Origin of the sequence: Nonomuraea sp. NPDC049709, assembly GCF_040674815.1 — a bacterium.
Taxonomy (GTDB): Bacteria; Actinomycetota; Actinomycetes; order Streptosporangiales; family Streptosporangiaceae; genus Nonomuraea.
This window is the reverse complement of the sequence record NZ_JBFANM010000043.1, coordinates 57,102-108,879: the sequence shown is the minus strand read 5'-3', so window position 1 is coordinate 108,879 and position 51,778 is coordinate 57,102. Positions and strand designations below refer to the sequence as shown.

General features: G+C 71.3%; 44 protein-coding genes and 1 pseudogene (1 of these 45 running past the window's edge). 16 read left to right on the top strand and 29 right to left on the bottom strand.

The genetic code is table 11. The annotated features are described in order from the left end of the window. Positions 1–260: 260 nt before the first annotated feature. On the top strand, positions 261–1,301 hold the full coding sequence (locus tag AB0J69_RS36595) for an AI-2E family transporter (RefSeq protein ID WP_364127118.1): 1,041 nt from the start codon (positions 261–263) through the stop codon (positions 1,299–1,301). Here AB0J69_RS36595 and AB0J69_RS36590 read toward each other — a convergent pair. The 10 genes from AB0J69_RS36590 to AB0J69_RS36545 all read right to left on the bottom strand — a co-directional run bounded on the left by AB0J69_RS36590 (position 1,278) and on the right by AB0J69_RS36545 (position 12,016). Further along, the gene (locus AB0J69_RS36590; protein WP_364127116.1) at positions 1,278–2,546 is read right to left on the bottom strand and encodes a DUF6597 domain-containing transcriptional factor; all 1,269 of its coding nucleotides are present in this window, start codon (positions 2,544–2,546) and stop codon (positions 1,278–1,280) included. The genes AB0J69_RS36595 and AB0J69_RS36590 overlap by 24 nt on opposite strands. Positions 2,547–2,582: 36 nt before the next feature. Further along, positions 2,583–3,437, bottom strand: coding sequence for a prenyltransferase/squalene oxidase repeat-containing protein (locus tag AB0J69_RS36585; RefSeq protein WP_364127114.1), 855 nt, complete (start codon positions 3,435–3,437; stop codon positions 2,583–2,585). Between the two features lie 91 nt (positions 3,438–3,528). Next, positions 3,529–4,725, bottom strand: coding sequence for an ABC transporter permease (locus AB0J69_RS36580; protein ID WP_364127112.1), 1,197 nt, complete (start codon positions 4,723–4,725; stop codon positions 3,529–3,531). After that, positions 4,722–5,408 carry an ABC transporter ATP-binding protein gene (locus AB0J69_RS36575; RefSeq protein ID WP_364127142.1) on the bottom strand — a complete coding sequence of 229 codons (687 nt, stop codon included), beginning with the start codon at positions 5,406–5,408 and terminating at the stop codon, positions 4,722–4,724. Before AB0J69_RS36575 ends, AB0J69_RS36580 begins: the two co-directional genes overlap by 4 nt. After that, on the bottom strand, positions 5,408–6,499 hold the full coding sequence (locus AB0J69_RS36570; RefSeq protein WP_364127110.1) for a peptidoglycan-binding protein: 1,092 nt from the start codon (positions 6,497–6,499) through the stop codon (positions 5,408–5,410). The genes AB0J69_RS36575 and AB0J69_RS36570 overlap by 1 nt, the downstream gene beginning before the upstream one ends. Continuing rightward, positions 6,496–7,023: a hypothetical protein gene (locus AB0J69_RS36565; RefSeq protein ID WP_364127107.1), complete on the bottom strand. Its 528-nt coding sequence runs from the start codon at positions 7,021–7,023 to the stop codon at positions 6,496–6,498. The genes AB0J69_RS36570 and AB0J69_RS36565 overlap by 4 nt, the downstream gene beginning before the upstream one ends. A gap of 23 nt (positions 7,024–7,046) precedes the next feature. After that, positions 7,047–8,465, bottom strand: a complete 1,419-nt coding sequence (locus AB0J69_RS36560) for a HAMP domain-containing sensor histidine kinase (RefSeq protein WP_364127104.1) — start codon at positions 8,463–8,465, stop codon at positions 7,047–7,049. After that, a complete protein-coding gene (locus AB0J69_RS36555; RefSeq protein WP_364127102.1) occupies positions 8,462–9,139 on the bottom strand; it encodes a response regulator transcription factor in 678 nt (225 codons plus the stop codon). The genes AB0J69_RS36560 and AB0J69_RS36555 overlap by 4 nt, the downstream gene beginning before the upstream one ends. Positions 9,140–9,182: 43 nt before the next feature. After that, positions 9,183–10,958: a hypothetical protein gene (locus AB0J69_RS36550; protein ID WP_364127099.1), complete on the bottom strand. Its 1,776-nt coding sequence runs from the start codon at positions 10,956–10,958 to the stop codon at positions 9,183–9,185. Then, positions 10,955–12,016 carry a MoxR family ATPase gene (locus AB0J69_RS36545; protein WP_364127097.1) on the bottom strand — a complete coding sequence of 354 codons (1,062 nt, stop codon included), beginning with the start codon at positions 12,014–12,016 and terminating at the stop codon, positions 10,955–10,957. The genes AB0J69_RS36550 and AB0J69_RS36545 overlap by 4 nt, the downstream gene beginning before the upstream one ends. A 242-nt stretch (positions 12,017–12,258) precedes the next feature. On the opposite strand from AB0J69_RS36545, the gene erm reads away from it, so the two are divergent. Further along, a complete protein-coding gene (gene erm, locus AB0J69_RS36540) occupies positions 12,259–13,083 on the top strand; it encodes an ErmE/ErmH/ErmO/ErmR family 23S rRNA (adenine(2058)-N(6))-methyltransferase (protein ID WP_364127094.1) in 825 nt (274 codons plus the stop codon). Here erm and AB0J69_RS36535 read toward each other — a convergent pair. Beyond that, entirely contained in the window at positions 13,072–14,463 is a 1,392-nt protein-coding gene (locus AB0J69_RS36535) for a hypothetical protein (protein ID WP_364127091.1), read from the bottom strand. The genes erm and AB0J69_RS36535 overlap by 12 nt on opposite strands. 117 nt (positions 14,464–14,580) lie before the next feature. Here AB0J69_RS36535 and AB0J69_RS36530 point away from each other — a divergent pair, with 117 nt between their 5' ends. Further along, complete coding sequence (locus AB0J69_RS36530; protein WP_364127088.1) at positions 14,581–16,158, top strand: molybdopterin-dependent oxidoreductase; 1,578 nt, start codon at positions 14,581–14,583, stop codon at positions 16,156–16,158. Here AB0J69_RS36530 and AB0J69_RS36525 read toward each other — a convergent pair. The 5 genes from AB0J69_RS36525 to AB0J69_RS36505 form a co-directional block, all read right to left on the bottom strand. Continuing rightward, positions 16,151–17,941 (bottom strand): glycoside hydrolase family 18 protein, encoded by a 1,791-nt coding sequence (locus AB0J69_RS36525; protein ID WP_364127085.1) that lies wholly within the window; start codon positions 17,939–17,941, stop codon positions 16,151–16,153. The genes AB0J69_RS36530 and AB0J69_RS36525 overlap by 8 nt on opposite strands. A 54-nt stretch (positions 17,942–17,995) precedes the next feature. Further along, positions 17,996–19,678 (bottom strand): carbohydrate-binding protein, encoded by a 1,683-nt coding sequence (locus AB0J69_RS36520; protein WP_364127082.1) that lies wholly within the window; start codon positions 19,676–19,678, stop codon positions 17,996–17,998. Continuing rightward, positions 19,675–21,240, bottom strand: a complete 1,566-nt coding sequence (locus tag AB0J69_RS36515; protein WP_364127080.1) for a cellulose binding domain-containing protein — start codon at positions 21,238–21,240, stop codon at positions 19,675–19,677. Before AB0J69_RS36515 ends, AB0J69_RS36520 begins: the two co-directional genes overlap by 4 nt. 285 nt (positions 21,241–21,525) lie before the next feature. Then, positions 21,526–23,352, bottom strand: coding sequence for a M14 family zinc carboxypeptidase (locus tag AB0J69_RS36510; protein WP_364127077.1), 1,827 nt, complete (start codon positions 23,350–23,352; stop codon positions 21,526–21,528). A 72-nt stretch (positions 23,353–23,424) separates the two neighbouring features. Then, positions 23,425–24,117, bottom strand: coding sequence for a nitroreductase family protein (locus AB0J69_RS36505; RefSeq protein WP_364127075.1), 693 nt, complete (start codon positions 24,115–24,117; stop codon positions 23,425–23,427). Positions 24,118–24,211: 94 nt separating this feature from the next. Here AB0J69_RS36505 and AB0J69_RS36500 point away from each other — a divergent pair. Further along, a pseudogene (locus AB0J69_RS36500) lies at positions 24,212–24,583 on the top strand (winged helix-turn-helix transcriptional regulator); the annotation flags it as partial. A 114-nt stretch (positions 24,584–24,697) separates the two neighbouring features. Here the strand turns inward: AB0J69_RS36500 and AB0J69_RS36495 are convergent. From AB0J69_RS36495 to AB0J69_RS36485, 3 genes are read right to left on the bottom strand one after another with little or no spacing between them, the layout of a single operon-like run. Next, positions 24,698–25,306: a hypothetical protein gene (locus tag AB0J69_RS36495; RefSeq protein WP_364127139.1), complete on the bottom strand. Its 609-nt coding sequence runs from the start codon at positions 25,304–25,306 to the stop codon at positions 24,698–24,700. Continuing rightward, positions 25,294–26,685, bottom strand: a complete 1,392-nt coding sequence (locus tag AB0J69_RS36490; protein ID WP_364127073.1) for a selenium-binding protein SBP56-related protein — start codon at positions 26,683–26,685, stop codon at positions 25,294–25,296. The genes AB0J69_RS36495 and AB0J69_RS36490 overlap by 13 nt, the downstream gene beginning before the upstream one ends. A gap of 31 nt (positions 26,686–26,716) precedes the next feature. Then, positions 26,717–27,577: a TIGR03619 family F420-dependent LLM class oxidoreductase gene (locus AB0J69_RS36485; RefSeq protein ID WP_364127071.1), complete on the bottom strand. Its 861-nt coding sequence runs from the start codon at positions 27,575–27,577 to the stop codon at positions 26,717–26,719. A 90-nt stretch (positions 27,578–27,667) separates the two neighbouring features. Here AB0J69_RS36485 and AB0J69_RS36480 point away from each other — a divergent pair, with 90 nt between their 5' ends. The 3 genes from AB0J69_RS36480 to AB0J69_RS36470 all read left to right on the top strand — a co-directional run bounded on the left by AB0J69_RS36480 (position 27,668) and on the right by AB0J69_RS36470 (position 30,482). After that, positions 27,668–28,924, top strand: a complete 1,257-nt coding sequence (locus AB0J69_RS36480; protein WP_364127068.1) for a serine hydrolase domain-containing protein — start codon at positions 27,668–27,670, stop codon at positions 28,922–28,924. 49 nt (positions 28,925–28,973) lie between these two features. Beyond that, positions 28,974–29,627: a leucine efflux protein LeuE gene (gene leuE, locus AB0J69_RS36475; RefSeq protein WP_364127066.1), complete on the top strand. Its 654-nt coding sequence runs from the start codon at positions 28,974–28,976 to the stop codon at positions 29,625–29,627. Between the two features lie 213 nt (positions 29,628–29,840). After that, positions 29,841–30,482, top strand: coding sequence for a VC0807 family protein (locus tag AB0J69_RS36470; protein ID WP_364127064.1), 642 nt, complete (start codon positions 29,841–29,843; stop codon positions 30,480–30,482). On the opposite strand, the gene AB0J69_RS36465 is transcribed toward AB0J69_RS36470, so the two are convergent. Together AB0J69_RS36465 and AB0J69_RS36460 are read right to left on the bottom strand one after the other, a co-directional pair. Continuing rightward, positions 30,390–31,361, bottom strand: coding sequence for a hypothetical protein (locus tag AB0J69_RS36465; RefSeq protein WP_364127061.1), 972 nt, complete (start codon positions 31,359–31,361; stop codon positions 30,390–30,392). The two genes, AB0J69_RS36470 and AB0J69_RS36465, sit on opposite strands and share 93 nt — an antisense overlap. Then, positions 31,354–32,562, bottom strand: coding sequence for a histidine kinase (locus AB0J69_RS36460; protein ID WP_364127058.1), 1,209 nt, complete (start codon positions 32,560–32,562; stop codon positions 31,354–31,356). The genes AB0J69_RS36465 and AB0J69_RS36460 overlap by 8 nt, the downstream gene beginning before the upstream one ends. A 391-nt stretch (positions 32,563–32,953) precedes the next feature. Between AB0J69_RS36460 and AB0J69_RS36455 the strand changes: the two genes are divergently transcribed. The 8 genes from AB0J69_RS36455 to AB0J69_RS36420 all read left to right on the top strand — a co-directional run bounded on the left by AB0J69_RS36455 (position 32,954) and on the right by AB0J69_RS36420 (position 42,297). Then, a complete protein-coding gene (locus AB0J69_RS36455; protein WP_364127056.1) occupies positions 32,954–33,571 on the top strand; it encodes a DedA family protein in 618 nt (205 codons plus the stop codon). A 36-nt stretch (positions 33,572–33,607) separates the two neighbouring features. Next, positions 33,608–34,408, top strand: coding sequence for a DMT family transporter (locus AB0J69_RS36450; RefSeq protein WP_364127053.1), 801 nt, complete (start codon positions 33,608–33,610; stop codon positions 34,406–34,408). A gap of 71 nt (positions 34,409–34,479) precedes the next feature. Then, complete coding sequence (locus AB0J69_RS36445; protein WP_364127136.1) at positions 34,480–35,685, top strand: glycosyltransferase; 1,206 nt, start codon at positions 34,480–34,482, stop codon at positions 35,683–35,685. Continuing rightward, positions 35,682–36,374, top strand: coding sequence for a DUF998 domain-containing protein (locus AB0J69_RS36440; RefSeq protein ID WP_364127051.1), 693 nt, complete (start codon positions 35,682–35,684; stop codon positions 36,372–36,374). The genes AB0J69_RS36445 and AB0J69_RS36440 overlap by 4 nt, the downstream gene beginning before the upstream one ends. A gap of 59 nt (positions 36,375–36,433) precedes the next feature. Further along, positions 36,434–37,177: a cytochrome P450 gene (locus AB0J69_RS36435; RefSeq protein ID WP_364127048.1), complete on the top strand. Its 744-nt coding sequence runs from the start codon at positions 36,434–36,436 to the stop codon at positions 37,175–37,177. Next, positions 37,174–37,914, top strand: a complete 741-nt coding sequence (locus tag AB0J69_RS36430; RefSeq protein ID WP_364127046.1) for an isocitrate lyase/phosphoenolpyruvate mutase family protein — start codon at positions 37,174–37,176, stop codon at positions 37,912–37,914. The genes AB0J69_RS36435 and AB0J69_RS36430 overlap by 4 nt, the downstream gene beginning before the upstream one ends. 7 nt (positions 37,915–37,921) lie before the next feature. After that, positions 37,922–40,750, top strand: coding sequence for a BTAD domain-containing putative transcriptional regulator (locus AB0J69_RS36425; protein ID WP_364127044.1), 2,829 nt, complete (start codon positions 37,922–37,924; stop codon positions 40,748–40,750). 35 nt (positions 40,751–40,785) lie between these two features. Further along, a complete protein-coding gene (locus AB0J69_RS36420; protein ID WP_364127042.1) occupies positions 40,786–42,297 on the top strand; it encodes a DHA2 family efflux MFS transporter permease subunit in 1,512 nt (503 codons plus the stop codon). A gap of 135 nt (positions 42,298–42,432) precedes the next feature. Here AB0J69_RS36420 and AB0J69_RS36415 read toward each other — a convergent pair whose 3' ends face one another. From AB0J69_RS36415 to AB0J69_RS36380, 8 genes are all read right to left on the bottom strand, one after another. Beyond that, the gene (locus tag AB0J69_RS36415) at positions 42,433–43,341 is read right to left on the bottom strand and encodes a serine hydrolase (RefSeq protein WP_364127040.1); all 909 of its coding nucleotides are present in this window, start codon (positions 43,339–43,341) and stop codon (positions 42,433–42,435) included. Positions 43,342–43,457: 116 nt separating this feature from the next. After that, a complete protein-coding gene (locus AB0J69_RS36410; RefSeq protein WP_364127038.1) occupies positions 43,458–44,330 on the bottom strand; it encodes an alpha/beta hydrolase in 873 nt (290 codons plus the stop codon). A 15-nt stretch (positions 44,331–44,345) separates the two neighbouring features. Beyond that, a complete protein-coding gene (locus AB0J69_RS36405) occupies positions 44,346–45,740 on the bottom strand; it encodes an FAD-dependent oxidoreductase (protein ID WP_364127133.1) in 1,395 nt (464 codons plus the stop codon). Positions 45,741–45,911: 171 nt separating this feature from the next. Next, positions 45,912–46,697 (bottom strand): ABC transporter permease, encoded by a 786-nt coding sequence (locus AB0J69_RS36400; RefSeq protein WP_364127036.1) that lies wholly within the window; start codon positions 46,695–46,697, stop codon positions 45,912–45,914. Then, positions 46,694–47,545, bottom strand: a complete 852-nt coding sequence (locus AB0J69_RS36395; protein WP_364127033.1) for an ABC transporter permease — start codon at positions 47,543–47,545, stop codon at positions 46,694–46,696. The genes AB0J69_RS36400 and AB0J69_RS36395 overlap by 4 nt, the downstream gene beginning before the upstream one ends. Before the next feature lie 3 nt (positions 47,546–47,548). Further along, positions 47,549–48,751, bottom strand: a complete 1,203-nt coding sequence (locus tag AB0J69_RS36390) for a spermidine/putrescine ABC transporter substrate-binding protein (RefSeq protein ID WP_364127031.1) — start codon at positions 48,749–48,751, stop codon at positions 47,549–47,551. A gap of 21 nt (positions 48,752–48,772) precedes the next feature. Then, on the bottom strand, positions 48,773–49,840 hold the full coding sequence (locus AB0J69_RS36385) for an ABC transporter ATP-binding protein (protein ID WP_364127028.1): 1,068 nt from the start codon (positions 49,838–49,840) through the stop codon (positions 48,773–48,775). 18 nt (positions 49,841–49,858) lie between these two features. Further along, positions 49,859–51,301, bottom strand: coding sequence for a gamma-aminobutyraldehyde dehydrogenase (locus AB0J69_RS36380; protein ID WP_364127130.1), 1,443 nt, complete (start codon positions 51,299–51,301; stop codon positions 49,859–49,861). Positions 51,302–51,498: 197 nt separating this feature from the next. Here AB0J69_RS36380 and AB0J69_RS36375 point away from each other — a divergent pair, with 197 nt between their 5' ends. Continuing rightward, positions 51,499–51,778, top strand: the 5' portion of a protein-coding gene (locus AB0J69_RS36375; RefSeq protein WP_364127025.1) for an Lrp/AsnC family transcriptional regulator. Its footprint extends 212 nt past the window's final position; only the first 280 of its 492 coding nucleotides appear in the window; the start codon lies at positions 51,499–51,501; the stop codon falls past the right edge of the window.

The following is a 51,778-nucleotide window of genomic DNA, read 5'->3' as shown; positions in this document are numbered from 1 at the left end:
GCCGTTCAAGTCCCTGTCAAATTGACCGGACCCGCTCGACCTGCAGGAATTAAGCCGCGCCCCCTTTCGGAGACAACCCCTCTAACTTACCAGCCGATCCGAGTGGACGCGCACGCCTCACCGAAGCGGTGGTGTCAGGAGGTGCCCCCGAGTGAGGCCGACGATCAACGTCTTCCTCGTGGGACTGGTGAACTCTATGTACGCCTCCCGGAACCGTCAAATCGATGGTTCGCCCTGCCCGCACGGGTAGGTACGGGGACGTGCGAGATCAATCCGTGCCCCGGGCGCTCATCATCCTGGTGGGCATCGCCGCCGGGGTGGTCGTGCTCTTCGGGATCCGCGAGGTCGCCTCCATCGCCGGCCCCGTCGTGCTGGCCCTCGTGCTCGTCATCGCCGTCTCCCCCGTACGCGGCCGGCTCCACGACTTGCGGGCCCCGATCTGGCTGCAGGTCGCCGTGCCGTTCCTCATCGTCCTGCTCGTGCTGCTCGGCATGGTCGGCATCCTGACCATCTCGGTCACGCAGCTCGCCCTGCTGCTGCCCACGTACACCGCGCAGTTCGAGCAACTCCTCACCGACGCCCAGCACTGGGCCACCACGCACGGTCTCAGCAACGAGGTGCTCAACAAGGGGCTGGAGGCGTTCGACCCGGGACGGGTGCTCGGATTGGCACAGAGCCTGCTGGGCAGTTTGATCGGCGTTCTTTCCGCGCTCTTTCTCGTTGTCGTGTTGTTGCTGGCGATGTCGCTCGACGCGCCGCGGACCGCGAAAATCCTCACCTCCGGCGAGGGCAGCCGGCCGCAACTGGTGACGGCGCTGGCCACGTTCGGGTACAAAACTCGGCGTTACCTGATTGTCTCGACCGTCTTCGGGCTGATCAACGCGATCCTCGACGTGATCGCCCTGGAACTGCTGGACGTGCCGCTGCCGCTGCTCTGGGGTGTGCTCGCGCTCATCGCCAATTACATCCCGAACATCGGATTCGTCATCAGCCTGCTGCCACCGGCCATGCTCGCCCTGCTGGACGGCGGAGTGCAGACAATGTTGCTCGTCATCGCCGCTTATATCGTCATCAATGTCGTCACCCAGTCGTTCATTCTGCCGAAATTCCTGGGAGACGCCGTGGGGCTCTCCACGACGATGACGTTCATCTCGCTGATCGTCTGGACTTTCGTGCTGGGGCCGCTCGGTGCGATCCTCGCCATTCCGTTGAGCCTGCTGACGCGGGCGCTGCTGATCGACAGCGATCCGAGCGCCAAGTGGGTGCAGGCGCTCGTGTCAGGCAGACTGCCCGACAGGTGAGACGAGGCGGCTCATCGACACCCCGCTCAGGCGTTTGACGTCGTTCGCGAGGTGGGCCTGGTCGGTGTAGCCGGCCGTGACCGCCACCTCCGCCAGCGGTACGCCCGCGCGGGCCAGCCGGAGCGCGTGCTGGAAGCGGACGATGCGCTGGAGGGTCTTGGGCGCGTAGCCGAACGACATCACGCTGCGGCGCTGCAGCTGGCGCTCGCTGAAGCCGAGGTCCCAGGCCACTTCGGCCACCGTGCGGCCCTTGCTCAGAGCCGCGGCGATGGCGGGGGCGGCGGGATCGACGGGACTCGCGAAGCCGGCCACCGAGCCGGTCGCGAGGCTGGTCGCCGAGCCGGTCGCGGGGCTGGTGATCAGGCGGCGTCTGACCGCGGCGAGCAGGGCACGGAGGCGTGCCTCGGCCTCCGCGACGCGCGGCGCGACAGCGACGCCGGCGCTCGGCTCGGCAGCGAGGCGAGCGTCGGCGGTCCACCGCTCCGCAGCGAGACGCCGCTCCACAGCGGGCGACGGCTCCGCAGTGAGGCGCCGCTCCGCAGAGAGCGACCGTTCGACGGCAAGGCGCCGCTCCACCGCTAGCGACCGCTCAGCGGCGAGACGTCGTTCCGCAGCGAGCGACCGCTCAACGGCGCCCCGCTGCCCGGCAGCGGGGCGCAGGTCGGTAGCAGGACTCCGGTCGGTAGCGGGACTCCGGTCGCTGGCGAGGCGAAGGTCCGCGGCGAGGCGGCGGTCGGCGGCGGCGCTCGGGTCGACCGCTGGACGCCGCTCATGAGCGGCCTCCAGCTCGGCGGCGAGTCGCAGCCCGACAGCGGCCCACGACTCACCGGCGAGGCGAGCGCCGGCCGCGACGCCCGGCTCCTCCATCCAGGCCGCGGGCAACGCCTCGCCCGCGAGCGCGGGTGACAGTAGCGGGTGATCCGTGAGCTCGGACACGAGGGCATCCCCGCCAGGCAGGTCCGCCAGGGAAACGCGCCGGTCGCGGAGCTCCTGGAGCGGCACGCCGAGGAAGTCGCCCACCGCGCCGGGCTTGAAGCGCACCCCCGCCATCGTCTCGCCCGCCCCGATGGCCGCGGGCATGGGCCCGGTGTCGGGACCGGCCACGAACAGGCCGGACGCCCCCCAGACGAGGTCCACGCAGGCATCGGGCACCACGAGCTGGGTGAAGGCCACCTCACTGCTCCGGTGCCACCCGCAGGCGACGCGGTCGGCGAGGCCGGGCCCTGGGGGCCGTTCCTCGTACATGCCTCCAACGTACGCGACCCTGCCGACAGAACGGCGTCAGCCGGGCAGCCGCCCGTACGCGCGCAGGGTCTTGAGGCGGTGAACGGTGAGGTAGCCGCCCCATTCGTGCTCGACCAGCGGCGTCCACATCGACCAATTGGCGCTCCAACCCCCCTCGGGGGACTGCGTGGCGAGCAGCGCGTCAAGGTGCGTGTCCAGGACGTCCTGCGTGAACAGGGGCAGCCGGGACGGCTCCGACGCGAAGTCGAGCGGGAAGTGGACGTGGCCGGTCGCCTCCAGGTCGAGGGCGACCGTGGCGAGCAGGGCGTCGCGCAACCGGGCGAACTCCGCCTCCGCGCGCTCCCGGTCCGGCACCAGCTCCAGGAACGTCACCGCCGCCTGGGCGTCGTACGCGCCGGGCTCCGTCAGGGTGGCCAGCCGCGACCAGCAGAAGTCCGTGGCGGTGGCGAGCCAGGGATGCGTGACCCCGTGCTTGTGCAGCAGCCCGGCGATGGCGGCGGTCGGTACGAGGTGACCAGGCGGGTCGTCGTCCGTCTGCCACCACGGCGCGCGCGGCGTGGTCATGACGGACGGCAGGACCCATGGCACACCGCCGTCCGGGGTGGTGATGGAGGCGAGGTAGTCGCAGGCGGCCGGCACCATGGGCGAGTCGAACGCGTCCAGCTCGTCCAGGATCCAGAACGCCACCTCGACCGGCTCCGGCTGGCTGCCCGCGCCGCGCAGGTCGGGCTCCAGCGCGTTGCCGAACCCGCCGTCGGGGTTCTGGTAGCAGCGCAGCGCGCCGAGGACGCGCTCGCGGGAGCCGTCCCGGAACAGCGCCTCGAACCGCAGCCGGTCGATCAGCCTCCCGTGGACTTGCAGGTACTGCTCCGCCCGATCGAGTGCGTCCATCTCGGTGAGCTCCTTCCGTAAGCGGAAACCGGGTCATGAACGCGAAGCTACCCCTGGCACCGTGCCGTCCTCTTGCAATAATCGGACGTGTTCAGGGAGCGGCCAGCGCCTCCGTGGGGGACATCCTGGCCGCGCGGACCGCCGGGTAGAAGCCGGCGATGCCGCCGATGACGAGCGTGGCGAGGACGCCGCCCAGCATGGCCCAGACCGGTACGATCGCGGGCCAGCCCTGGAAGCCCGCGTACGCGCCCGTGACGCCGATGCCGAGCAGCACGCCCCCGACCCCGCCGATGGCCGACAGCAGCAGCGACTCGGCCAGGAACTGCAGCCGGATCTGCCCGCGCGTGGCGCCCAGGGAGCGTCGCAGGCCGATCTCGGCGCGGCGCTCCAGCACCGAGATGACCATCGTGTTGGCCACGCCCACGCCGCCGACCAGCAGCGCGACACCGCCGAGGCCGAGCAGGAGGGCGTTCAGGGTGGCGTCGGTGGCCTGCTTGGCGGCCAGCACGTCGGAGGGCCTGGAGACCTCGACCTCGTTGGGCTTCTCCGGGTTGGCGGTGGCGGCGAGCACGTCGCGCACCTCGACGACGAACGCCTCCTGCGCCCTGGCGTAGATCGTGGTCGCGTACCCGTCGAAGCCGAGCCGCTCCTCCGCGACCGGCCAGCCGACGAGGGCGGCCGTGTCGACCTCGGGGGCCAGCGGCGCGGGGGCGAGCACGCCGACGACGGTGAACCACTGCCCGCCGAGCCAGACCCGCTGGTCGGGGCCGGCCTGGACGACGCCGAGCCGGTCGGCCGCCTTGGCGCCGAGCACGGTGGCGGGGTAGCGGTGGGTGGCCTCGTTCAGCCAGGCGCCGCTGACGACGCCGGCGCCGACGTCGTCGAGCAGGTCGAGGCGGGCGGCGGTGACGGAGATGCTGCCGGTCTCGGCCTCGGGGACGTGGTCGTTGCGGTAGACCTTGGCCGGCGTGGTGCCGGTCGCGGTGACCGCGGTGACGGGGGCGATCTGGTCGATCATGCCCTCCGACTCGGCGGGCAGGTGGGACGCCTCGCCGAACAGGCTCTGGCCGGGCGACACGGTGAGCAGGTTCGTGCCGAGCGCTTCGAGCTGCCGGTTGAGGTCCTCCTGGCTGGAGGCGGAGATGCCGACGACGCCGAGCATGGCGGCGATGCCGATGGCGATCCCGAGCGCCGACAGGAACACGCGCAGCGGCCGGGCGCGCAGGCCGGATCCGCCGACCCTGATCACGTCGCGGGGCCGCAGGCGAGTGGATGTGAGGGCGGTCATCTGCGTACTCCGTCCAGGGCTCCCATGCGCGCCTCCGGCACGACCCGGCCGTCGAGCATCTCCACCTGCCGGGGCAGCGAGGCGGCGATGTCGCGGTCGTGGGTGATGACGACCACGGTGGTGCCGCCCGCGTTGAGCTCGCGCAGCAGCTCCATCACGCCGGCTCCGGAGCGGGAGTCGAGGTTGCCGGTCGGCTCGTCGGCCAGCAGCAGGCGCGGGTCGCCGACGACGGCGCGGGCGATGGCGACGCGCTGCCGCTCGCCGCCGGACAGCTCGTGCGGGCGGTGGCCGAGCCGGTGCCCGAGCCCCACCCGTTCCAGGGCGTCGTACGCGCGCAGCCGCCGCTCGCGCAGCGCCGGTCCCGCGTACAGCAGCCCGTCGGCCACGTTGTCCAGCACGGGAACGCCGGCGGCCAGGTGGAACTGCTGGAAGACGAAGCCGATGACGTTCGCGCGCAGGGCGGACAGCTGCCTGTCGGTGAGGGTGAGCACGTCGTGCCCGGCGATGCGGACGGTGCCGCCGGACGGGCGGTCGAGGGTGCCGATCATGTTGAGCATGGTCGACTTGCCCGAGCCGGACGGGCCCACGATGCCGACGAGCTCGCCGTGCTCGATGCCCAGCGAGACTCCGCGCAGCGCGGCGACGTCGCCGTACTCCTTGCTGACGTCGTGCAGTTCGACGATCACTTGGGCACCGCCACGGTCATGCCTTCCTGCAGCCCTTCGACCTCGACCTTGCCGTCGGCGAACATGCCGGTCTCGACCGCGGCGTAGCGGGTGGCCGAGCCGTCCACGACCTGCACGCCGTAACCGCCCTCGGAGAGTGCGACCAGCGCTCCGACCGGGACGGCCAGGACGTTCTCGCGCTGCTCGGAGACGATGGTGACGTCCACGGGGGCGGCGTCGTACGACTTCTTCAGCCCGCTCACCGACACCCTGACCTCGACGGTGGTCACGGTGTCGTTGCCGCTGGTGGTCTCGGTGGCGACCTTGCCCACGCTCGTGACCTTGCCCTTGACGGTGGTGCCGTCGGGCAGCTCCACGGTGGCCTGCATGCCCTTCCTGACCAGGTGCTCGTCGGCCACGTCGAGGGCGACGAGCACCTCGCGGGTGGTGCCGGTGGCGGTGAGGACCTGCCCACTGGCCGGGTCGCCGAGCGCCTTCTTCAGCTCGGCGACGCGGATGCGGCCGTCGGCCACGACGACGTCGCCGGGCTGTACCTCGCCGGTGACGTCGAGGCCGAGGTCCTCCTGCCAGTCCTCGACCGCCTCCCTGGTGGCCCAGGTGAACTCGTCGTCCACGTCGAAGCCGGTGTAGCCGAGCTTGTCCAGGTTGCGTTCGAGCAGCTCGACGTCCTTGCCCTCGACACCGTCCCGCAGGGTCCGGTAGAGGGGCATGGTGCCGTACAGGAGGGGGCGGCGGTCGGCGTCCGCGCTGTAGACGGCGTGACCCCTGGTGATGGTGGAGCCTTCGGCGGGCAGCCAGGTGATCGTGCCCTGGGACTTGCCGGTGACCGCGACGGCCTCGCCGTAGCCGAGGGTGCCGTCCACGGTCTTGGTCTCGGTGAGCGTCGTGCGGGTCACCTTGGCGGTGGCGGGGGGCGTCCGGCCGGCGACGGCCGTACCGGTGCCGTCGCCGCCGAAGCCGATGGCGGCGGCCGCGACGGCGGCGGCGAGCAGCGCGGCGCCGCCCGCCCAGGCCAGGACCCGGACCGGGCTGCGCCGTCGTGGGGGCAGGGCGCGGGGGGCGAGCCGGGTCTCCTCGACCTTCGTCACTTGGTCGCTCCCATCTTGGGGAACTTGTCGCGGCAGACCTCGAACGCCTTCTGGAATTTGGGTCCGTCGCGCTTGATGTCGCCCGCGGCGCCGTCACCGCCGAAGGTGCCGTCGGGGTTGGGGTCGGGCATGTTCACGCCGTTCTCCCGCATGCACTTGGCGAACAGGCGGAGCTGCTCGATGTCCTCGGGCTTGAGCTCCCCGCGGTCCTTGAACGGCGCGAGCTCGCGGCAGGCCTTGACGGCGTCCTGGACCTTGCCCTTGTCGGCCTGCTGGACGAGCGCGTTCAGGCCGCCGCCGCCGTTCGGGTCGGGGTCCTCCACGGGCACGCCGTGCTCGCGCATGCACCTGGCCCACCGCCTGCCCTGCTCCTGCGGGTCGGTGGTGCCGGTGGGCGTGGCGCCGGCGGTGGGCTGGGCCGATCCGGAGGCGATGGAGGCGACTCCGGTGCCGGCCGGTTCGCCGCCGCATCCGGCCGTCAGCGCGGCGGCCAGGACCATGGTGGTGATGAGTGTCCGTGTCATGCCCCGAATGTGCCGAGCACGGTTCAATGCGGGCTGGGAGCCGCCTCATAGTCAGGTAGAAGTACGCGGAAGGTGGCGCCCCGTCCTGGCCCGGTGTCCAGCTCGACCCGGCCGCCGTGGGCGCGGACGATGGCGGAGACGATGGCCAGGCCGAGCCCGGCGCCGCCGTCGGACCTGGATCTGCCCTGGCTGACGCGGTAGAGGCGGTCGAACAGGCGCGGCACGTGCTCGGGCGGCACGCCGGGGCCGGTGTCGGCCACCTCCAGGACGGCCGAGCTGCCCGACCTGCCCACCCTGACGGTGACGTCGGCGTCGGGCGGCGTGTGGCAGAGCGCGTTGCCGACGAGGTTCGCGGCCACCTGGCGCAGGCGGGCCTCGTCGCCCACGACGGAGACGGGCACGAGCCTGCCGCCGTACCCGGCCAGCCTGACCTGCCGGCCGGGCACGCGTACGCGGGCGTCGCGGATCGTGTCGGCGGCCACCTCCAGCAGGTCCACGGAGCCGCGGTCGAGCGGGCGCTCCTCGTCGAGCTGGGCGAGGGTGAGCAGGTCGTTGACGAGCACGCCCATCCTGGCCGCCTCGTCCTCGATCCTGCGCATGGCCTCGTCGGTGTCGCCGCCGCCCCTGCGGTGCAGCTCGGCGAAGCCGCGTACGGAGGTGAGCGGGGTGCGCAGCTCGTGGGAGGCGTCGGCGAGGAAGCGCCGCATGCGGGCCTCGGACTCGGTCCTGGCGGCGATCTCGGACTGGAGGCGGTCGAGCATGACGTTCATGGCCGTGGCCAGGCGGCCCGGCTCGGTGTGCGGGTCGTGGGCGTGGACGCGGCGGGCGAAGTCGCCGCGGGCGATGTGCCCGGCCGTGCTCTCCATCCTGGTCAGGGGCCGCAGGCCGAGGCGTACGACGGCGTCGGCGGCCAGGCCGAGCAGGAGCAGCACGAACGCGCTGACCGCGACGGCGATGGCGATGGCCGAGGTCTCGGTCTGCTCCACCTCGGCCAACGACTGCGCGAACACCCACGTGCCACCGTTGGGCAGCGCCGCGGCCCGGACCCGCCACGCGGGGCCGCTGGTGCCGGGCACGGTGTAGTTGACGCCGATCGCGATCTCGTCCTCGTCGATGACGGGGCCGGGCTGGGAGCCGTCCTTGGAGCTGCGGAACTGCAGGGTGCCGTCGGCGCTGAAGATCATGATCTGCTGCACCGCGGAGACGCGCTTGGCCAGGACCTCGCTGAGGTCGTTCGCCATGGTCGGCATCTTCGTGAGCGCCTGGAAGGTCTTCACGTTGGCGGTCTTGATGATCTGGTCGAGCTGCTTGTCCACGCGGCCCATCATGTTGTCGCGCAGCAGCGCGATGCCGACGAGGTTGGACAGCACGAGCCCGAGCGTGGCCAGGCCGAGCACGGCCATCACGAGGCGGGTGCGCAGGGTCCAGTTGGCGGGCCTCACCGCGGGATCCTCAGGGTGTAGCCGACGCCGCGCACGGTGTGGATGAGCTGCGGTTCGTACTTGTCGATCTTCTTCCGCAGGTAGTAGACGTACGACTCGACGATGCTGGAGTCGCCGTCGAAGTCGTAGCGCCAGACGCTGTCGAGGATCTGCGCCTTGCTCACCACCCGGCCGGCGTTGGCCAGCAGGTATTCGAGGAGGTTGAACTCGGTGGGCGACAGGTCCACCGGCACCCCGGCCCGGCGTACCTCGTGGGCCTGCGGATCCAGCTCCAGGTCGGCGTAGCGCAGAACGTCGTCCTGGCGCTCGGTGCGGCTGCGGCGCAGGATGGCGCGGATGCGCAGGACGACCTCCTCCAGGCTGAACGGCTTGGCCACGTAGTCGTCGGCGCCCAGCGTGAGGCCCTGCACGCGGTCCTCGACACGGTCGCGGGCGGTCAGGAACAGCACGGGGATGCGCTCGCCGAGCCGCCGGGCGACCTCGAACCCGTCGAAGTCCTCCAGCATCACGTCGAGCACCACGATGTCGGGCTTGAACTCCCTGGCGGCCGTCACCGCCTCCGCGCCCGTCTCCGCGGTCCTGACCTCGAAGGAAACCAGTCGCAGCGTCTGGGAGAGCAGGGCGCGGATGTTCGGCTCGTCGTCCACGACGAGCACCCTGGCCGGTCGGTCCATACCCAAAGGTCTACCCGAGCCAGCTCAATGCCAGCTCAAAGCGTTATTTCAGGTAGAACACCGGCCCGCGGGCGCGGAACGGCAGCCAGGCGCCCTGCGGGATGAGGAAGGCGTGCTCCCTGCGGATCCGCAGCACGTCGCACATGCCGTCGGTGATCAGCAGGATGGGGCCGTCGGGCGGGAAGTCGTCGGCGCGTTCGAGCAGGTGGACGCCCGGCTGGAGGATCGTGCCGCCGCGGCCGCGCACCCTGACCTTGCCGGCGATCTCCTCGACCGGGAGGTAGCCGGCGTCGTAGGCCATCGCGTCGCAGAACACCACGCGGGCGCGGGGCACGTCGCGGGCGGCGGCGTAGGAGGCGATGGCGCCGAGGGCCTTGCCGAGCAGCCGCACGTCCATCGAGCCGGAGGTGTCCAGCACCACCCCGAACGTGGGCCTGCGCACGACTTCCTCCGGCCGCATCCAGCCGGGCCGCGGGATGCCGGGGCTGGAGGCCTGCCTGCGGGAGGCGCGGGCGTAGGAGCGCCGCTTCTCCTCGGGCTGGAAGTGCTCGTCGAACCAGCGCGCGAGCTGGGCGTCCCAGGGCAGCGGGGGCTGGTCGAGCGCGCGGATCTCCTGTTCGAGCCCGGCGGGCAGCAGCCCGCGCCCGCTCGACTGGTGGTAGGCCAGGCCGGTGCAGAGGGCGTTGCGGTAGTAGTCGTCGAGGTCGACGTGGCCGCCGGCGCGGCGCGGCGGGCGGTCCAGCACGTCGCCGAGGCCGCGCCCGCGCAGGGTCGCCAGCTTCCTGACGCGCCGCAGGTCGGAGGCGATGCGGTCATAGACCGCCTCGGCGGACAGGCCGGCGAGCGACTGGTCGAACAGCAGCCCTTCGGGCATCTCGCCGACGCCCATCTCGACCAGCCAGCCGTTGATCACGTAGTCGCAGGCGACGTTCCACAGGTACGGGTCGCGCAGGCCCACCCGCTCGCCGTGCCGCAGCGCGGCGTGCAGCATCTCGTGGGCCAGCACGAAGCGCCATTCGTGCTCGGAGTGCTGGGCGAGCGGGTTGACGTAGATCTCGCCGGCCTCGGCGCTGACCGCGGCGATCGAGATGTCCCAGCCCCGGGCCAGCTCCGCGTCCGAAACGATCTTCATGCCCGCGGCCAGCGCCCCGAGCAGCGGGTACGACGACGCGAACCAGCGCAGCGCCACGTCCCACGGCCCCTTGACGTGCCCCTCGACGGGGGTGCGCGGCTCGCCCGCCCGGTCGAGCGCGGCGGTGGCCGCCTCGGCGATGCCGATCGCGAACGAGCGCTGGAAGTCCAGGAGCTCGGCCAGCTTCGCGGAGCCGATGCGGAAGTCGGGCTCACCGACCGGCTTGAACCGTTCGGGCACGCTGAGCCGGCGCCACTGCTCGGACAGCGTCACCTCGTCGTTCTCCGGCAGCTCGGCGGGCAGCGGGGCGGGGCAGCGGCCGATCTTGAGCGTGCGCAGGAACCGCTCCACCGCCACGCAGCAGGCGGCGTGGTAGGCGGGGTGCGGGCGGTCGCCGTCGATGTCCTTGGGCGCGCAGGCCCGCGGGTCGGCGTGGCCGAAGCCCAGGTGGAGCAGGAGGTGGGCGAAGACCCACGACCACTCCTCGGCGGGGGCGCGGCGCTTGGTGTGGAAGCGGACGTAGCCGTCCTCGGTGACGATCGCCCACGTGTCGTTCGGCAGCTCGCCGTCGTCGGCCTCCTGGAGGGAGCTGGAGAACACCTTGAACAGCGGCAGCCGGATGACCGCGGTCCAGCCGTTCATGGCCTCGGCCCGCCAGGGATCGACCTTGGCCTTCTTGTGGCTCATGACCGGGCCGCCATCAGCCGCGGCACGTCCCTGCCCACCTCCACCAGGAACCAGGTGGGCAGGACGGGCGCGCCGTCGGCGCCGTTGGCGATGACGAGCTGGGCGCATTCGAGGGAGATCTCGGCCAGCTCGACCAGCAGCGTCTTGGCCCGAAAGCCCAGGTCCCGCCCCCGGCCGGAGGCGCCGCGCTTGTCGGCGGGCAGCTCCTTGACCAGGCGGGCGCGGAACGCCTCGGCCAGGAAGTAGAGCAGGTCGCGCTCCTGGGGCCGCCGCGGCCAGGGGGCCTCGCCCTTCAGCACGGCCTCCAGGTCGTACGCGTGCCGCACGGTCTTGACGTAGGCGCGGAAGGCGGAGGCGTGCGCGGTGGAGAGCGTGCCGAACGCGAGCATCGCGAGGGTCTCGTCGGCCACGTCGTCGCCGTAGGAGGTGAGCACGTCCGACAGCATGTGCCAGGCCCTGGGCGAGGAGAACGGTTCCTCGGTCTTCGGCGGCGGGCTCCACAGGTGGTCGGGCCGCTGCACCAGGTAGTCGATGATCCACGGGTGGATGCCGTTGCCGGCCGCCCACTTCAGCCAGTCGTCGGAGGAGGCGCGCAGGTGGACGTGGACCAGCCGGTTGATCAGCGCGGAGGCCATCGGCCGGGCCAGCGCGTTGTCGGTGGCCCGGTTGCCCGCGCCGATCACCACGGAGCCGGCGGGCAGCTCGTACGTGCCGATCCGGCGGTCGAGGATCAGCGAGTAGAACGCCTTCTGCACCTCGGGGGCGGAGGCGTTGAGCTCGTCGAGGAACAGGCAGTAGGGCTCGGACCTGGCGATCGACTCGGGCGGCGCGAACCGGCTGCGCCCGTTGACCAGCTCGGGCACGCCGATCAGGTCCTCGGGGGCGAGCTGGGTGCCGAGCAGCGTCACGCATTCGAGCCCCAGCGAGGCGGCGAACTCGCGGACGAGCGAGCTCTTGCCGATGCCGGGCGCGCCCCACAGGAACACCGGCCGGACCACGGCGACGTGCAGCAGCAGCTCGGGGAGCTGTGCGGGGGTGACCGTGACCGTTGCCTGCATCCGTTCAAGAGTGCTTGATCGGGTGTCGGATCCGCATCAGGTTTAATGCTTTGCCCGCCCGGACGAGCGCGACCTACAGTGTCACGCATGTCATGCATGTTCACGTGCCAGGTTTTCATCCGCATTCGCCGCAGCCGGGCTCTGGCCCGTCAGCGGACGCGATGACCTGAGGCTGAGCGTCCGCAGGCGCGCCCAGGGCCCTTCGAGACCGATCAATCTCGAGGACCCGGAAGGGCAGTGCTGTGGCGCAGAATTTCGCGCACGGAAACTATTCACACACCCAGAAGAAGGCCAGGAACAGCGGCGGCGGCCGGACGCCCGTGGATCGGGCGCGGCGTGAGCTGTCGCAGAATTTCCTGGTCGACCGGCATGCCGTCGCACTGGTGGTCAAGGCCGCCGCTCCCGAGGGGCTCGTGCTGGAGCCCGGCGCGGGAGAGGGCGCGCTCACCCTGGCGCTGGCCGAGGCCGGCGCGACGGTCATCGGCTACGAGATCGACCCCAGGCTGGCCGGGCGGCTGGCCTCGCGCACGCGCGACGATCCCCGCATCGACGTCGTCAGGGGCGACTTCACGGCCGCGCGGGCGCCGCGCGAGCCGTTCGCGGTCGTGGGGAACATCCCCTACTCGGTCACGTCGAAGATCGTGGACTGGTGCCTGCGGGCGCCGGCCCTGACCTCGGCGACGCTGCTCACGCAGCGGGAGTACGCCCGCAAGCGCTCCGGCGACTACGGCCGGTGGAGCCTGGTCACGGTGGAGTCGTGGCCGTGGTTCGGCTGGCGGCTGGGCGACACGATCGGCCGCGAGAGCTTCCGGCCCGTGCCGTCCGTCGACTCGGCGATCCTGCGCCTGGAGCGCCGGCCGGCGCCGCTCGTACCCGACCGCCGCTCCTACCAGGAGCTGGTCGAGCTGGGCTTCGGCGGGGTGGGCGGGTCGGTGCGGGCCTCGCTGAAGGCCCGTTACGACGGCGTGGACGCCGCGCTGGCGGCTGCGGGCGTGGCCCGCGACACCGTCGTGGGCCACGTGCACCCCGACCAGTGGGTCACGTTGTGGGGGCGCCTATGCCGGTGACTTGACCCTGGTCGGCGCCGACAGGCCGCCGGTGCGGGCCAGGAGCGGGGCCGTCGCGATGCGGCGGCCCCACGGCATGGCCAGCGCGAGGATCGGCAGCAGCACGATCGACGCCCGCGACCAGTACGAATGTTGCAACCACCACGTGTTGACGTCGAACTGCGTCATGTAGAGGTAGCCGTAGGCCGCCCAGAAGGAGGCGGCCAGGATGGCCGGCCAGGCGAACCGGGTGGGCCGGGCGACCAGGAACGGCATGAACCACAGCAGGTATTGGGCGCCGAGCCGGGGCGTCATGACCATGAAGACCAGCAGGATCGCCGTGGTCATGTCGATCGGGTCGGCGCGCCGCCAGTAGAGGATGACGGCGATGACGCTGACGTAGATGAGGTTGGTGCCGAACGAGGCCAGGTCGGGACGCAGGGCCCAGTCGCCGCCGGTGAACCACGGAGTCCAGCCGTATTCGCCGACGATGGGCCGGATGTCCTGGATGGTGTGGATGACCGCGGGAATCTGGTCGAGCGAGGTGCCCGCGAAGATCGGCAGCGTCACCAGGAAGAAGATCGGCACCAGCCCGGTGGTGAACAGCGCGGCCACCCGGGAGCGCAGGTTGGGCAGGAGCAGCAGCATGCCGGGGATCAGCCAGATCGGCCAGCTCTTCGCGCACAGCGCCAGGCCCATGAGCAGCCCGGTCAGCGCGCCGCGCTTGAGGTGGGACAGGTCGCCGGGGCCGGGCAGCAGGGCCCGGTGCAGCATGCCGCCACGGCCGATCACGCGCGGGATGGAGGCGCGCACGCCGTAGGCCGCGACGCCCCTGCGGAATTTGCCCACCACGTCGGTGACCAGGCCGGGCCGGTCGGGGTCGCCGGGGCCGCGCGCCACCACGAACGCGGCCACGCCGAACACGAGCGCGACGGGCTCCACCTGACCATGGACGCAGGCGATGAGCACGGCGAGCGGGTTGAGCGCGTACTGCAGGGCGCGCAGCGACGCCTTGGGGCCGCCGGCCAGCTTGGCCACCAGCGGGATGAGCACGATGTCGGCGACCACGGTCACCAGGCGCCCCGCGTATTCCCACGGGATGCCGAGCCACAGCAGGATGCCGTAGACGTAGGGGATGGTCGGCAGGAAGTGCCAGCCACCCTCGCTGGCCAGTACGGGATCCTCACCCCGGAGGATGGCCTCGCCCGCGGGCTTGAAGCTCTCGACGAAGTCGACGGGCTGCCACGTGTCGATCGCCGACGTGTACATGATCAGCACACGTACGGCGACACCCACGAGGATGGCGACGATCAGAGGAGGTCGCCAATCGCGCCATTGAGCGACGAGAGCGAGCACGACACCGGCGACGAGGACGATCCCCGTGAGAACTGCGTAATCCATGGCGGCCTCTAGCCTGCCGCAACATCGAGGCGGCTGCCACCTGGGCTTCCAATTCTTATCCCCGACATGCCGACACGTATCCCGATACGACATCACCGTCTGTGTTGAACTTTTTCCATGGGGGGATCGCAGGTCAACCAGGCACTGGTCAGGCTCTACTTCGAGGTGAGAGATGGGTTGCGCGACCCGGTCGCGGCCTGGGCGAAACTCACAGGGAACTCACAGCAATATCGCCTCGCCCGGGGCGAGCGCCGGGTGCCGCTGGACGACGGGACGGCGGCGGAGCTGGCGGCGGCGGCCATCGTGCACACCGCCACCCAGCACGGGGCCGAGCGGGTGGCGGCGCTGGCCACCTCGCCGCTGGCGCGGGTGGTCGGCGGGCTCGGGGGCGCAGTGCTGACCGAGCATCCGTGCGCGCCCGAGCAGGTGCTGGGGCCCTGCTTCGCCGGTCCGGGGGCCGACGACTGGGCGCGGGCGGCGTACGTGCTGCTGTGGGGGGAGAACAACCGGCTCGTCCGCACGGCGGACACGCCCTGGGTGATCGCCGGGCGGTACAAGGGGCAGAAGGTGGTCGCGATCGGCACGCATCCGACGCGGCTGTCGGACGAGACGCTGGTGGTCCGGCCGGGCACGGACGGCGCGCTGGCCATGGCCATGGGGCACGTGCTGCTCAAGGAGTTCTTCCTGGACCGCACGCCGTTCGACGGGCATGCCATGGAGCGCACGGACCTGCCCTTCCTGGTGCGGCTGCGGCCGCGGGAGGCGGCGTACGTGCCCGGCGGGCTGGTGGACGGGGCGTGCGGGCGGCTCAGCGTGTACGGCGGGGAGTCAGTGGAGGTGCTCCTGCCGCGCTTCGACGACGGCACCGGGGTGCTGCGGCGCGGCGTGCCCGTGCTGCGCGACGGCGACGAGCTGCTGACGACCGTGTTCGACCTGCTGCTGGCCGTCTACGGGGTGGCGCGGCCCGGGCTGCCGGGGGTCTGGCCGTCGGGGTACGAGGACCGGGGCGAGCCGTACACGCCCGCCTGGCAGGAGGCGTACACGGGGGTGGCCGCGTCGCGGGCGCTGAAGACGGCGCGGGAGCTGGGGGTGACCGCCGAGAAGACCGGCGGGCGGTGCGTGATCGTGCCGGGGCGGCTGGAGACCCCGCACGCCGACACCGCCTACCGGGCGATGCTGGCCCTGCTGGTGCTGACCGGGTGCGGCGGCGGGTGGGCGCAGGCGGGCGGGGCGGGGATCCCGCTGGTGCCGTACCTGTGCCTGCACGCCTGCGGCGAGGACCGTTCGGACGTGGGCGCGCTGAGCTGGGCGCTGGCGGACGGACTGTTCGCGCGCAGGTCGGCGCGCTCGGTGCTGCTGGAGGCGGTGCGCGACGGCTGGCCGATGGCGCCGCCGCCGCGCGTGCTGGCCCTGCCGCGCCCGATCTACCCGCTACCGCCCGACGTGGACCTGCTCATCGGGCCCGACGAGCACTGCGACCTGTCGCCGCCCGACCCCGACCTGGTGGCGGACGCCGTGACCCGGCTGGCCGGGGGCACCGGCCCGGCCGAGCCGGACGGCGCCCGCCAGGCCGGGCGGATGCGGCTGCTGGTGGACCACGCCTGGATGCACGAGTACGGCGAGGCGCTGCCCACCTACCGGCCGCCGGGACTGGGCCTGCCGGTCAAGCCCACCCAGCTCGTCCGGTTCAGCTGAGCCCGTTCAGGTAGGCCCGGTGGCTCCGGGAGAACTCGTGCCCGTTGTACCTGTCCCAGTTGATCGACCAGGTCATCAGGCCGCGCAGGTTCGGGTAGACCCCGCGCGGCCGGTACGTCCCGCAGTTGGTCCCCTTGGCCAGGCAGTCGAACGCCTTCTGCACCTCCGCGACGGTCGTGAACCCGTTGCCCGCGTTGGGCGAGGCGGGCAGCCCGATGGCCACCTGGTCCTGGCGCAGCGGCGGGAACACGTTCCCCGCGTTGCCCATGATCGGGAAGCCGGCCAGCAGCATGTCCGTCATGGCCACGTGGAAGTCGTGCCCGCCCATCGTGTGGTACTGGTCGTCGAGGCCCTTGATCGGCCCCGAGTTGTAGTCCTGCACGTGGAGCAGGGTCAGGTCGTCGCGCATGGCGTGGATGACGGGCAGGTAGGAGGCGCTCCTGCTGTCGGCCGCGCCGTTCGGCCCCGGGCCGTAGAACTGGTAGCCGAGCTGGACGAAGAACGTCTCGGGGGCCATGGTCAGCGTGAACCCGGCCCCGTAGCGGCTCTTGAGCGACTTGAGTGCCGAGATGAGGTTGACGATGACCGGGGTGGTGGGGGCCGCCAGGTTCGTGTCGCCGGGGTTGAGGTAGAGGGAGTGGCCCTCGAAGTCGATGTCGAGGCCGTCCAGGCCGTACCGGTCGATGATCGCGGCGACCGACTCGACGAACTTGTCGCGCGCCGCCGCGGTCGTGAGCTGGACCTGGCCGTTCTGGCCGCCGATCGAGATCAGCACCTTCTTGCCCTGTGCCTGCTTGGCGCGGATGGCGGCGACGAAGTCCGCCTCGGGTTCGACGTTGGGGCACTCGGCGGCCGGGCACTGGCGGAACCGGATGTCGCCCGAGGTGACGGAGGTGGGCTCGCCGAAGGCGAGGTTGATGACGTCCCACTCGTTGGGCACCTCGCTCATCCGGATATATCCGGACCCGTTGGCGAACGACGCGTGCAGGTAACCCACCAGCACCCGCTTCGGCAGCCCGCCTCCCCCGCCGCCGCCGCTCGTCGTGGTGCCGCTCGCCTCGGGGCCGTAGGCCGAGCAGTTGCCCGCGGCGTCGCAGGCGCGGACCCGGAAGCGGTACGTGGTGGCCGCCGTCAGGCCGGTGGCCTGGTGGCTCGTGCCCGTGACGGCCACCGGGGCGCCGCCGTCGCGCGAGACCTCGTAGCGGGCGACGCCGACGTTGTCGGTCGCGGCCGACCAGGTCAGGGCCAGCGAGGAGGAGGTGGCGCCGCCGACGGACAGGTTGCCGGGCACGGTCGGGGCCTGGGTGTCGGGTGTGCCGCCGGGACCGTCGAGCACCACGTCGTCGGCCAGGTAGGCGCCCTGGCCGTACCAGCCGTTGAGGTGGATCGTCACGGAGGTGGTGGCGGCGCCGGTGGTGAACGACGTCCTGAGCTGGGCCCATGACGCGCCCGGGGAGCCCCAGGTCTGCGGGTCGGTGCCGCCGGTGCCGGTCGCGCCGAGGAAGACGTAACCGCCCTGCACCCAGGCGGAGAGCTGGTAGGTCGTGCTCGGCCTGACCGTGACGACCTGCTGGCAGCGGGCGAGGTCGCTGCCCTGCGGGGTCGCCTGGAGCGCCCGCGTGCCCCCGTGCACCGGGGACGACACGGCCTGCGCCCCGGAGGGGCACGTCCAGCCGCTCAGGCCCGATTCGAAGCCGGGGTTGGCCAGGAGGTTCGCGGCCGAGGCCGGGGTGGCGTGGAGGGCGATCAGCGCGGCGGCGAGCAGGACCGCTCGGATTCTCATGGGGGGCGTTCCTCACTGCGGCCCGCCCTCCCGGAGGGCGGGCCGCTGGGCGGGTCAGAATCCGGCGGTGATGCGGGTGAACTCCCAGTCGGCCTGGGCGATGCCGCTGCAGTTCGAGGTCACGCCGCCGCCGGGGCAGGGGCGGTCACGGTTGACGGCCCAGTAGGCGAGCCTGGTCAGTCCCCTGGCCTTCGCCCAGTCGCGGATCTGGGTCCAGGTGGCCGGCGTGGTCAGCTCCTGCTGGTCGGACAGGCCGTTCATGCCCGAGATGCCCATGTGCGCGTACGCCTGGGCGTCGGTCCAGCCGTACGCGCTCTTCAGTGCGTTCTTCAGGCCCTCGGAGGCGTTGACGGTGTCCTGGTAGATGTTGGCGCTGCCGAAGTCGAACGGCATGATCGTGAAGTTGTCGATCGGCACGGCCAGCGCCTTCGCCTGGTTGATCAGCCGGATGCCGTGGCTGTTCGGGCCGGTCCTGGAGGTGCCGAAGGTGACCACGATCTTGACGTTCGGGTTGTTCTGCTTGACGATCTTGAGCCCGTTCAGGATGCGGTCCTGGACGGTGTAGTTCTCGAACTCGTCGGTGTTCTCGATGTCGAAGTCCACGACCGCCGGGCCGACGGCGTTGATGACCTGCTGCACCGCGCCCGCGAACGCCTGCGGCGTGGCGCAGTTGGGGCCGAGCTTGTTGCCGGACCAGCCGCCGAAGGAGATCTGGACGCTGCCGCCCTTGGACTTGATCGTGTTGATCGCCTGCTGGTCGGCGCCGCCGGTCAGCGGGCGGTTGCCGTCCCAGGCCGGGGTGCAGCCGCCGCTGGACAGGATGAACGCCATCGTGAACGACCGCACGCCGGTCGCGTCCATGACCGTGCCCGGGTTGGGCGGGTTGCCCCAGCCCATGTAGAGGTAGGGGGCGCCGGGCATCTTGGTGGGGTTGCCGCAGCCGGTCGTGGTGGCGGTGGCGTCCCGGCCGGCCGACTCGCCCGCCGAGTTGTACGCCCGCACCGTGTACGTGTGCGTCGTGCACGCGCCGAGCCCCGAGATGGTGGCGCTGGTGCCGGTCACCTGGGCCCGCTGCGTCGCACCCTCGTACACGCGGTAGCCGGACACCGTGCCGCTGGAGGCGCCCCAGCTCAGCGCGATGCTGGAGTTCGTGACCGAGGTGGTCACCGCGCCCGGCTGGCCGGGCGCGCCGGTGCCGCCCGAGGTGGTGGCGGTGACGGAGTTGCTGACGCCGGACAGGTTCCCGGCGGCGTCGCGGGCCCGGACCGTGTAGGTGTAGCTGGTGCTCGCGGCGCGGCCGGTGTCGGTGTAGGTCGTGCCGGTCACGGTGGTCACCAGGGTGCCGCCGCGGTAGACGTTGTAGCCGGTGACGCCCACGTTGTCGGTGGAGGCGTTCCAGGCCAGGGAGACGCTGCTGGAGGTGACCCCGGTCGAGCGGAGGCTGCCGGGCACGGACGGCGCCGTGGTGTCGGTGCCGCCGCCCGAGCCGGCCTTCCAGAGCGCGGGCACGTTCGGCGGCTCCCAGCCGGGCTGGGAGGTGTGCGCCTGCAGGCACACGTAGTCGACGCCGTTGTAGGTGACGACCGCGCCGGTGGCGTACGCGGTCCACGGGGCCCAGGCGGCGGCCAGTTGCTGCACCGCTCCGTACGCCGCGGGCGCGCCGGTCGCGAGCCCGGCGCCGGTCAGTGCGAGCACCAGGCCGGTCGCCAAGGCGGTGAGTCTGCTGCGAAGTCTCATGGCATTCCCTGGAGGTGGGGCTTGACGGTCTTGGAGAACGACCAGTTGTTGCTCGCGTCCCAGTTGATGGACCAGGTCATCGCGCCCCGGATGTCCGGGTAGGCGCGCGGTGGCACGAAGGTCCCGCAGCCGGTGCGCTTGGCCAGGCAGTCGAGCGCCTGGTTGACGAGGGAAGGGGCGACGATGCCGCCGCCGGCGGCGCCCGGTCCGGCCGGCAGGCCCAGCGCCACCTGGTCGGGACGCAGGCCGTTCTCCAGCTGGATGCAGGCCAGCGCGGTCATGAAGTTGACCGAGCCCTGCGCGTACGCCTGGGCCTGGTCGCAGCCGAGCATGGAGCCGGAGTTGTAGAACTGCGTGTGGACGACCGTGAGGATGTCCTTGATGGACAGGGCGAGCTTGAAATACTCCATCCCGGTCGACTGCATGTCGATGGTCTGCGGGGCCATGGTGATGATCAGCCCGGAGCTGGCCTTGGCCCGCAGCGACCGCAGCGCCTGGGCCATGTAGGTGGCGTTGAGGCCGTTCTCCAGGTCGATGTCCACGCCGTCGAAGCCGTAGCTCTGCATCAGCGCGTACACCGAGTCGGCGAACCTCGTCGCCGCCGCGGCGCTCGCGACCTGCACCCGCCCGGCCTCGCCGCCGACGGACAGGATCACCTTCTTGCCGCGCTGGTGCAGGGCCTGCACGTCGGCCCTGAACTGGGCGTCGGTGTAGCCGCCCACGGCCGTGGCCAGGCCCGGGTCGACCGCGAAGACGACCTCGCCCGCGGTGGCCGTGGCCTCGCCGAACGCGATCGCGACCAGGTCGTACTCGTTCGGCACCGCCGACAGCTTGAGCTCCACGGCGGGGTTGACGAAGTTGTGCCAGTAGCCGGTGAGGAAGTGCCGGGGCAGCGTCCCTCCCCCGCCGGTGCACCCGGAGGTGGTGGCGGTGACGTCCTGGCCCGGGGACTCGCCCTGGGCGTTGTACGCCTTGACGGTGTAGGTGTGCGTCTCGCAGGTGCCGAGCCCGGAGATCGTGGCCGTGGTGGCCGTGACCGTGGCCTTGACAGCACTGCCTTCGTAGACGCGGTAGCCGGTCACCGTGCCGCTGGAGGCGCCCCAGCTCAGCGCGATGCTGGAGCTGGTGACCGACGCGGTGGCCGTGCCGGGCCGCCCGGGGACGCCGGGGTTCGTGCCGCCCCCGCAGGAGGCCCCGTTCAGGGTGCAGCCGGTGATGCCGGGGAAGTTGCCGGGGCTGCCGTTGAAGCCGAAACTCGCGCTGGCGCCGGGTGCCAGCGGGGAGGCCCAGCTCGGCGGGGTGAACGTGTAGTGCTGCCCGTTCCGCGCCATGACGGCGTCCCAGGCTGAGGGGATGGTGAAGCCGGCGGGGACGTCGAACTGGACGTTCCAGCCGGACATGGCGGTGGTGGTGCCGTTGGTGACGGTGACCTTGCCCTCGAAGCCGGAGCCCCAGTCGGCGACCTTGACGAAGGTCGCGGTGGCGGTGGCGGCGTGGGCGGGCAGGGCCTGGAGGCTGAGTACGACGGTCGCGAGCGCCAGGAGGATCGCGCGTAATCTCACGGGTTCGTCCTTCGGGGGGTGTTGCGTGCCGTACGGCTTGCGCCGGGGGGTGAGAGCGCAAGCCGTACGGCACGGCCCGCGGAGGTGAAACACGGGCCTTGGGGGGTGTCGGCGCGGGTTAACCTTGCAGAGGCTGTCAGGCTTTGTCCGATTGAAGATTACTTTTAGGAAAGTTTCCTAAGAGTTGTCGCGATCGTAGCTTTGACACCGGATGCTTACAAGACCCAAAAACACGACTCCGCCGCACAGGATCGGAATCCCGTGCGGCGGAGCGGCGGCGCCGGTCTACGGTTGCTGGGTGATCCGGACGTCGTCCACGCCCGCCTCCACCAGGGAGGCCCCCGAGGCGTCGGCCGTGTCGACGAGGATCCGGACGGTCTGGCCCGCGAACGCGTTCAGGCTCGCCGTGGCCGTCGCCCAGGCGCCGTTGCGGTTGGAGGCCGCGCCGGCCTGGTTGAGCACCGTGGTGGTCGTGTTGCCGACCACGCGGACGCGGAAGTAGTCGGCGCTGGAGGCGTTCGAGCCGTGCGCCAGATACCAGGAGAAGGACAGGTTCAGCGCGCCCGTCGTGGGGAGCGTGATCGGTGGCGACTGGATCGAGGTGACGCCGCCGTCGACGTCGTACGCGCCCGCCGACGAGCCCGCCAGCCGGCCCGTGACCAGGTCGTTCGTGCCGCTGACCGCGGTGCCGAGCTGCTTGGCGCCGCTGGAGGAGGTGGCCTCGGGGTCACCGCGCTCCCACTGGCCGAGGGTGGCGGTGTCGGTGCCGCCCGGGTTGACCGTCCAGCCCGTGGCCGTCTCGAACGTGTCGGAGTAGACGGTCACCGGCGGGTTGCCGGTCCCGCAGTACTGGGCCTCCTTGCCGATGATGCGGTAGACGCAGTCCGAGTACTCGAGGAAGCGCAGCACCGCCTCCCTGTTGCGGGTGGTCTGCGGGCCGATCTGCTCGTCCGGCGGGTAGAAGCCGGGGCTGGAGCCGGTCGGGTACATCTCGAACGTGAAGCTGAAGATCTTGTAGACGCCCCACATCCAGTCGTCGATGGTCCCGTCGGTGATGTAGAGGTCGCTGGCCTGCTCGGGGGTGTAGCCGTTGGTCGAGGCCATGTTCTGGCCGAGGGTGGCGTGCGCGTCGCGGTCGTCCTGGGTCAGGCCGGGCGCGGTGTCGTTGAAGGTGTAGCCGTAGGGCCACAGGATCAGCTCGCTGTAGGTGTGCCAGTCGATGTGCGACCTGATCTGCTGGACACCGCCGACCACGCGGCTGCGTACCCAGTTGGCCGCCGCCCTGACCTCGGGGGCCGACTCCGCGCTCGCGCCGCGGTAGGTCTCGCTGGACGTCGTGCCCGAGGAGCCGCCGCAGCAGCCCCAGTTGTAGGCCCAGTTGCGGTTCATGTCGGTGCCGACGGCCGAGGAGCCGGAGTTCGGCTGGCGGTTCTTGCGCCAGGAGCGGTAGGAGCCGGTGGCGATGTCGTACTCGCCGCCGTCCGGGTTCATGTCCGGCATGATCCAGATCTCCCTGGTGTTCACCAGGTTGGTGATCCGGGAGTCGGTGCCGTAGTTGTCGGCGAGCAGGTGCATGATGTACAGCGCCATCTCGACCGTGAGGTGCTCGCGGGCGTGCTGGTGCGCGGTGAACAGGACCTCGGGCTCGTTCTCGTCCGTGCCCACGTTGTCGCTGATCTTGATCAGGCGTAACTGCCTGCCCTCGTACGACGTGCCGTACGTCGTCTGGCTGACGATGTTCGGCCGGGCCGCGACCAGGGCGTTGATGTTGGCGGTCATCTCGGCGTAGTTGTGATATCCCGAGTCCGCCGGCGGGAAGTCAAACGCGTCGACGGACGGGGGTGTCGGGCGCGGCACCTCCGACACCCGGTAGCCGAGCCGCTTGATCGCGGACACCTCGGCCTCCGTGGCCGTGACCAGGACCGAGTCCGTGGCCACCTCCTCGATGGCGGCTCCGGTCGCCGCCACCGCACTGCGCTGTTGCGCGTTCGCCGGGCCCGCCACGCGATACTGCTTGTTCGGTGGCGGTTCCGCGAAGGCGCCCGCCCCGGTCATGCCGGTCAGGCTGATCAGGCTGAGGGCTGCCAGCAGGATGACAAAACGGCGTTTCACGTCGTCCTCCCCAGGCGCTCGGGCTCGGGTTGTCAACCGGCGCCTGAACGAAGAGTGATGACGTTGGTTGCGCTAGGAAAGGCCCAAATTTCCGGACATGGTGACTAGGGCTTCCCCGAGGGGTTTCCGGATCAGGTCGGGCACTTCGGCGCCCTCGGCCGCGTAGCCGACGGGGAACAGGATGTAGGGCCGCTCGTTGGGCGGGCGCCGGCAGATCTCGCTGAGGAAGGCCATCGGGTTCGGCGTGTGGGTGAGCGTGCACAGGCCCATGACGTGCAGCGCCGTGATGAACAGGCCGCAGGCGATGCCGACGCTCTCGTTGACGTAGTAGTGCCGGACCTTCCCGCCGCCGGGAGCCAGGCCGTACTTCTCGGCGAAGCACACCACCAGCCACGGAGCCACCTCCAGGTAGCCCTTGTCCGAGGTGGTCCCGATCGGCTCCAGCGCCGAGCGCCACTCGGGCGGCAGCCGGCCGCCCTCGTAGTTCTGCCGCTCCTCCGCCTCGGCCGCCTCGCGCACGCGCCGCTTCGTCTCCGGGTCGCCGATCGCCACGAACTTCCACGGCTGCTGGTGCGCTCCCGACGGCGCGGTGTTGGCGGCGCGCACGGCCAGCTCGACACACCGGTACGGCACCGGCTCGGCGCTGAACGCCCGCACGCTGCGCCGCCGGTCCACCAGCCGGTGGAACTCCTCGCCGCGCCTGACCATCTCCTCGGGCCCGTAGCGCTCCGGCGTGTAGCGAACGTGGGGATACTGGTGCTCCATAAGATCCGAAGTCTCGGCACGGGTGGCGAATCTGACAACAGCTCCCTTCCCGTGCTGCCTATTTGACAGTCGAAGCGGACTTCTGGAGACGGATATGCCAGCACGCCGGCGTGGTCTCGACGATCTCGACCTCCGCGTCCTCCGCCTGGTCGCCGAGCGCCCGCGCAGCGGCCTGCTGGAGTTCGCCCGGTTGCTGGGGGTGGCGCGCGGGACCGTACAGGCCCGGCTGGACCGCATGACCGCCGACGGCGTGATCACCGGCTTCGGCCCGGACCTGTCCCCCGCCGCCCTCGGCCACCCCGTGCAGGCGTTCACCACGCTGGAGGTCGAACAGGCGGCCCGCGAGCACATCTCCAGGACCCTGGAGTCCATCCCCGAGCTGCTGGAGGCGTACATCGTGACGGGACCCGGCGACGTGTGGTGCCGGATCGCGGGGCGCGACCACGAGCACATTCAGCAGGTCATCGACGCCATGCTGACGATCCCGGGGGTGCGGCGCAGCACGACCGTCATCACGCTGTCGACCGTGGTGCCGCACCGGGTGCTCCCGCTGGCCGCCAGGGAAGCGACCGGCGGCCGGTCAGACCTGGACCAGCGTGATGATCCCCGCAGCCACCAGGGCCGCCGCCCACATGCGGTCCACGTTGAACCAGGCGCGCCGGAGCACCGTCAGCCCGGCCACCTTGTAGACGATCACAGCGATCCCCCCGGCCACCACGAACATGGCCAGCGTGTGGAGGGCCGCCACGCCCAGGCCGCCGGAGGCGGCATGGCCCGCGTGACCCTCGGCCCGCAGACCGGTGAAGACCGGCAGCAGCATCAGCCCGGCCCCGTGCGCCGACGACATCAGGAACGACCAGCCGGCCAGCTGCCACAACGACAGCCGCATCCCCACCCACCGGAAGTGCCGGCGCGACAGCAGCCGCCACAGGCCGAAGCCCACCAGCACCAGCCCGCCGCCGACCGACAGCACCGTGCCGGTGACCAGGGAGCCGGTCGCGGCGACCACGAGCGCCACCAGGGCCACCGAGGCGAGGTGGCCCAGGGCGATCATGGGGATCGACTGCAGGAGCCGGTCCAGGCTGCGTTCCTGCAGGCCGCGGGCCACGGCGAAGAGCCAGCCCATGGCGGGGTTGAGGCCGTGGAAGGCGCCGAGCAGGAGCACCGCGGCGAGGGTCACGGGTAGCAGTAGGAGTCGGAGGAGGCGTCACCGCCCTGCAGGCGCACCTGGTGGGGGCGCAGGCCGCGGAAGTCGTCCCCGTGCGGGAAGAAGCGGGGGTCGAAGGTGAACGGCTCCGTGTCGATCCTGGCCATCCAGGCGCCCACCCCGTCCGGGTAGAACTGGTCGTCCCAGGCGCCGTACAGGGAGTTGGTCAGGTAGACGCGGCGGCCGTCGCGGCTGACCTCGACCATCTGCGGCCCGCCGCGCAGCGGGAGTCCGGGCCGGGCCGGGTGCGTGGCCTGGCGCGCGATGCCGCCCGCCCTCAGGGAGCCCAGCTCCACCGGCTTGTACGGGTCCGACACGTCGTACTGCTTGAGCTCTCCGGTCCCCCAGCACGACACGTACAGGCGCCGATCGTCCACCGACAGCGCGATGTCGGTCACCAGCGGCGGCACCGCGCCGAACGGCCGCAGGAGCGGCGGCAGGCGGTCGGCGTCGGCCGGTTCGGCGGGGATGGAGATGACCTTGCGCGCCTGCCACCGGCCGTCCTCGTGGAACCAGAGCCAGACGGACGCCGACAGGTCCTCGACGCTGATGGCCACGCCGACGAAGCCGTACAGGCGGGTCGGGTCGTGGGCGGGGCGCAGCTCCAGCGGCATCTGGTGCTCGTCGCCCAGGTCCACCTCCTGCATGTGCGCGCGCTTGCGCAGGTCCCAGAAGTGCAGCTTGTGGCCGTATTTGCGGCCGAGCAGCAGCTCCCCGACGATCCCGTCCTCGATCATCGACGGCGTGCCCCACTCCGAGGAGATCAGCACGTCCTGGTTGATGTGCCACCAGAAGTCGTAGGCCAGGTACTGCGGCCCGCGGTCCAGCTCCCACTGCCCGACCACGTCGAAGGAGGTGTGGTCGAGCACCGCGATGCCGCCCGGCCCGTCCTGGCCGTCGGCGCCTCCGAGGGCGGAGACGTACAGCCCCTCGGGGCCGCAGTGGACCGTGTGCGGGCGCGAGTAGCCGGCGCGCCGGGCCAGCGTCTCCGGTTCGATGACCTTGACCAGCTCGGGGCTGATCCGGTCCTTGGTGTCGTAGATGTGGATGCGCGAGGAGCGCAGCCCCGGCACGACGAGGTAGCGGCGCTCGACGTGCGGGTGGGGCGCGTTCGGGCACAGGGCGCTGCTGCAGGCGTTCCAGCCGAAGTGGTGCAGCTCGTCACCGGTGTTGGGCAGGTCGGTCCAGCCCGCGACCGTGCCGTAGCCGGGCGAGGACTGGTCGGTGTCGATGACGGCCAGCGCGTCCGGCCGGGCGGCGGCCCGGTCGAACGCGGCGACGTAGGCGAGTTTCTCTTCCGGAGCGGCGGCGGCGTCCCTCGGGGAGGGGTAGAACGTGGGGTCGGGAGTCCAGAGAGTCATCTCTCCAGATATAGACCGATTCCCTACACGGTCAATAGGTAATGATCTCCTTGATGCGCCCGATCAGCTCCTCCGCGCCGGTCTCGAACGGCTGCCAGAACACGTGGTCGGCGCCGAGCGCCCGCGCCTGTGCCAGGTCCTCGGCCACCTGCTCGGGCGAGCCGGTCAAGGGCATGCGATCGTCCAGGGGCCGGTCGGTGATCGGGCCGTTCACCTGGAGCACGAGCGGGCCGGGGCCCTTGCCGTACGCCTCGACGGTCTGCCTGAGCTGGTCCCAGGCGAACACCACCACGGACAGCCCCAGCCCGAGCGTGACCGCCCGCTCGATCGCCGCCGGCGCCGCCACGCCCGCCAGCAGGGTCAGCCCCGACGGCTTGGGGCCGATCTCCGCCTCGGGGATCGAGTAGAAGCGGCCCGAGAAGCTCACCGGGTCGGGGCCCCAGCATGCCCGCATGGCCTGGAGGTGCTCCTCGAAGCCGGCCCCGCGCCGCTTGGCGGGCACGCCGGCCGCCTCGAACTCCTGCGCCATCCAGCCCTGCCCCAGCCCGATCATGGCCCGGCCGCCGCTGAGCCGGTCGAGGGTGGCCAGCCGCTTGGCGAGCACGACCGGGTTGTGGAACAGGGCGTCGATGACGCTCGTACCGAGGCGGATGGTGCTGGTCTTGGCCGCGACGTACGCCAGCGTCTCCAGCGGGTCGTAGACGGAGCCGCTGTGGTCGGGCAGCGGCACGGGCTGGTCCAGCCCCAGCATCCACGGCTGGGCGGGCCGCAGCAGCCGTTCGTAGGTCCATACCGCCCCGAGCCCCGCGCGCTCGGCGTCCTGCGCCATCCGCACGATCTGTTCCGGGTCGGCGTGCCGTCCCGACGTCGGGAGGCCGATTCCGAAGTCCATGTCCAGCTCCTTCCTGTCTTCGTATCCGACCTTGAGTGGGCCGGAAAGTCATCGGTTTACAGGCGGCCTCTTTCGTGATGCATTCGGGAAATGACCGTGCACGGCACTTGCGATCCCCGGTTCTCCCAGGTGGCGGAGGAGTTCGAGGCCAATCTCGCCCAGCATGGCGAGGTGGGGGCGTCGGTATGCGTGATCGTCGGCGGTGAGGTGGCCGTCGACCTGTGGGGCGGGCAGGCCGCGCCCGGCGTTCCCTGGGCGGACGACACGATCGGGCACGTCTGGTCGTGCACCAAGGGCGCGACCTCCCTCTGCGCCCACATGCTGGCCGCGCGCGGCGACCTCGACCTGGACGCGCCGGTCATCCGCTACTGGCCCGAGTACGGCGCCCGCGGCAAGGGCGGCACGCTGGTGCGGCACCTGCTGGCGCACCAGGCCGGGCTGCCCGCGCTGCGCGAGCCGCTGCCGCCGGGCGCGTTCTACGACTGGAAGCTGATGACCGGGCGGCTGGCCGAGCAGGAGCCGTTCTGGGAGCCGGGGACCAGGCACGGATACCACGCGCTGACGTTCGGCTACCTGGTCGGGGAGATCGTGCGGCGGGTGAGCGGGCGCTCGCTCGGCACGTTCTTCCGCGAGGAGGTGGCCGAGCCGCTCGGGCTGGACTTCTGGATCGGGCTGCCGGAGGAACGAGAAGACAGGGTCGCGGACCCGGCGACATCGAGCAGAGTCGCGGACTCGGCGACATCAAGCAGAGTCGCGCCGACGATTCCGGCGGATCCGCCGGAGGCGCCGCCGTCGTTTTACCTCAAGGCGTTCAGTGATCCCTCCTCGATGTCCGCGCTGGTGCTGGCCCACGAGGGCGGGTACATGGCGCTCGGCGAGTCCGACAGCCGGGCCGCGCACGCCGCCGAGATCGGGGCTGTCGGGGCGATCACGAACGCGCGGGGGCTGGCGGGCATGTACCGGCCGCTGTCGCTGGGCGGCGGCGACCTGGTGAGCCGGGAACACCTGGCCCTCATGGCGCAGACCGCTTCGGCGGGGACCGACGCGGTGCTGCTCGCGCCGACGCACTTCGCGCTGGGCTTCATGAAGTCGGTGGACAACCGGCATCTCCCGCAGCCCGACAGCGAGGGCGCGCTCATGTCGGACACCGCGTTCGGGCACGTGGGGATGGGCGGGTCGGTCGGGTTCTGCGATCCGGCGGCGCGGCTGGCGTTCGGCTACACCATGAACAAGCAGTTCGCCGGGCTCGGCATCAACCCGCGGGGCCAGGCCCTGGTGGACGCGACATATCGGGCACTCGGCTACCGGCAGGCTTACGGGGGGATCTGGTACGCCACCGGGGATTAATCACGCGATACCGTTATATGTCACCTGTCCTCACTCAGGAGCGAGCGGCATGTTCTTCGGTATCAGGGATTTCTGGGCCTACGTCGTCGGCGCCTTCCTGATCATTCTCCTGCCCGGCCCGAACTCCCTGTACGTCCTCACCTTCGCCGCCCGGAACGGCGTCCGCCAGGGCTACCGGGCCGCCGCGGGCGTCTTCGCCGGCGACACCGTGCTGATGTTCCTCGCCGCCGCCGGCGCCGCCTCCCTCCTGCGCTCCAACCCGCCGCTGTTCACGATCGTCAAGTACGCGGGCGCCGGCTACCTGGCGTGGATCGGCTTCCAGATGATCCGCGGCGCCTGGAAGGCCTGGCGCTCCGACGAGATGGCGGCACCGGCAGAGGCGCCCGTACCAAGGGCGGAGGGCCGCCCGTTCCGCAAGGCCCTGACGATCAGCCTGCTGAACCCGAAGGCGATCCTGTTCTTCGTCTCGTTCTTCGTCCAGTTCGTGGACCCCGGCTACGCCACCCCCGCGCTGTCGTTCGTCATCCTGGGCGCGGTCGTCCAGGTCTTCAGCTTCCTCTACCTGACCGCGCTGATCTTCGGGGGCTCTTTCCTGGCCGGGCAGTTCCGCCGCCGCCGCAGGCTCAGCGCCGGCCTGACCTCCGGCGTCGGTGCCGTTTTCTTGGGGTTTGGCGCGAAACTTGCCACCGCGTCACTCGGATGAAAGCCGCATTCAAGGCGGCACTGTTTTCGTGGAGACAGATGGAACGAGTCAAAAGAGGCAGTCGCACCACCCCGCCTCGGGTACGGTAGGCCACCGGCGTGCTTCCCGGGACAACGGTGATGACGCTCTGGTGACACCGAGCGGTCCATCCGGAAAGCCTGGTCCCCCGAAGCCCGGGTAGACGCTGATCGTCGGCCTATCTGCGGAGCAGCCTTGAACCATTCTCCGGTTACCCTCCCACGCCTCACCGCGCTCGCCCGGCAGGCGGCTCCCCGGCTGCTCGAGGGCGTCGTGGCCCCACTGGCCGTGTTCTACCTGGCCATGGTCATCCTCGGCTTCAAATGGGCGCTGGCCCTGACCGTCGCCTGGGTCTACCTAGGAGTCGCCTGGCGGCTGATCAAGCGGGTCAAGGTGCCCGCCACCATGTGGCTGGCCGCGTTCGCGATCACCATCCGGGCGATCGTGGCGTTCTGGACCGGCACGTGGATGTGGTTCTTCATCCAGCCGGAAATGGGCACGATCTGCATCAGCATCGCCTTCCTCGCCTCCGTCCGGCTGAACAGGCCGCTCGTGCAGAAGCTCACGCTCGACTACATCCACCTGCCGTCGGCGGTGCTCAAGCACGAGCGGGTGCGCCGGTTCTTCGCCAGGATCACGCTGTTGTGGGCGTTCGTGCTGCTGATGAACTCGACGCTGAGCATCTTCCTGGCGGTCTACGAGTCGCTGGCGGGCTCGCTGGGCGCGTTCATGGTGCTGCGCACCTCAGCGGTGGCCGTGATCAGCGGCACGGCGATCACGTTCTCCATCATCGCCTTCAAGCGGCTCCTGCACCGGCTGCACGTCTCCCACGCCTGACCGCTCGGCCAGCAGGAACGCCCCGCACATCCCCATCACGAGCCCGGCCAGCAGACCGAACAGCTCCACGAAGTCGGCCGCGCCGCCCGCCCCCGCGCTGAGCGGCCCGCCCGCGGACCTGACGATCATGGCGTAGAGGCCCCACCCGAACAGCGAGCCCGAGCCCAGCCAGGCCAGGACCAGCGGGCGCCAGAACGGCCCCCGGCCCCATCGCCTGACGACCGCGACGAGCGCGGCGGCACCGCCGATCGCCAGCAGGCCCTTGAACCCGTTCTGCACCGCGGCGGCGACCGGCCCGTCGAACGCCCAACACAGCCTGACCCCGCCGATCACCGCGGCCACCGGCAGCGCGCCCCAGGCGACGACCGCCTGCAGGGACCCGGTCGGGCTGGGGAAGGCGTGACCGACACGCGTGGTGAAGACGGCCGGCCAGCGGTCGCGGGCGTAGAGGGCGAAGGCCGTCATCAGACCGGCGCCCTGCCCCACGAACCCGCCGTAGACCATCAGGTAGACCCACGGCTCGATGGGGCCGCCGGCGAAGACGGCCGTCCCGGCGGCCGCCACGACGATCGGCGCGCTGACCACCACCACCGACAGCAGGCCCGTGCCCACCCACAGCGGCAGCAGCACCAGCCAGGCGGGCAGCCGCGCGCCCCAGCTCATGATGAAGGCCAGCGCCAGCACCAGGCCCACCGCGTCCATGCCAAAGGTCATCGCGTTGAGCCCGGCCATCGCGGGATCGCTCATCAGGTCCGGATCGCTCACGCCGATCGGGCTGCCGGTCAGCCAGAGAACCTTCAGCGTGAGGTAGGGCAGCATGGCGGCGACCGCCACGATGGCGGCGGTGCGGCGGCCGATGCCCGGTGTGTGTTCAGCCATGCCCTGAGCGTGGCTCGTGCGGCGGGGGGTTCCCTCCCGACCGGTGGGGATCCTCCTCCCCCTCGCGGGGGAGGGTCACGCTCAGCTCGAAGCCGTCGCCCACCGGGCCCGCCGCGAGCGTGCCACCGGCCAGGCGTACGCGCTCGCGCAGGCCCGCCAGCCCCAGCCCGCCGGACCGCCCCGTGGGCCGGGAGCGGGCCGGCCCGTTGCGTACGCGGACGCGCAGCGGCGAGACCGACACCTCGACGGCGGCCCCCGGCGCGTGCTTGGCGGCGTTCGTGAGGCCCTCCTGCACCACGGCGCGGGCCAGGCCGGGCACCGGTCCCGGCGACAGGTCCAGCGTGATCGACATGCCCGAGTCCGTCGCCCGCCGGACCAACTCGGACACGTCCTCCCCCACGGGGGACAGCGGCGCCGCGTCGGCGTCCTCGCGCAGCAGCCCGATGATCTGCCGCAGCCGCTCCGTGGCGTCCGCCGCCGCGATCCGCAGCTCCCCCGCCGCCTTCACCTGTGCCGGGGCCAGCCCGGGGGCCAGCTCCAGACCGGCGGCCCGGACCGCGATCAGGGCCAGGTCGTGGCCGAGCGAGTCGTGCATGTCCCGCGCGATCCTGGCCCGCTCGCGCAGCCTGGCCTGCGCCTCGGCCGACAGCCTGGTCTGCCGCCGCTGCTGCAGCAGCTTGCGGCGCAGCACGCCGAACAGGTAGGGCACGAGATAGGTGCCGACGAGCGCGGTGACCATGGACACCCACAGAGCCAGGTCACCGCCCATCCTCAGCACCACGGTCACCCCGACCAGCGAGATCAGGCAGAAGGCCAGCAGGGCCGGCCACGCGCGGGCTATGCGCCGCCCGGTCAGGTACGCGTACCAGATGATGAACGGAGACGTCGCCAGCAGCGGGAAGATCTTCACGTTCCGCCGGGGCAGCAGCCAGCTCAGGTCCACGGTCGCGAACCCCTCGCTGAACTGCCACGGCCCCAGCGGCAGCAGCAGCACCAGCGCGGCCAGCGGCCAGGGCCGGCCGACGAGCACGGCCACCGCGGCGAGCCCCACCCTGGGCACCGTCACCATGCCCCACCCGGCCGGATCCTGGAACGGGTCGGGCCCCATGGCGGCGACGAAGGCGCCGAGCACGACCCAGAGCAGCAGGTCGTAGACCACCTGGCGGCGGCTTTCCCGGCGGAGAGGACGCAGACGCTTCACCGCACCGACGTTATCCGCCGCGCTCGCGGGCGGGTGCCGTCCGAAGTCAGGCGTATCCCCTGACGAAAGTCAGGGTGGAGTACGAGCCACCCGTCACGGTAGGGCTAGCCCCACCCCGAAAGCGCCTACCTCCACTCCTGTGTCCGCCTGCGGAAACCGGTTTGATCGATGGTGTCACCCGGAGGTGGCGGGCGGGCCCCCGACGAAAGTAGGGGGTAACGCGTGCCGATCGTCCGATGTGCCATGACCTGCGGAGTTTCTACCTTCATGGGGTACCGGCCCTGACCCGTGTAAGGGAAAGGGCCGCGTTCGACCCGGGGCATCCCCGATGTGCCCGGCCGTCCCGCACCGAGACGCTGTGTGGGTGCCCTGACGATCGGAGTTCTCTCTTATGTCGCACGCCATCCTCGACCTGGTCCAGCAGGCCATGTCGTCACCGTGGCTGTACGCCGCGATCTTCGCCCTCGCGCTGCTCGACGGGTTCTTCCCCGTCGTGCCCGCCGAGACGTCCGTCATCACGGCGGGGGTCTTCGCCGCGACCGGTGAGACGAACCTGGCGCTGGTGATCCTGGTCGCGGCGCTCGGCGCGTTCGCCGGGGACCACATCTCCTACCTGATCGGCAAGAAGTCGGGCGGGAGGCTGCGGGAGAAGAAGGCGTTCGTCTGGGCGCGGCAGGCCCTGGCCGAGCGGGGCGGGCTCGTCCTGGTCGTGGCCAGGTACATCCCCGGCGGGCGGACCGCGACCACGCTCACCATGGGCGCGGTCCGGTATCCGCGGCGCTCGTTCACCTTCTTCGACGCGATCGCGGCCGGCTCGTGGGCGGTGTACTCCGGGCTGATCGGCTTCTTCGGCGGGATGGCGTTCGAGAACGACCCGATCAAGGGACTGCTGCTCGGCCTGGGCATCGCGCTGTCCATCACCGCCGCCGTGGAGGTCGTGCGATGGCTGCGGAAGCGGCGCGCCATCCAGGCTTCGTCAGAACGTCTTCCGGCGGACACGTCCGTTTGACCCTGCCTGGCAACTATCCGTCTGAGAGGAGTGCGCATGACTGTGCTGGCCGCGGTGATCGCCCTGGTCGGTTCGCTGTTCTTCGCGCTCGGGGCGGCCCTGCAACAGTTCGAGGCGGTCGGCACCGCCAAGCCGGGGCTGCTCGCGCTGCTGCGGAGGCCGCGCTGGCTGCTCGGCGGCGTGTCCATCCTGGCGGGTGGTGGCCTGCACATCGTCGCGCTCGGACTCGGCCCGCTGACCATCGTCCAACCCATGGGCGTGGCGAGCCTGCTGTTCGCGCTGCCCCTGGCCGCCACGCTGCACGGCCGCAAGCCGGAGCGCAAGGAGCTGGCGGCGGCGGGGGTGGTGGCGGCCGGGCTGATCGGTCTGGTGCTGCTGGTCCCCGAGTCCGACGGTCCCACCTACCTCAGCCCCAACGGCGTGCTCACGCTGCTGGGGGTGTCCGGGGTGGCGGCAGTGCTGCTGTGGGCCGGTTCGAAGGCCGCCTCGCCCGCCGGGCGGGCGGCCCTGCTGGCGACCAGCTCCGGCGTGCTGTACGGCGCCACCGCCACCCTCATGCGGGTGCTGGTCGACGGCGCCTGGAACTGGTGGTACCTGCTGGCGCTGCCGATCCCGGCCCTGCTGGCGCTGATGATGCTCCAGCGGGCCTACGCCGTCGGGCACTTCGGCGTCTCCTTCGCCTCGCTGCAGATCGCCGACCCGCTCACCGCGGTGGCGTTCGGCGCGCTGCTGCTGGGCGAGCCGCTGCCGACCGGGATCCTGCCGGTCATGGCGGCCCTGCTGACCGCGGCGGGCACCGTGGCCCTGGCGCGGACCAGCCCGCTGGAGGCCCATTGATGTTCCCCTTCCTGTCCCTTCCTTCCGGCTCTCCCCAAGCCGCTGTGAAATCGGAGTTCACCGAAATGGCCATGCCCCTCCACACCGTCCCCGACGTCGCCTCCCTCTCACCCGCCCCCGAACGTCCCCGCCGGATCCTGATCTCGTCCGACACCTATCCCCCCGACGTGAACGGCGCCGCCTACTTCACCCACCGCCTGGCCACGGGCCTGGCCGCGCGCGGCAACGAGGTGCACGTGGTCTGCCAGTCGGACCAGGGGCCGGCCAGCGCCGACGTGGTGGACGGCGTCGTCGTGCACCGGCTGCGCTCGGCGCCGCTGGTGGTCCACCCGACCATGCGGGTCACGGTGCCGACGCGGCTCGACCGGCTGGTCGCCTCCATCAGGCCCGACGTGCTGCACACCCAGGGCCACTTCGTGGTCGGCCGGGCCGCCATCGCCGCCGCCCGCCGGGCCGGCGTGCCGATCGTGGCCACCAACCACTTCATGCCCGACAACCTCTTCCAGTTCGCCCACATCCCCGACCGCCTGCGGACGAAGGCGGGACAGCTCGCCTGGCGCGACTTCAGCCGGATCTTCAGCCGGGCCGACCACATCACCACGCCCACCCCGCTGGCCGCCAAGCTGCTGGCCGACCAGGGGTTCGCGCGCGAGGTCGAGCCGGTGTCCTGCGGGATCGACCTGACCAGGTTCCACCCGCACGCCGAGCCCAAGGCGTGGGCGCGCAGGATGTTCGACCTGCCCGACCGGCCCACGGCCCTGTTCGTCGGCCGCCTGGACGAGGAGAAGCGCCTGGACGAGCTGATCCGCGCGCTGCCGCTCGTCCTCAACGAGACCGACGCGCAGGTGGCGCTGGTCGGCAAGGGCAACCAGCGGGGCGAGCTGGAGCGGCTGGCCAAGCGCATCGGCGTGAGCGAGCGGGTGTTCCTGCTCGGCTTCGTCCCCGACGAGAACATGCCGCAGGCGTTCGCCGCCGCCGACGTGTTCGCCATGCCCGGCGTCGCCGAGCTGCAGAGCATCGCCACGCTGGAGGCCATGGCCTCGGGGCTGCCCGTGGTGGCCGCCAATGCGATGGCGCTGCCGCACCTGGTGGACAACAACGGCTACCTGTACGAGCCGGGCGACGTGGTCGGCCTGGCCCGGCACCTGACGACCATCCTCACCGACGAGGACCTGCGGGTCAGGCTCGGCAAGGCCAGCAGGGAGCTGGCGCTCACCCACGACGACCAGTCGTCGCTCGCCCGGTTCGAGCGGATCTACGATGAGGTGGCTCAATGACGCCAGGCCAGAGTGTCTGGGGCACCGTGATCGGCACGGCGGTGTCCGCGGGCGCGCTCGCGTACGCGCAGGTCGCGCTGCCCACGCAGGTTCTGCTCAGCGACTACGCGCTGGTCTCCGGCGGGCTGATGCCCGTGCTGGTCGGGATGCTGGCACTCGCGGGGGCGTGCCTGAGTCTCGCCTACGGCCTGGCGGCCTCGGACCCGGTGCGCACCGCGCCCGCCAGGGTGCTGCTGATCGCCGGGGCGGCCGGGCTGATGATGAGCGCGATCTTCCCCACCGACCCCGGCACCTCGCAGGTGGGCTCGCTGTCCGGCGAGATCCACCGCTGGTCGGCGGCGGTCGTCTTCACCTCGCTGCCGGTCGCCGGCTGGGTGCTGGCCCGGGGCCGCGCGGCGGCGCCCCGGTGGAACGCGGTGCGTGCCATGAGCGTGGCCTCCGCGGTGACGCTGGCGATCTACCTGGCGGCCCATCCGGCCACCGTCACCTCGCCGCTGATCAACGGCGGCGCCTACTACGGGCTGCTGGAGCGCGCCGTGGTGCTGGCCGAGATGGTGCTGCTCACGGCCATGGCACTGGCCATCGGCGCGGGCCGGAGCGGCGTACGCACCGAGGTGGCCCCGGCGGAGCCGGCCGAGGCAAAAGGACGGCCGGAGCACCCCGGACAGCAGGAGCGGCTCGCCGCCTGACGACTTACCGCCGGAACACTTCGACCGCCGCCGAAAGGACCTCGTCCTAGCGTGGACCCATGCTCATCACACGTCATGCCGAAGCAGTGGCGGTCCTCGCCGACCCCAGGTACGTGCCGCCTCCCGTACGCCAGGACGGCGCGCAGGGGACGCTGGCCTGGCTGCGCGCCCGGGTGTCGCGGTTCAGCACCGGCGAGACGCACGCCGGGCGGCGTCGCGAGCTGGTCGAGCTGCTGGACCAGGTCGACCCCGGCGCTCTGCGCGCGGAGGCCGAAACCATGACCAGGCGACGCGGCGGAGACTGGCGGGGAGTCCCCACGGCGGTGCTCGGCGCCGCGCTCGGGGTCGAGGACACCCGCGCCGTGCCCGCCGCCGCGGCCGGCTACCTGTCCGGCGAGGAGAGCCCGCGGGCCGACGCGGCCGTCGCCGAGCTGCTGGAGCGGACCGGCCTCCCCACGATCACGCTGTTGCTGCAGGCGCACGCCGCCACGGAGGGCCTCGTCGAGAACGCCCTGGAGCGGGCCCGGCCCGGCGACGACATCGACGCGCTGCTGCACGAGACGCTCAGAGAGAACCCGCCGCTCAGGGCCACCCGCAGGCTGGATCAGCTCACCGGTGACGAGGTGACGATCGACCTGGTGGCCGTCAACCGGGACGGCGACGTGTTCGCCGAGCCGGAGCGGTTCGACCCGGCGCGCGGCCGGACGCCGCACCTGACCTTCGGCCACGGCGTACGCCCCTGTCCCGCGCCCGCCCACGCGCTCGCGCTGGCCGCCGGGGTGCTGGAGGGCCTGCTCACGTGAACTTCCACGACCTGCACCGCCCCGGCGACCCGCTGGTGCTGCCCAACGCGTGGGACTACGGCTCGGCCGCGTTCCTGGCCGCGCACGGGTTCCCGGCGATCGGCACGACCAGCCTCGGAGTGGCCGCCGTGCACGGCAGGCCGGACGCGGCCGGCGCCACCAGGGCCGAGACGATCGAGCTGGCCGAGGCCATCAGCGGCCTGGGCGTGCTGGTGACCGTGGACGTCGAGGGCGGGTTCAGCGACGACCCAGCCGAGGTGTCCGACCTGGTCGCGGGCCTGGCCGCGCTCGGAGTCGCGGGCGTCAACCTGGAGGACGGCCGCCCGGACGGCACGCTGCGCCCGATCGGGCTGCACCAGCGGATCATCGAGGCCGCCAGGGGACACGGGGTGTTCGTCAACGCGCGTACGGACACGTGCTGGCTGCGGACCGGCGACACGCGCGAGCGGGTGCGCGCCTACGGCCACGCCGACGGGATCTTCGTGCCCGGGCTGAGCGACCCGGACGAGATCGCGGAGGTGGCCGCGAGCACGCCGCTGCCGCTCAACGTGCTCTACCAGCCGGGCGGCCCCTCGCTGGCACGGCTCGCGGAGGCCGGCGTGGCCCGGGTGAGCACCGGGTCGCTCCTCTACCGGGCCTCGCTGCGGGCGGCGCTCGCGACGGTGCTGGCGGTCCGGGACGAGCCCGCACCACGGATGCCGACATATGCCGAGATCGCCGATAGCTTGCCGCGATAATCGAGGCATGCGCTTCCAGATCCTCGGGCCCACCACCGCGCTGGGCGAGGACGGCGAGCCGGTCACGCTCGGCGGCCCGCGGGTGCGTGCCCTGCTCACGCTGCTCGCCCTGCACGCCGGCCGCATCGTCGGCGCGGAGCAGCTCGTGGACGGCATGTACGGCCCCAGGCCCCCCGAGGGCGTGGCCAACGCGCTGCAGTCACAGGTGTCCCGGTTGCGCCGGGCGCTGGGCCGGGACCTGGTGGAGTTCCATCCGGCCGGATACCGGCTGGTCGCCGATCCCCGGGACGTGGACGCGCGCAGGTTCGAGCTCCTGACCCGGGACGGGCGGGAGGCGCTGGCCGGCGGCGAGCCGGGGCAGGCGGCGGAGCTGCTGCGCGAGGCGCTGGAGCTGTGGCGGGGCGCGCCGCTGGCCGACGCCCCGCACGCCGAGGCCGCCGCGGCGGCCCTGGAGGAGCTGCGCCTGACCGCCACGGAGGACCGCGTGCAGGCGGACCTCGACCTGGGCCGGCACCGCGATCTGGTGGCCGAGCTGCGCGGGCTCATCGCCGCCCACCCGCTGCGCGAGCGGCTGCGCGCCCAGCTCATGCGCGCCCTGTACGGCAGCGGCCGCCAGGCCGAGGCGCTGGCCGTCTACGACGAGGCCAGGAAGCTGCTGGACGAGGAGCTGGGCGTCGAGCCGGGAGCCGAGCTGGCCGCCGCGCACCTGGCCGTGCTCAGGGCCGACCCGGCGCTCGGCGCCCCGCCACCCCCGGCGTCCGGGCAACGCTCCCGGCACGGGCTGCGGGCCCAGCTCACCAGCTTCGTGGGCCGGACCGAGGAGCTCGCCCGGCTGGGCGACCGGCTCCGGGACAACAGGCTCGTCACGCTGATCGGGCCGGGCGGGGCGGGCAAGACGCGGCTGGCGATCGAGGCGTCCGCGCAGGCGCCGGGCGACGTGTGCTTCGTGCCGCTCGCGCCCGTCTCCGACGCGGACGGCGTGCCGCACGCCGTGCTGGCCGCGCTCGACATCCGCGACGCCTTCCTGCACGCCCCCGACCGGCCCACCCTGGACCCCGTGTCCAGGCTGGTCACCGCGCTGACCGGGCGCGAGCTGCTGCTGGTCCTGGACAACTGCGAGCACCTCGTCGCGGCCACCGCCGAGCTGACCGACCACCTGCTGGCCACGTGCCCGGGGCTGCGCGTGCTGGTGACCGGGCGGGAGGCGCTGGGCATCACGGGCGAGTCCATCCTCCCCGTTGCGCCGCTGCGGCTCCCGCCGCCGGAGGCGGTCAGCCCGCTGGACTACCCGGCGGTGCGGCTGTTCGCCGACCGTGCCGCCGCCGTCCGGCCGGGTTTCGCGGTGGACGCGGGGAACGGCGCGCAGGTCGTACGCATCTGCCGGGCGCTCGACGGGCTGCCGCTGGCGATCGAGCTGGCGGCGGCCCGGCTGCGGACGCTGTCGGTGTCCGACGTCGCGGCCCGGCTCGACGACCGGTTCCGGCTGCTGACCCGCGGCAGCCGTACGGCGTTGCCGCGGCACCAGACGCTGCGCGCGGTCGTCGCGTGGAGCTGGGACCTGCTGGACGAGGACGAGCAGCGGATGGCCCGGCGGCTGACCGCGTTCGCGGGCGGTGCACGCGCCGAGGCGGCCGAGCGGGTGTGCGGGCTGCCGGAGGAGCTGCTGTTCTCGCTGGCGGAGAAGTCGCTGGTGGAGTTCGTGGACGGCCGGTTCCGGATGCTGGAGACGATCCGGGCGTTCTGCGCGGAGCGGCTGATGGAGTCGGGCGAGGGGGACACGATCCGCGACGCGCACGCCGCGTACTACCTCGACCTGCTGCTCACGGCCGACCCGAAGCTGCGCACCGCCGACCAGCTGGAGTGGCTGGCCCGGCTGGACGAGGAGAGCGGCGAGCTCGACGCGGCCGTGCGCTGGGCGACCGAGACGGAGCGGTTCGAGCTGGGGCTGCGGCTGCTGGCGCACAGCGCCTGCTACTGGTGGATGCGCGGCCACCGAGGCACCAGCGCGAACCTGGCCACCGGACTGCTGGCCGCGCTCGGCGACACCCGCTTTCCGGCGCTCGACGAGGAGTACGTCATGTGCGTGCTCGTCTCGGCGTGGACGGGAGGGCTGGACGAGCTCCTGCGCGCGCGGCTGGACGAGGTGCGGCACCTGCTGCCGATCGATTACCTGCCGGCGCGGGTGGAGTTCCTCATGATGCTGCTGTCGATGTTCACCGGGCCGCCCGCGGACTTCGAGATGACGTACGAGCTGCTCAAGCACAAGCGGGTGCAAAATCTGCCGCCCTGGCAGATGGCGCTGGCCTTCGGCGGGCAGGCGTTCGTCCTGCAGGTCATCGGCCGGCTCGACGAGGCGGTGGCCCAGTTCGAGTCGAGCCTGGCGGCGTTCAAGGCCATCGGGGAGCGGTGGGGCATGGTGCTGATCCTGTCCGGGCTCGGCTCCCTGCGCCAGCTGCAGGGCGACTACCGGGCCGCGCACGCGCTGACCAACGAGGCGCTCGCGCTGGCCCGCGAGCTCGGGGCGAACACGGAGATCGCCGAGGGCCTGTGCCGCAGGGGCGACGCGCTGATCCACCTGGACGACGCGGAGGGCGCGCGGGCTGACTACGAGGGCGCGGCCGAGCTGGCGCGCAGGAACGGCTCGACGGAGAACCTGGCCTGGGCCTACCTCGGCCTGGGCGAGGTGGCGCTGGCCGGCGGCGACCTGGACGAGGCGCACGAGCTGCTCACGCTGGCCCGCGAGACGTGCCCAGTCGGCTGGTACAGCACCGAGGAGACCCGCGCCCGCATCACGGCCGCGCTGGCGGAGGTCAGCCGGGCCGTCAGCGAACGGTAGGCCCGCCGTCAGCCGCCCTCCCGAGAGTGGGCGGCATGAAGAACAAATGGTCCTGCCTGGCCATCGCCTGCCTGGCCACGCTCCTGCTCTCGCTCGACCTCACGGTGCTGCACCTGGCCCTGCCCAGCCTGGTGGCCGACCTCGGCGCGACCTCCACGCAACTGCTGTGGATCGGCGACATGTACGGCTTCGCGCTGGCCGGCCTGCTCGTCACCATGGGCAACCTGGGCGACCGCATCGGCCGCAAGCGCCTGCTGCTGATCGGCGCGGCCGCGTTCGGCGCCGCCTCGGTGGTCACCGCGTACGCGCCGAGCGCCGAGCTGCTGATCGCGGCCAGGGCCCTGCTGGGCATCGCCGCCGCCACGATCATGCCCTCGACCCTGTCGATCGTCCGGAACGTGTTCACCGAACCCGGCGAGCGGACCGCCGCCATCGGCATCTGGAGCGGGATGAGCGCGGCCGGCTTCGCCATCGGCCCGGTCGTCGGCGGCCTGCTGCTCGACCACTTCTGGTGGGGCTCGGTCTTCCTGATCAACGTGCCGATCATGGTGCTGGTGATCGTCGGCGGCATCGCGGTGCTGCCCGAGTCGAGCAACCCGCGCGCGGGCCGGATCGACCTGGTCAGCGTGGCCCTGTCCGTCGCCGGCATCGTGACCACCATCTACGCGATCAAGGAGGCCGCGCACAAGGGGCTGGAGCACGCCGACGTGGTGGGGGCGGGCGCGGCCGGGATCGCGCTGCTGGCGTTGTTCGTGTGGCGGCAGACGCGGCTGGCCGAGCCGCTGATCGACGTGCGGCTCTTCGGGCGCAGGGCGTTCAGCGCGTCCATCCTGACGAACCTGCTGGCGATCTTCGCCATGTCGGCGATGATGCTGATGTTCGCCTGGTACCTGCAGCTCGTGCTCGGCTGGTCGCCGCTGCAGGCGGGGCTGGCCCAGCTGCCGGGCGGCCTGAGCGGCGCGGTGGGCGGAGTCCTGGCCGCGAAGCTCATCCAGCACCTCGGCCGGAACGGCGTGGTCGCGCTGGGCATGGCCATGAACGCCGCCGGCTTCCTCTACTACGCCACGCTCGGCACCGAGCTGAACTACCTGATGCTGCTGCCCGCGATGGTCATCCAGGGCATGGGCGTCGGGTTCGCCTTCACCGTCAACAACGACAACGTGCTGGCCACCGCGCCGAGGCAGCGGGCGGGGGCCGCCGCGGCGGTGTCGGAGACGGCGTTCGAGCTGGGCGGGGCGCTCGGCATCGCGATCCTGGGCACGGTGCTGACCAGCGCCTACCGGGCCAACCTGGAGCTGCCCGCCGCGGTGCCGGGTGAGGCCGCGCGGGAGTCGCTCGCCGGGGCGCTGAGCACGGCCACGGCGCTGCCCGCCGAGCAGGGCGGGCAGCTCGTCCGGGCGGCGCAGGACGCCTTTCTCGCGGGCATGCACCTGACCTCGGTGGTCACGGCGGGCCTGCTGGCCGTGGTGACCGTGCTCGCGCTGGTGGGGCTGCGCGGCGTGCCGAAGGAGATCCCGGAGGAGGTCCTGACCGCGGCACGCTCCTGAGCCCAGGCGACGGAGACCCGGGCGGCGGGGCTGAGGCGACGGGGCCAAGGCGACGGACGATCGGGCGACAGGCGCTCAGGCGACAGGCGGGCGGGCGAAGGGCGGGCGGCGAAGGGCGAGCGAGGCGACAGGCGGTCAGGCGATGGGGTTCGTCGGGCAGGGGCGGGTGGTCGTCGGGGAGAGGCCGTCGAGCCGGGCGCCGATGAGGCGGGCGATGCCCTCGATGGTCTGGATCCCGGTCCCCTCGCCCGGCTGCCGGTCCGTCTGCACCGCCAGCAGCAGGTCCCGCCCCGGCCCCTCGACGCGGCCGTAGCTGGTCACGGCCCACGTGTTGTGGATGAACGGCCGCGGCGTCCACCCGTTCTTGAGTGCCACCCGGTCCCCCGGCCGGGCGGCCGCGCTGACGCCCCACGCCTGGTCCTTCTGCACCCGCCCCATGAGCCCGAGCACCATCCCGCGATCGGCCGCGGTCAGTCCCTTGCCCCCGTTGATCAGCACCTTCAGCAGCCGGATCCGGTCGGCGGGACTGGTGTTGGTGCCGCCCCAGAACTTGCTCGGCCCCGGCGTGGTCTCCTTCAGCCCGATCCTGCGGTAGAAGGAGCTCATGGCCCCGCCACCCCCGACGCGCGACCACAGCGCGTCCGCGGCGCTGTTGTCGCTCTCCCTGATCATGCGGGCCGCCAGGTCCCGCTCGCCCTCGCCGAGGCGGCCGTCCCGCTGGAGCAGCAGCGCGGCGAGGATGTCCACCTTGGCCCCGCTGGCGGTGATCATGTCGTGCTCGTGCTCACCGTGGCCCAGCCTGGCCCCCGTCACCAGGTCCAGCGCGCCGTAGACGACGCGGCCCGGGCGGCGGCTCACGTACCGGGCGATGTCGCGTTCGAGCCGGGCGCGGGCCACGCTCCCGGCCCGGTTGTCCGGGAACTTCAGCAGGCACCGCGCCACCTTGACCGGCGCCTGCACCGCGACGGGCACGACCGGGGCCCGCTCGGCCCCGCACGCCGTCACCAGTGCCAGCCCCGCCCAGAGCATCCACTTCGCACGCACCCGCAACCCCCGAGATGTCGTCGGGGGTCGTACGGATCATGCCCGGACCGGCGCCCGGGCCCATCGCACCAGGTGCTTTCCTGGTCAGACCTTCAGCACGACCTTGCCGACCGCGCTCATAGGTGCTCGGCCAGGAAGTCGGCGGTCGCGTCCACGGCCTGCGTGACGTACGGCTCGCGGTCGTAGAGGTCGATGTGCTGCTTGGCGTCCACCCAGACGATCTTCTTCGGCTGGTCGAGCCGTTTGAACACCTCCTCGGCCCCCTCGGGCGTGCAGAAGCGGTCCACGACCCCGTGCACGATCAGCGCCGGCTTCGGCGACAGGAAGTCGCTGCCCATCATGTTGTCCATCGTGAGCAGCTCCAGCACGCTCGCCCTGGTCACCTCGTTGGACCAGAGCGGCGAGAGGCCGCGCTCGGTGCCGTAGTAGGCGTACGGCTCGTCGCCCGGCATCGCGGCCTCGCCCCGCTCCGCGACGGCGGGCAGATATTCGACCGGCCCGCCCAGGTCCCGTCGCTCCAGCACCTCCGCCAAGGACCGCAGCGCGGCCTGGTAGTCCATGCCGGACCGCATCGCGTAGGGGTTGTTGTACGCCCCCGCGATGCCGGCGAACACCCGCACCCTAGGCTCGAAGGCAGCAAATTTCAGTGCGTATCCCCCGCCGAGGCAGATCCCGACGGCCCCGATCCGCTCCGGGTCCACCTCGGACCGCGACCGCAGGAACGACACCGCCGCCCGCAGGTCGTGCAGCTTGCCCTGCGGATCCTCGTGGCGGCGCGGCTGGCCGTCCGACTCGCCCCAGTTGCGGTGGTCGAAGGCCAGCGTGGCGTATCCCCGCTCCGCGAGCCGGGCCGCGTACAGCCCCGTGACCTGGTCACGCACCCCGGTGAACGGCCCCGTGAACACCAGCCCCGGCCACGGCCCCGCGCCGGCCGGCACCCGGAGGTCCCCGGCCAGCGTGAGGCCGTCCGCGACGAACTCAACTCTCATAGGCACAAGTGTGCGCTATGAGTCGAACCCGAGCCCCATCCGATCGAGCGCCCGCAGCCACAGGTTGCGCTTGCCCTGGTGCTGGTCGGCCTGCGCGATCGACCACCGGGTGAACTGGATCACCCCCGACCGCACCGGCTCCGGCGGGAACGGGATCGGCTTCTCCTTCACCATCCGCAGCTCGGTCCGCTCGGTGGGCTCGCCCGACAGCAGGTCCAGCATGACGTTCGCGCCGAACCGGGTGGCCCCGACGCCCATGCCGGTGAAGCCGGCGGCGTAGGCCAGCCGGCCGCCGTGCGCCTGCCCGTAGAAGGCGCTGAACCGGCTGCAGGTGTCGATCACGCCGCCCCACCTGTGGGTGAAGCGCACCTCGGCGAGCTGCGGGAAGGTGTCGTAGAAGTGCCGCGCGAGCTTGACGAACGTCTCGTCGCGCTGGTCGTACTCCGGCTTGACCAGGCCCCCGTTGTAGTAGACGGCGTCGTAGCCGCCCCACAGGATCCGGTTGTCGCCGGTCAGCCGGTAGTAGTGGAACTGGTTGCCCGAGTCGCCCACTCCCTGCCGGTTGCGCCAGCCCACCGATGCGAGCTGGTCCTCGGTCAGCGGCTCGGTCATCAGCGCGTAGTCGTACACCGGGACCACGAAGTGCTTGAGCCGCCGCAGCAGCGGCGGGAACACCCCGGTGCCCAGCGCCACCTGGCGCGCGCCCACCGCGCCGTGCGGCGTGCGCAGGCTGATCGTCGTGCCGTCGTCGTGCATCGAGCGGACCGGGCTGCGCTCGTGGACGCGCACCCCGAGGCGCAGGCACGCGTCGCGCAGGCCCCACGCCAGCCGCGCCGGATCGAGCATGGCGCAGCCGCTGCGCTCCCAGAGCCCGCCCAGGTAGGTCGGTGAGTTCACCTCGGCCCGCACCTGCTCCTGATCCAGCGGCAGGTAGTCGAGCCCGAGGTCGGAGATCAGGTCGAGGTGCTCGCTCAGGCCCTCGACCTGCCACGGCTCGGTGGCCACGTGCAGTTCGCCGGTGCGCTCGAACGAGCAGTCCACGCCGTAGCGCTCCAGCGTGCCCTCGATCTCGTCGAGGTTCTCGACCCCCATGCGTTCCAGCCGGTCGATCTCCTCCGGCCACCGCTCCAGCCCGTTGGCCAGGCCGTGGGTGAGGGTCGCCATGCAAAACCCGCCGTTGCGGCCGGTGGCCGCCCAGCCGATCCTGCGGCCTTCGAGCAGGACCACGTCGAGCGAGGGGTCGCGCTCCTTGGCCATCAGGGCCGTCCACAGCCCCGAGAAGCCCCCGCCGACGACGACCAGGTCGGCGGTGGTGTTTCCGAAGAGCCGCGGTCGCGGCTCGGGTCTGGCCGGACTGTCCAGCCAGTACGGCTTGCGCTCCGCATCAGCCAGCGCCTTCAGCGGATCCACAAATCCCACTTCCCTTACGAAAGTCTGAGTTTTGAAATTGCGGGACCAAATAGGTGATCACGCGCGGGTTCCCCCCGCCGGAATCCGATCTCGCCTCCCTGTTCTTGACTGGTTCTCGGGCAGGTGGAAAACCCCTCCGCGACCTGCGGAGGGGAAGCCGGATGAATGCTCTCAGGTACGGCGGCGCGCCGCGACCGCGTTGGCGATCGCGATGAGCACCCCGATGCCGAAGATCAGCGTACCCATGACGTTGACCTGCGGCGGGATGCCGGTCTTCACCGCGCCGACGATCCACAGCGGGAAGGTGACGGTCGAGCCGTTGACGAAGCTCGTCACCACGTAGTCGTCGACGGACAGGGCGAACGACAACATCGCTCCCGCCATCACGCCCGGCATGATCGACGGCAGCGTCACCTGGCGGAACGTGCCCCAGGCCGACGCCCCCAGGTCCTTGGCGGCCTCCTCCAGCGAGGGGTCCAGGGTGACGACCCGCGCCCGCACCGTGACCACCACGAAGGACAGGGAGAACAGCACGTGGGAGATGATGATCGTGTTCGCGTCGCGCGGCACGTTGCCCGAGACGAACAACGACAGCAGCGACGCGCCCATGACCAGCTCGGGCGTGGAGATGGCGGCGAAGACCAGGAAGTTCGTCACGCCCTTGCCGCGGAAGCGGTGCCGGCCGAGCGCCAGGCCCAGCATCGTGCCGATCACGACCGTGATGATCGTGCTGACCAGGGCGATGACCAGCGAGTTGCGCAGCGCCACGGTCAGGTCGGAGATGTCGAACAGCTCGGCGTACCAGCGCAGCGTGAAGCCCTGCCAGGTGGTGTTGGACTTGCTCTGCTTGTCGTTGAAGCCGAACAGGATCATCACGGCGATCGGCGACGACAGCCAGACGATGATCAGCCAGGTGTAGATGTGCAGCAGGCGGTCCCCGAGCCGCGTCCCTCTCATCGGGCCGCCGCCTCGAGCACGTTCTCCGTCCCGAGCACCCTGGCGTAGATGAAGATCCCCACCAGCAGCACCGCCATCAGCGTGAACGACAGCGCCGAGGCGGTCGGGTAGTGGAGGTTGGTCAGGTATTCGGTCTGGATGATGTTGCCGATCATCGTGTTGCCCGTCCCGCCCAGGATCGCGGCGTTGATCGGGTCGGCCGTGGCGGGCACGAACGTCATCAGCACCCCGGCGAACACCCCGGGCAGCGACAGCGGCAGCACCACCCGGCGGAAGGCCGCCGCCCGGGTCGCGTACAGGTCCTGGGCCGCCTCGACCACCCGCGGGTCCACCCGCTCCAGCGACACGTAGATCGGCAGGATCATGAACGGCAGGAAGTTGTACGTCAGACCGCCGACCACGGCCACCGTCGTGGCCAGCACGTGGAAGTCGGCCGGCAGCACCCCCCAGTCCTTCAGCGTGCCGAACAGGATGCCGTTGTCCGCCAGCAGGAAGTTCCACGAGATCGTGCGCAGCACGAACGACACGAAGAACGGCAGCAGGAGCAGGAACAGGTACATGGACTTGCGCCGGCCGCCCTTGAAGGCGATCCAGTACGCCACCGGGTACCCGATCAGCAGCATGGCCACGGTCGCGAGCCCGCCGTAGAGCAGCGAGCGCACGAGCTGGGTGCTGTAGCGGCCGATCGCGTCGCTGTAGTTGGAGAAGCTGAACGTCATGGCGAAGCCGTCGATCGCGTTGCCGGTCTGCAGCGACACCGACGCCATCGCCACCATGGGCACGACCAGGAAGATCGCCAGCCACATCCAGCTCGGCAACGCGAGCAGGTAGGGGGTGAGCCGCCTCATCGCTTATGCCTGGGTGATGGACTGGAAGATCGGGTTGAACACCTGCTCCTGCTGGGTGGTGAGCTGGGTGTAGCTGCGCAGCTTGGCGTAGTCGGCCTCGCTGGGGAACATGAGCGGGCTGTCGACCATGTCCTCCAGGGCCTTCTTGTCATCGCCCTTGGCCGTCTTGGCCTTCTCCCGCAGCAGGTCCTGCACGGCCGGGACCGGCGTCACGTACTGGATGTACTCGTCCAGCTCGGCGGCCACGGCCGGCTGGTAGAGGTAGTCCATCAGCATGAGGGCGTCCACCGGGTTGGCCGCGCCCTTGGGGATGAGCATGTTGTCGGTCCAGATCGTGCCGCCCTCGGCGGGCACCACGAACTTCACGGGCTCGCCGGCGAGCTGCCGCTGGAACACGTCGCCGGACCAGGCCATGGTCAGCCAGACGTCACCCTTGGACACGGCATCAATATACGACTGATCGTAATATTTCCGGACAAGTCCGGCATCGCGCTGCGCCTTGAGCTTCTCCCCAGCCTTCTTCCAGTCCGCCTCGGTCGACTTCTCGGGGTCGATGCCCAGCGCGAACATCCCGAAGTTGCCGATCTCCTGGGCGTCGGCCATCATGCCGACCCGCCCCTTGTACTTGGGATCGAACAGCGACTCGATGCTGGTGATGTCGTCCTTAACGTAGTCGGTGTTGTACGCGATCCCGGTCACCCCGGACGTGTACGGAATCGTGTACTTGTTACCGGGGTCGTAGGACCGCTCCTTGTACTTCTGCCCGGCGTTGGCCTGGAAGTTCGGCAGCTTGGAGTGGTCCAGCGTCACCGCGTAGCCGAGCTCGATCATGTGCTGGAGCTGGATGCCGTTGGTCATGACCACGATGTCGTAGCCCAGCGGCTGACCGGCGCGCAGCACGGGGTCGGCCTTGCCGAAGAACTCCGCGTTCTCCTGGATGACCTCTTTGTACTCGTAGGAGATGCCGGTGTCCTTCTTGAACTTCTCCAGCGGCCCCTTGTCCTCCGGCATGTACTCCGGCCAGTTGGCGAAGACGACCTTGCCGTTCTGCTTCTGCTTGGCCCAGAAGTCGGCGACGGCGTCGGCCTTCGGCGGCGCGGCCTTCTGCCCCTGCACGCCACAGGCGGCCAGAGCGAGGCCGGCGGCGGAGAAACCGGCGAGCCTGAAGACGTCACGGCGGGTACGGGGCTGGGTCATTCCACGCATGAGGGGGTTCATGAGGTGCTATCAACTTCCAATCACATACGAGTGCTGCGCCTGCCAGGACAGCCACACGGAGTCGCCCCGCTCCGCCGTCGCCGTGGCGTCGTGCGCGTTCTGCTGGAACACCGTGATCTCCGCCCCGTCCGGGAGGCTCACGGCGTAACTGTTGTAGGTGCCCAGGTAGACGACCTCACCCACGGTGCCGCGCACCGCGCTCAGCTCCCGGCCGGGCTCCTCGGTGCCGATGGTGATCTTCTCGGGCCGCACGGTCACCGTCACGTCGCCGTCGTGCCCCGGCACCAGCACCCGGCCGCCGCCGACCTTCAGCTCGCCGCCGGTCGCGGCGCCGGCGAGCAGGTTGGAGGTGCCGATGAAGCCGGCCACGAACGGCGTGGCGGGCCGCTCGTAGATCTCGCGCGGACCGGCGAGCTGCTCGACCAGGCCGTCGTTCATGACGGCGATCCGGTCGCTCATGGTCAGCGCCTCGTTCTGGTCGTGCGTGACGTACACGAACGTGATGCCGACCTCGCGCTGGATGCGCTTCAGCTCGATCTGCATGGCCTGGCGCAGCTTGAGGTCGAGCGCGCCCAGCGGCTCGTCCAGCAGCAGCGCCCGCGGGCGGTTGACCAGCGCCCTGGCCAGCGCCACGCGCTGCTGCTGGCCGCCGGACATCTCGCGCGGCATGCGCTTCTCCCGGCCGCCGAGATCGACGATCTCCAGCATCTCGCCGACCCGCCGCCTGATCTCCTCCTGCGGCGTCCTGCGCTGCTTGAGGCCGAAGGCCACGTTGTCCCAGACGCTCATGTGCGGAAAGAGCGCGTAGGACTGGAAGACCATGTTGACGTCGCGCTTGTTCGGCGGGACGTTCGTCACGTCCTGGCCGAGCAGCTTCACCAGCCCCTTCGAGGGCGCCTCGAAGCCCGCGATCATTCTCATGGTCGTGGTCTTGCCGCAGCCGGAGGGGCCGAGGAGGGAGAAGAACTCCCCCTCGGCGATGTCCAGCGTCACTCCCTTGACCGCCTGGACGACCTCGCCATGCGAGTGATACTCCTTGACGACGTCTTCAAGCTCAATCGCACTCAGCCCGGTCATATCCAGGATTTTTCCTTGCTAGTCGCCGATGTAGTGCATGACGTGCTTGACCCTGGTGTAGTCGTGCAGACCGAACACCGAGAGGTCCTTGCCGTACCCGGAGTGCTTGAAGCCGCCGTGCGGCATCTCCGAGACGAACGGGATGTGCGTGTTGACCCACACCACGCCGAAGTCGAGCCGGTTCGACATGCGCATGGCCCGGCCGTGGTCGGAGGTCCAGACCGAGCCGCTCAGGCCGTACTTCACGTCGTTGGCCTTGGCCAGCGCGTCGGCCTCGTCGGAGAACGTCTGGACGGTGATCACGGGCCCGAAGACCTCGTTCTGCACCATCTCGTCGTCCTGCCTGAGCCCGTCCACGATGGTCGGGGCGAAGAAGTAGCCCTGGTCGCCGACGCGGTGACCGCCGGTGAGGACCTTCGCGTGTGCGGGGACCCGGTCGATGAAGCCCTGGACCTTGGCGAGCTGGTTCTCGTTGTTGAGCGGGCCGTAGAGGGCCTCCTCGTTGTCCAGGTCGCCGGTGACCGTGCCGGCGGCGGCCTCGGTGAGGGCGGCCACGAACTCGTCGTGCACGCTCTCGTGCACCAGCACCCGGCAGGCGGCCGTACAGTCCTGGCCGGCGTTGTACAGGCCCGCGGTGGCGATGTCGGCGGCGGCCTTGCCCAGGTCCTTGACGTCGTCGAAGACCACGACCGGCGCCTTGCCGCCGAGCTCCAGGTGCACCCGCTTGAGGTCGTCGGCGGCGCTCTTGGCGACCGACATGCCCGCGCCCACCGAGCCGGTGATGGCCACCATCGCGGCCGTCGGGTGGCTCACGACCAGGGCGCCGGTCTCGCGGTCGCCGGTGACCACGTTGAAGACGCCCGCGGGCAGCACCTCGCCGAGGATCTCGGCCAGCTTGAGCGTCGAGACGGGGGTGGTGTCGGACGGCTTGAGCACGATCGTGTTGCCGGCCGCCAGCGCGGGGGCGATCTTCCAGACCGCCATCATCATCGGGTAGTTCCACGGCGTGACCTGGCCGATGACGCCGATCGGCTCGTGCCTGATCACGCTGGTGTGCTCGGCGAGGAACTCGCCGGCCGTCGGGCCCTCCAGCGTGCGCGCCGCGCCCGCGAAGAAGCGGAAGTGGTCGGCGGCGACCGGCGTCTCGTCCTCGGCCATGCGGGCGCGGGGCTTGCCGGTGTTGCGGCACTCGGCCTCGTTGATCTCGTCGGCCCGCGCCTCGATCGCGTCGGCGACCTTGAGCAGCAGGTTGGCCCGCTCACCAGGGGTGGTGCTGCCCCACGACTCGAACGCGGCGGCCGCGGCGGCGAAAGCGGCGTCGACGTCCTCGGCACCCGACACCGGGGCCTGGACATAGGCCGCGCCCGTGCAGGGATCGATGATGTCGGAGAATCGGCCGCTCTTGGCGTCCACGAACTCACCGTTGATGAAGTTCTGCAGACGGGTGGTCGTCAAGGTGATGACCTCCTCGTGAGGTGGGCTGAGATGCCGCGACTCTGACAGAGCAATGGCATCCGGACAAGGGATTTCGTGGTGAAGATATCAAATTGCTACGAATTCGCTTGACAGACCGCGAAGAACTGACAACATGTCGCACCAGGACGGCAACCCACCGGGAACGCCCCCGTAACGCCGGACCGGTAGGAGGAAACCTCTCGATGACGACGCCGCCGCGCGTACGCCGAAATCACGCCAACTCCGGCCCCGTGGTGCTCGACGACCTGTCGAAGCAGATCATCGAACAGCTCCAGGCGGACGGTCGCATGCCGTACGCGGCCATCGGGAAGGCGGTCGGCCTCTCGGAGGCGGCGGTGCGCCAGCGGGTCCAGCGGCTGCAGGACGCCGGCGTGATGCAGATCGTCGCCGTCACCGACCCCCTCACGCTGGGCTTCCCCCGGCAGGCCATGATCGGCGTCAACTGCGAGGGCGACCTGGAGT

Coding starts and splice junctions, on each gene's coding strand:
- AB0J69_RS36565 (WP_364127107.1), bottom strand. CDS start 7,023: ATGACACGGACACTCATCACCACCATGGTCCTGGCCGCCGCGCTGACG.
- leuE (WP_364127066.1), top strand. CDS start 28,974: ATGTTCTTCGGTATCAGGGATTTCTGGGCCTACGTCGTCGGCGCCTTC.
- AB0J69_RS36525 (WP_364127085.1), bottom strand. CDS start 17,941: ATGAGAATCCGAGCGGTCCTGCTCGCCGCCGCGCTGATCGCCCTCCAC.
- AB0J69_RS36385 (WP_364127028.1), bottom strand. CDS start 49,840: ATGACCGGGCTGAGTGCGATTGAGCTTGAAGACGTCGTCAAGGAGTAT.
- AB0J69_RS36505 (WP_364127075.1), bottom strand. CDS start 24,117: ATGGAGCACCAGTATCCCCACGTTCGCTACACGCCGGAGCGCTACGGG.
- AB0J69_RS36425 (WP_364127044.1), top strand. CDS start 37,922: ATGCGCTTCCAGATCCTCGGGCCCACCACCGCGCTGGGCGAGGACGGC.
- AB0J69_RS36435 (WP_364127048.1), top strand. CDS start 36,434: ATGCTCATCACACGTCATGCCGAAGCAGTGGCGGTCCTCGCCGACCCC.
- AB0J69_RS36590 (WP_364127116.1), bottom strand. CDS start 2,546: ATGTACGAGGAACGGCCCCCAGGGCCCGGCCTCGCCGACCGCGTCGCC.
- AB0J69_RS36490 (WP_364127073.1), bottom strand. CDS start 26,685: ATGACTCTCTGGACTCCCGACCCCACGTTCTACCCCTCCCCGAGGGAC.
- AB0J69_RS36485 (WP_364127071.1), bottom strand. CDS start 27,577: ATGGACTTCGGAATCGGCCTCCCGACGTCGGGACGGCACGCCGACCCG.
- AB0J69_RS36465 (WP_364127061.1), bottom strand. CDS start 31,361: ATGGCTGAACACACACCGGGCATCGGCCGCCGCACCGCCGCCATCGTG.
- AB0J69_RS36450 (WP_364127053.1), top strand. CDS start 33,608: ATGACTGTGCTGGCCGCGGTGATCGCCCTGGTCGGTTCGCTGTTCTTC.
- AB0J69_RS36545 (WP_364127097.1), bottom strand. CDS start 12,016: ATGCAGGCAACGGTCACGGTCACCCCCGCACAGCTCCCCGAGCTGCTG.
- AB0J69_RS36400 (WP_364127036.1), bottom strand. CDS start 46,697: ATGAGAGGGACGCGGCTCGGGGACCGCCTGCTGCACATCTACACCTGG.
- AB0J69_RS36585 (WP_364127114.1), bottom strand. CDS start 3,437: ATGGACGCACTCGATCGGGCGGAGCAGTACCTGCAAGTCCACGGGAGG.
- AB0J69_RS36535 (WP_364127091.1), bottom strand. CDS start 14,463: ATGGATTACGCAGTTCTCACGGGGATCGTCCTCGTCGCCGGTGTCGTG.
- AB0J69_RS36390 (WP_364127031.1), bottom strand. CDS start 48,751: ATGCGTGGAATGACCCAGCCCCGTACCCGCCGTGACGTCTTCAGGCTC.
- AB0J69_RS36580 (WP_364127112.1), bottom strand. CDS start 4,725: ATGACCGCCCTCACATCCACTCGCCTGCGGCCCCGCGACGTGATCAGG.
- AB0J69_RS36410 (WP_364127038.1), bottom strand. CDS start 44,330: ATGAGAGTTGAGTTCGTCGCGGACGGCCTCACGCTGGCCGGGGACCTC.
- AB0J69_RS36520 (WP_364127082.1), bottom strand. CDS start 19,678: ATGAGACTTCGCAGCAGACTCACCGCCTTGGCGACCGGCCTGGTGCTC.
- AB0J69_RS36555 (WP_364127102.1), bottom strand. CDS start 9,139: ATGGACCGACCGGCCAGGGTGCTCGTCGTGGACGACGAGCCGAACATC.
- AB0J69_RS36455 (WP_364127056.1), top strand. CDS start 32,954: ATGTCGCACGCCATCCTCGACCTGGTCCAGCAGGCCATGTCGTCACCG.
- AB0J69_RS36530 (WP_364127088.1), top strand. CDS start 14,581: ATGGGGGGATCGCAGGTCAACCAGGCACTGGTCAGGCTCTACTTCGAG.
- AB0J69_RS36440 (WP_364127051.1), top strand. CDS start 35,682: ATGACGCCAGGCCAGAGTGTCTGGGGCACCGTGATCGGCACGGCGGTG.
- AB0J69_RS36420 (WP_364127042.1), top strand. CDS start 40,786: ATGAAGAACAAATGGTCCTGCCTGGCCATCGCCTGCCTGGCCACGCTC.
- AB0J69_RS36395 (WP_364127033.1), bottom strand. CDS start 47,545: ATGAGGCGGCTCACCCCCTACCTGCTCGCGTTGCCGAGCTGGATGTGG.
- AB0J69_RS36550 (WP_364127099.1), bottom strand. CDS start 10,958: ATGAGCCACAAGAAGGCCAAGGTCGATCCCTGGCGGGCCGAGGCCATG.
- AB0J69_RS36445 (WP_364127136.1), top strand. CDS start 34,480: ATGCCCCTCCACACCGTCCCCGACGTCGCCTCCCTCTCACCCGCCCCC.
- AB0J69_RS36480 (WP_364127068.1), top strand. CDS start 27,668: ATGACCGTGCACGGCACTTGCGATCCCCGGTTCTCCCAGGTGGCGGAG.